This is a genomic window from Litoreibacter arenae DSM 19593, from assembly GCF_000442275.2.
GTDB classification, from domain to species: Bacteria; Pseudomonadota; Alphaproteobacteria; order Rhodobacterales; family Rhodobacteraceae; genus Litoreibacter; species Litoreibacter arenae.
The window spans coordinates 543291-599625 of record NZ_KE557306.1 but is presented as its reverse complement, the minus strand read 5'-3'; the positions used below and the strand labels follow the sequence as shown (position 1 = coordinate 599625).

The following is a 56335-nucleotide window of genomic DNA, read 5'->3' as shown; positions in this document are numbered from 1 at the left end:
GAAACTGTCACTGATGGACAAATACGGCGAGACCATGCGCGAAGATGGCGAAGGCACCTGGTTCTGGGGGGCCCTGCCCCAAGAGGAAGACAGATGGGGCTATTGTGGCGGGCCGTCACTTCTGAGGCGCAAAGACGTGGCTCAGGTGCCTGCCATGGTCACCGAGGACGCAGCTGCCTTCGGCGACCAAAACCCGATATCGGGCAACCACTACTGGGGCGAAATGGGTTGGCCAAGCGCACCACGCGAGCAGCCCGGTTTTGCGCCGCCCGATATCTCGCGCTGCGGGACTGTCGTGGCTGTTCAGGTCTATGAGAATAGCGGCCGGTTGATCACGGTTATCTGGCTCTTCGACCGCAGGGTTTCGCAAAAGCTCGAAGCAGTTCCAAGACCCGCGCCGGAGAAAGCGAAGATCGAGCTGTAAGCGGGATGCGCCCCAGATAAAAGCAAGCAAAACGCAGTGTGGCGGAGGAGGTGGGATTCGAACCCACGGAGGACTTTCACCCTCGTCGGTTTTCAAGACCGGTGCATTCGACCACTCTGCCACTCCTCCGACGGGGATGGCTTAACGGCGCACGCTCGATTCTGGAAGCCCTGACGCACAGCCCCCGATCACGCCGAATTTTGCCGACGTTGCAACGGACCACTTTGCAAAAACAAGTTTATTTAATAGGGTGCGCCCAATGGGGCATCCTCGTTTGGGGTGATCTTCGACAAGGCCGCGAAAAGCGGTGGTATAAGCACCCGTCAGGGTGCAGCGGGCAGAGGGCGAATTTATGGGTCACACACACCTTATGACACGGGCATGGCGGATGGCGGTATTACTCGGGGCGACGGCAGCGCTTGCGGCCTGCGAGGACGGCCAAGGCTTTGACTTCCTGAAGAAAAAAGACACCGCAGAGACAGACACAGCCGAACTTGTAGCCAGCGCTGATGGCGAGACCATCGAACGCGAGGTCGAGGCACCGGAGGTGTTTCAGGCCAACGAGGACGGGCTGTGGGACGGACGCCCCTCGCTTGGCGGCGTCTGGGTGGCCTATCCCGGCGTCAAGGATCCCGAGCGGGTGGTGATCCGCAACCTGACCAACGACAAGACCGTCATCGGGGCTCTGTTCCGGCGCGAACGCGACAACCCCGGCCCGAAATTGCAACTGTCCTCGGATGCGGCGCAGACTTTGGGCCTGGTCGCAGGCCAGCCCACGAAGATGAGTGTCGTCGCCCTGCGCACCGAGCAGGTGCCAGTGGCCCAGCCCGCCGCAGTTTCCGAGCTGGAAGGCACCGAGAGCCTGCCTGCCCCCGACGCCATCGAGGCGCAATCGCTGGACCCGATTGATCAGGCCAGAGCCGCGCTCGACAAGCCCGCGCCCGAAGCCACGCCTGTTGCCAAGCCGACCCCCGTGGCTGCGGCCCCGGTGCGCCAGTCGTCCAGCCTGTCCAAGCCGTATATCCAGATCGGCATATTCTCGGTCAAGGACAACGCCGACAACACGGCGACGTCCCTGCGCGGTATCGGTATCGTCCCCGAGGTCAAGCAAGGCTCCAGCCAGGGCAAGAATTTCTGGCGCGTGGTCGTCGGCCCCTCCGGCTCGTCCTCTGAGCGCGCTACCCTGTTGAAAAAGGTCAAAGGTCTCGGCTTCAACGACGCCTATTTCGTGACCAACTAACACAAGATCAAAAGGACTCCTTCCATGGGCCTCCGCGCTGCCACGCTTATCGCCACGCTAACATCCGCTATCTGCATGAGCTTTGCCGCCTATGCATTTGAAACATCTGCGAAATCGGCAATCGTTCTGGATTTGGGAACCGATCTGACGCTCATGGAAAAGAACGCCGACATGGCGCTTCCACCCGCGTCGATGTCGAAGCTGATGACCCTGAACATGACGTTCGAGGCGCTGGAAGACGGACGCCTGACGCTGGACCAGCGTTTGCCTGTGTCGGAAGCGGCTCAAGCCTATGGCGGCTCCACCATGTTTCTCACCACCCGCGACCGGGTCTCGGTCGAGGATTTGATCCGTGGCGTGATCGTGCTGTCCGGCAATGACGCATCCGCCGTGCTGGCCGAGGCGATCTCCCCCGATGGAACGGAGCGCGGTTTCGCCCAGATGATGACGGAGCGTGCGCAGCAATTGGGCATGACCAATTCCACCTTCGCCAACTCCAACGGCTGGCCCGCCCCTGCGCAACGCATGTCGATGCGCGATCTGGCGATCCTTGCCAAGCGGCTGATTCAGGTGTTTCCCCAGTATTACGGCTACTTTGCGGAAACCGAATTCCTTCATGACAACCGTGCGCCGGACAATCGTTTCAACCGCAACCCGCTGCTGAAACTCAATATCGGCGCGGATGGCCTGAAAACCGGTCATACCGTCGAGGCTGGCTACGGGCTGGTCGGCTCCGCCAAGCAAGGCAACCGGCGGATCGTGTTCGTGATGTCGGGACTGGCAACCGAGCAGGACCGCGCCTCCGAGAGCGAGCGGATCGCCAACTGGGCCTTCCGGCAGTTTGCGGAGCGCCAGCTTGCCGAAGAAGGCGTCATCATAGCCAATGCAGAGGTCTGGATGGGCACCGCCGCGCAAGTGGGGATGGCCTCGACCGAAGATATCAAGGTGTTGGTGCCTGTGCTGAATAAAGACGGCGTGACCGCCAAGATCACCTATCAAGGCCCGCTGGAAGCCCCAATCAAAGCCGGTGACAAGGTGGCCGAGCTGATCGTAAGCGTTCCCGGCATCGGTGATGCGACCCACGATCTGGTCGCCACCGAAACCGTGGATTCCGGCGGCTTCATGGTTCGCGTGCGCACCGCCGCGACGGTGCTGTTCCGCCAGCTGACAGGACAGGCGGCGACCTTCTTTTGAACGGGACGTTTCTGACATTCGAAGGCATTGACGGCTCGGGCAAGTCGACCCAGTCACGTCTGTTGGCAGGCCATCTGGAGGCCGTGGGCTTTGAGGTCGTGCTCACCCGCGAGCCCGGCGGCTCGCCGGGGGCCGAGGACATCCGCCGCCTGCTGGTCGAGGGCGAGCCGGGGCGCTGGTCCGCCGAGACCGAGATCCTGCTGTTCACCGCCGCCCGCCGCGACCATCTGGAGCGCACCATCCTCCCTGCCCTGGAGGCCGGCAAGATCGTCATCTGCGACCGCTTCGCCGACAGCACCCGCGTCTATCAAGGAGCCACCCGTGGCGATCTGCGCGAGACCGTCGATGCGCTGCACACCCGTATGATCGGGCGCGAGCCTGACCTGACGCTGATCATCGACATGGACCCTGACGCAGCCCTTGAACGGGGGCTTGCCCGTGGCTCCGGCGAGGACCGGTTCGAGGAGTTTGGCGCGGAGTTCCAGCACAAGCTGCGCGCGGGGTTCCTTGGCCTTCTCGAAGACTTCCCCGACCGCACCCGCCTGATCGACGGCACCCGTGGCGCGCATGATGTGGGCGCGGACGTGGCCGCGCTGGTCGACACCTACCTGGCCGCACGCGCATGAGTGACGACGCCCTCCCGCAATCGGACCAGATCGACGGTGCGCCCCACCCGCGTGAAACCGCGACACTGGTGGGCCAGCACGTGGCCGAGGAGAACTTCCTTGAGGCCTTCAACGGCGACCGCCTGCACCACGCATGGATGATCACCGGCCCGCGCGGCGTCGGCAAGGCCACGCTGGCGTGGAAGCTGGCGAAGTTCCTGCTGGCAAACCCGCCGGTGGATGCAAACGATATGTTCGGCGCCCCACCCGCGCCTGCAACGCTGGACATTGACCCAAGCCACCCCGTTATCGCCCGTATGAACGCAGGCAGCGAAGCCGGCTTGTTCGTGCTCAAGCGTCCCTATGACGAGGACAAAAAGAAGTTCAAACAGCAGATCACCGTCGACGAGGTGCGCAAGCTGAAAGGGTTTTTCTCCCTCTCCGCCACAGAGGGCGGGCGCCGCATCGTCATCGTGGATGCGGCTGACGATATGAACGTCTCTGCCGCGAACGCCTTGCTGAAGGTGCTGGAGGAGCCCCCCGCCGACGCGCTGCTGTTCCTGATCAGCCACCAGCCATCGCGGCTGTTGCCCACCATCCGGTCGCGCTGCCGCGAGTTGCGTTGCGTGACGCTCGACGCCGACCATATGTCTGCCGCCCTGACCGCCACGGGGGCGGATATCGGCAAGCATAGTTCGGCGCTGGCCGAACTATCCGGTGGCTCCGTGGGTGAAGCGCTGCGGATGTTGAACCTTGGCGGGATGGAGGTTTATGCCGACCTCGTGGCGCTCGCCGCCACCTTCCCCAAGCTCGACCGCACGCAGATGATCGCCCTTGGCGAGAAGGCCGCCGCCCGCGGTCAGGAAGCCCGCTACGAGTTGATGCTGCGCCTTGCCGACGTGCTGCTTGCCCGCCTTGCGCGCGCGGGTCTGGGCCAGCCCCAGACCGAGGCTGCGCGCGGTGAGTTGGAGATGCTCGCCCGCCTGTCGCCCGATGCGAATGCTGCGCGCGCATGGGCCTCCGTGTCGGCCGATATCTCCGCCCGCGCGCAACACGGGCGTGCGGTGAACCTTGACCCTTCCGCGCTGGTCATTGATATGGTTCTGGCAATGAACGAAGTGGCCGCGAAAACTGCGGCCTGACGAGGCCGAGAATGAGCACCCCCCAGATCACCGACAGCCACTGCCATCTCGACTTCCCCGATTTCGAGGGCGAGTTGCCCGACATCATCACCCGCGCCCATGACGCGGGCGTGACGCGCATGGTGACGATCTGCACCAAACTGCGGTTGGAGCCGCAAGTCCGCGCCATCGCGGAAGCGCACCCGTCCGTCTACTACGCCGCCGGTACCCATCCGATGAGCGCCGCCGACGAGCCGCTGGTCACGGTGGGCGCGTTGGTGAAGCTGGCCGAGCATCCCAAATTCGTCGGCATCGGCGAGACCGGGCTGGACTACCACTACACGTCCGAGAGCAAGGACATTCAGCAGCAAAGCCTGCGGGTCCACATCGAGGCCGCGCGGCAGACCAAGCTGCCGCTCATCATCCACGCCCGCGCGGCAGATGACGACATGGCCCGCATCCTGACGGAGGAACACAAAAAGGGCGCGTATAGCTGCGTCATGCACTGCTTTTCGTCCACGAAAGAACTGGCGCAGGCAGCACTTGATCTGGGGTTCTACCTGTCCATGTCCGGCATCGCTGCTTTCCCCAAGAGCCAAGAGCTGCGCGACATCTTCGCCGCCGCTCCGCTTGACCGCATCCTTGTCGAGACCGACGCCCCCTACCTCGCCCCGCCCCCCTATCGTGGCAAGCGCAACGAGCCGGGCTATACCGCTCACACGGCCAAGGTGGGTGCGGAGATCTTCGACCTCGACTATCCCGACTTCGCCGCGCAAACGCAGGCCAATTTCGAACGCTTGTTCTGGAAAGCCAAATGAAGCGCCGGTTCACCATATTGGGCTGCGGCTCGTCTGGCGGGGTGCCGCGCCTTGGCGGGCATTGGGGCGATTGCGACCCCAACAACCCCCGGAATGTGCGCCGCCGCTGCTCCCTCCTGATCGAGCAGATCGGACCCAATGGCACCACCTCCGTGCTGATCGACACCTCGCCGGACCTGCGCTCGCAGCTTCTGGACGCGGGCGTCGGGCGCTTGGACGGGGTGGTCTATACCCACTCCCACGCGGATCACATGCACGGCATCGACGATCTGCGGATGATCGTGTTCAACATGAAGGAACGCCTGAAGGTCTGGGCTGATGGCGACACCACCGACAACCTGATCTCGCGCTTCGGTTATGCGTTCGTGCAGCCCGAAGGCTCCCCCTACCCGCCGATCCTGACGCTGCGGTCCATCAAGGGGCTGATCGAGATCAAGGGGCCCGGCGGGACGATCCCGCTGGCCCCGTTCCGCGCCAATCACGGCACCATCGACGCGCTTGGCTTCCGTGTTGGTGGCTTGGCCTACTTACCCGATGTGGCGAAGTTCTACGACGAGACATGGGCGGCACTTCAGGGGCTGGACTGCTTCATCATCGACGCGCTGCGCCGCTCGCCGCATCCCAGCCATTCGCATCTGGAAAATACACTGAAGTGGATCGAGAAGCTGGCCCCCAAGCAGGCTGTCATCACCAACATGCATATTGATCTGGACTACGCCACGGTGGAGGCCGAGACGCCGGACAACGTCACCCCCGCCTATGACGGCATGATTATCGAATACGACCTGTAAGATGGGCGCACTGATCGAGGTGATCCTGCCGGTGTTTCTGGTCATCGGGGCGGGCTTCATCGCGGTCAAACGTGGCCTGTTCTCAGATGACGGCGCAGATGCGCTGATGAAGTTCACCCAGACCTTCGCCATCCCCTGCCTGCTGTTTCGCGGCATCGCGGAGCTGGAGCTGGACGTCTATTTCGAGCCGCGTCTGCTGGTGTCCTACTACCTGTCCGCACTGACGGGCTTCACCCTTGGCACGTTCGGTGCGCGCCTGATTTTCGGGCGCCCTTGGGAGGACAGCATCGCCATCGGCTTTTGCTGCCTGTTCTCCAACGCCGTGCTGCTCGGCCTGCCGATCACAGAACGCGCCTATGGCGAGGATGCGCTGTCGCCCAACTACGCCATAATCGCGATCAACGCGCCGTTTTGCTACTGCGTCGGCATCACCGTGATGGAGGTTGTTCGCAATCGTGGCAGCGGACTATGGCGCACGTCCCGCGCCGTGTGGCGCGAGATCACTCATAACGCGTTGATCATCGGCATCGGGCTGGGCTTTGTGGTCAACCTGACCTCCCTGCCCCTGCCCGGCGTGCTGACCGACGCGCTGGACCTGATGATCCGCGCCGCCCTGCCTGCGGCGATCTTCGGGCTGGGCGGTGTGCTGGCCCGCTACAAGCTGGAGGGCGACACCGGCCCCGTCATCATGGTCTGCGCCTTGATGCTGGTGGTGCAGCCAAGCCTGACATGGCTGGTCGCGGGGGCTTCGGGCATTGGCATCGACGCGTTTCGTTCCGCCGTGCTGACATCGGCAATGGCACCGGGCGTGAACGCCTATGTGTTCGCCAACATGTACGGGGTCGCCAAACGGGTCGCCGCCTCGGCGGTGCTGATCTCAACCGCCCTGTCGATCTTGACGTTGTGGGTGTGGCTGGCGCTGCTTCCTTAACCAAAGAACGCCCCCGATACGCGGTTTTTTGCCAAAGGCTCGAATGCTTCGCTAGTTTACGCAGGGTAAGTGCGGTAAGGTTCGACATTGCTGTAACCAAGGTTCTTTCCATGACACTCGTATCGCTGCTCAGAACAATCGCATTTTCCACCCTCGCCATGCTGGCCCTTGCCCAGCTGGCCAGCGCACAGACGCGGCCCAACGAGCCGGAAGGGGAGCTGAATGCCGGTATCGGCTCGATCACAGGGAATAACCTAGCCAGCTACCGCGACGCTATCTCCAGTTTCCGCAACGCCATAGCACAGCGGCGCAGCTCGACGACGCGGCTGTCTTTTGTCGCGCAGGACGACACAACGTTGAGCGGCGGCACTGCGCCTGTATGGGGTGGCCTGTCCTCGATATGGGGATCGCTGGACACCAAGCGAATGAACGGCACGTATTCGGGCACCTCCGGCAACCTGATTTTCGGGGTAGACGCCTTGGTCGGCAGCAGTACGATTGTGGGTCTGCTCGCGGGATACAACCGCTCCAATGTTGACCTTCCCAGCGGGCAGCGCGTCAAGGCGAAAGGCGTTGCGGTGGGTCCATACTTCTCGACGCAGTTGTCCGACCGCCTCAGCCTTGACGGCTTCATCGGGTTTGCAAGGCCGGATTACACGGTCGATGGCGGGCAGTTCGAGGGCGACAAGACCTTCGGCAACCTGACCCTGACCGGCAGCGTCCCGTTGCGGAGCGCAGAGTTGTCCCCCTTCATCAGCATCGCCTCCTCCCGCGAGGATCTGCCTGCCTTCACCAGCGTGGCTCCCGTCGTGGCCTATGCCCCGACCGAGATCAAAAGCTTCGTCGCCACCATCGGCACGGGTATCAACTACAACCCGATCGACCGTGGCAACCTGACCTATCTGCCGACAGCAGGCTTCGAGATCGACTATGTGCGCAACGATGACGGCTTCGGCAATATCGACAGCTTCACCACCCCGCGCATCAGCGGTGGCGTGACCATCCTGAGCGACGTCGGCGCACTGAACCTTGGCGCAAACGTCTCGCGCACATCCGAAGGCACGACGACCGTGGGGGCAAGTGCCGCGTATTTCTGGCAGTTCTGACGAAAACTCCGTTATGGGCGAAGCTTACGGGCTTCGCCCATACCTGAGACTTGGTTCCGATCAAGCCGGCTCCCAAAGTTCAATCGGGTTGCCCTCTGGATCGTGAATGCGTGTGAATCTCCCGACCCCGTCCATGCTCTCGATATCGCCGCAATCGACACCTGCGGCGGTAAGCTCGGCAATCGCGGCATCAAGGTTGTCGACGCGAAAATTCAGCATGAACGCTTGGTTTTCGGGAAAGTAATCAGTGTCTTGGGCAAACGGAGCAAAGACAGTGACGCCTCCCTGCGTGGTCCACGGCGTCATTGTCGCGGAGGTTGGTGCAGGATCAATCCCGAGGTGGGCTTGATACCATTCAGCTAGGGCGCTCGGGTTTTCCGACCTGAAGAAAACCCCGCCGATTCCCAGAACATTGACCATATTGGGTCTCTACTTCCTGCTAATCTATCTGGATGTTTCCAGTTGAGCAGAGAATTGAGCCTACGGCAAATCACGAGGATCACTTCGGCGTCCCCCGCGCGTGCAACGGCGACGCCTGCCTCAACGCCCCATTCAAAGTCCGTCATTGGGAGCCAAGGTCCATTTTCATTGGCAGGCGTCAACGATACTCGCTAGATCACCAGAGTTATCCAAACCCCAAGTACTACAGCGCAGCTCAAAACAGTTGTAGAGGACAGCATGTTAGTCTCCTTCTTGGCCTTGGTTTTATTTCACTCACGCGTTGATTGGCAGATCGTCGCTAGAGAGGCTCAGTTACAATGAGTTCATCTTCAGCTGGATCATCTCCTGCCGAGCCATCACTTTCTTCGGCCAGCTCTTCTTCAGCCTCAGCCTTTTCAACGGCTACGTTGATAAAGCCTACTGTGTCACCGATACCAAGCTTGTCCGATACAAAATCCACGACCTCGTCTGAAAGGTCATCGCCAGCAACCGTACCGTTGCCAGTTGAATTCATAGAGGCCGCAATCGCATCGCGCAGTGCGTTTTCGGACACATCATCCTCGGCCTCTTCCAGAGCTTCCTCGGCAGAAGCAACCGCTTCGCTGGCTGCATCTACTTCAGCCACGGCATCAAGCCCGCTTTCCACCGTAGCAAGTTCCGCTTCCCAATCTGAGCGCGCCGGGTCATCAAGTTCTGGCTCATCGGCCAACAGGACCTCTTGCAGGCTCTCCAATTCAGAACGTTGTTCTGTCAGATCGTCAGAGGACAGTTCCAATTCGGCAACCACGTCATCAAGCACGGCTTGGCTGTCGGCCAAGTCCGATTGCGCCAAGGACACAACGCTTTCCAATCCTGCAAATGCAGCGCTGGAGGCAACATATGCGCGCAGGGTCTCTAGTTTCGGGTCATTGCCGTTAAAGAACCCGTTGGCATTCCGATTGAGCGAGTTCAGCCCCTTGAGCTGGGCATGAAGATTCTTCTCGCGTGGCGCGGCAACCGGCCTTGCAACTTGAGGTGCACGGGCCTTCTGCACTTGGCGCGTTGGCTTTACCGTCTTCTTAGGAGCCGTGCGCACGCCGCTTGAAACGCGGGTCTTCTTTTTCTTCAGACCCAGCTTTGTCAGCGCGTTATTGAACTTCGTTTTTAGCTGTCCGCCGCCGCGCGCAGCGGACTTTCGGGTGCCACCACGTGACACGGCCTTACTTTGTCGGCCAGCCGCGCGAGCTGACGCTTTGTCAGCTTTACCATCGCTCTTGCTTGCTTTGCCGCCGCCGTTGCCGCCACCGCCATTGCCGCCGCCGCCTTTGCCATTGCCGCCCCCGTTACCGCCACCATTGCCGTTTCCCTTACCCGCATGGGCCACACCGTATTCGTCAAGCGCGGGAATTCCAGAGCCGTCTACCAACGCCGGTGCGCCAAGTGCAACAGCCGCTGCGGTTACTACATGGAGAAGTTTCATGGCAATCTCACCTTCTGAATTGATTTAACAATTGAATGACATCCCTTAACCGGCTTGGATACTTAACAAATGTTCAGATTGGCCCAGATGAACTTTAGTAAACGCCGCGTGCAACTTTAGTTCATACGCCCGACAGCTAGCAGGAATTCGGCTTGAAGCTGACCCTCGCGCAGTCCCGATACCTGAGGCACGGATGGCTGGCTGATTGCACAGCAATCAAGGTAAACCGGATTTATCCAAGCATCGGCAGGTAAACGGAAAGATGCCAACAGAAACAGACCTGAAATCAATCTGATCTCACTGGCGTTTTGTCGCGAGCTCTTGGAGCCACGCCGCCATCCATCAAATCCTCGATAAAGATGCTTTGCAGTTGGCCCCGCCCGGTCACATTTGCCTTGCGGTAGAGCGCATTTGAATGGGATTTCACGGTCCCTTCTGAACTCTCGCGGATAGCGGCGATCTCTCGGATCGACAGCCCCTTCAGCATCAACATCGCGATATCACGCTCGGAAACCGACAAGCCCCAATTCTCAAAGTTCTCTTCCATCATTTCGTGGAATGCACCGGAAGCCACCCTGATGCCAGCCTCGGCTTTGTTGGATGCAGCCAGTACGTAACGTACCGCCACCGCACCAAGAGCCGAGCCAATGAGAAGCCCGATAGCGGCCGAAATTTCCAACAGTTCTTTGACCCGCCAGTCGATGGGATTGGCCCTTAGATCAAATATTGAAATCAAACTATCTGCGAGGAAAAAGACTGCGGAAATAACTTGTACAGCAAGTGCAACGATCAGAATCTTTCCGGTCATGAGCGAAAACGAGTAATTGCCTGCGTGTCACTAATTCTTGCCGTTACCGCCGCCGTTACCACCGCCATTGCCGCCGCCGTTACCACCGCCATTGCCGTCGCGGTTACCACCTGCGTTGCCACCGCCATTGCCATTCCCTTTGTTCTTGGCCTTGCCCGCTTGGCCAGTCTTCGTCTTCCCATTAGAAACTGCTTTCGTATAATCGCGCAAGATTATACCTGATCGCGTCTGCATAATGATTTCACGTGTTCTCCCTTTTCGGGTCGCGACGATACGTGTTTTGCCCAGAAGAGTGCGGGACGTTTCGATGCGCACATATCCTTGCTTTTGAAGCGCCAGAACCGCGTCGTCCGTCGGGTTTGCAAAAGCCGGCCCAGCCGAAAGGCTCGACACTACGCCCAAGGCCATCAGTGCTCGTTGAATCATTGTTAGTTCCTCAGTTATGACGCGCGGCCTTTTGGGTCACCAGATGATGTGACAGATCTCTAAACGCCAGTAATGCAGTTTCAGCAATCTGTCTCATTGAATGACAGCCCAAGCGGGTTAATGATACCCGACAAAGGTTCAGTTTGGCCTAGATGAACTTTTGTTCATGTAGAATGGGACAATAAGTCCGCCCACCTGAGATTGGGAGTGTCGTTTCTTAAACTTTGAAAACCGGTCTTCGAAAAAGCAGGTGTACTCTTGGTGTTCCGGTATTTTTCCGAGGGAAGCGCCAGATGCCTGTGATACTTGAAGACCAGGTCTGCAAGGGACCCATATTGGTGCGGTCGGAGGGACTCGAACCCTCACTCTTGTTACAGAACAGCGACCTCAACGCTGCGCGTCTACCAATTCCGCCACGACCGCAAAATCATAGGGATGTGGGCGGCGTTCTAGCCTGCCCCCCCGCCCTTGTGAAGCGGAAAAACGCATCCACGAAAAAAGGCCGGAGATGCGATGCACCCCCGGCCTTGATTTAACTTATGCCAGCCTGTTTACGGCTGACCTTGAAGATCGGCAGGGCCGATGCGGGCTGCACCTGCGGCAGCGCCTGCGCGGAGCTGTTGCCACCCAGAGTGACGGACGCCTTGCGCAGCAGCGCGTTGCGTTCCGGCTGGCCGGGCGCGAAGACCGGCGTGGCGCCGTTCTCGATTGCGGTCAGGCCCATATCATACCATGCCAGCGACAGGTCAGCGCGTTTGGACACGCCGAAGCCTTGCGCCAAATGGTGGCCCATCAACTCGCCATAGGCTTGCTCGCCCAGCACCGACAGCAGCAACGCAGAGCCGAGCGCCACGTCCATGTTATCCGTGCGATAGCCGACCGACAGGCAGATCTTGGCGGTGCCCGCCAGCTGCACCGGCGACATGCCCGAATTCAGCACAAAGCCCGACACGTCCTGCATCACCGCGCTATGCGGCTTGAGCGACATTGCGGCGACATGCTCTTTCAGCGCGGGGCCGAAGCCTTCGCATTGCTGTTCGATCTGTGCGGTCGAGAAGCCTTGGATTTTGGACGCCAGCTTCTCGCCCTCGGCGATCGCATAGGTCCGCGCGAGGCAGAACTGCTCGTTCAGGGCCAGATTGGCGTCAACCATCGTATCCGCAGTCAGGAACCCGCCATTGGTCGAGGTCAGCAGCGACACCTGATTGCAGTGCGACGCCAACGACACGGCCGTGGTCTGCCCCATGAAGCTGGGCAAGGCGCTGCCCGACGAGGTGTCCGCACCAGCATCAGCCGCACCTGCGACCGCCGTCACCGTGGTGGTCGTGGTCGTCGTGCCACCCAAAACTTGGGGTTGCACCATCTGCGGTTGCGGGGCGACGACGACTGTCGTTGCCGGTGCCACAGCAGTCACTCCGGCGCTGGTGATACCCGCCGCCTCATTGCGGTACTGGGTCAACAGACCACGCGGTCCCGCCGGATTGCCGGCAATCTGCTGCGACGTCAGAATGCCGCCCGCCATGGCGCGGCTGTAGCTTTGCAGCAGGAAGTTCTTTTCGTAGTCGGTCAGCTGTCCGGTCGCGGGATAGCCCATATGTGCCTGATAGCTGGAAATCGCGGCACGGGACTTGCGGCCCAACACCCCGTCGGCGGTCCCTGCCGGGAAGCCGAAATAGTTCAGCGAGGTCTGGATATCGCGGCGTTCCTGACGCACATAGGACGGCACGGCAGGCGCCGCCTTACGGTAGGTTTTCTGGCGCACGACGCGCTTTTGTTTGTTCGCATTGCGCACGATTGCGGAGCCGACAACCCCCGCCACGATGCCTGCGGCGAAATCACGCCCGTCTGCGGCCACGCGAGTCGCCGGAACGGTCATCAACGCCGCCGCGGCACAAGCCATTGTAATATTTTTGAAAAACATGCATTTCCTCCTAGTACACAACTTTACCACCTGACCCAGCGTAACATGCACATTAAAGTTGGGCCTAGGAAAAAGGCGTGAAAACGGGCATTCGCGCCTTGAAAAGGGTATGACGCATGGTGGAATGGATCACGACGGTCGGTTTGACCGACTACGCCGAAGCGGTGGCGTTCATGGAAAGTCGCGCCGACGCCATCCAGCGCGGTGAGGCGTCCGAATGCATCTGGCTGGTCGAACACCCCCCGCTCTACACCGCCGGCACCTCTGCCAACCCCGCCGATCTGGTCGCACCGGACCGCTTTCCCGTCTATCCGTCGCGGCGGGGGGGGCAATACACCTATCACGGCCCGGGCCAGCGCGTGGCCTATGCCATGCTGGATCTGAACCAGCGCGGGCGCGACATTCGCCAATATGTGCAGCAGCTGGAGCGTTGGGTTATCGCCACCCTCGCCCAGTTCAACGTGACCGGCCATATCCGCGAGGGCCGCGTGGGTGTCTGGGTGGAGCGGCCCGAGAAGCCGTTGCAGCCAAACGGAGCCCCGGCGGAGGACAAGATCGCGGCAATCGGGGTGCGTGTGCGTAAATGGGTGACCTTTCACGGCCTGTCGATCAACGTGGAGCCCGATCTGGAGCATTTCAGCGGCATCGTGCCCTGCGGCATCACCGAACACGGCGTCACCTCGCTGGTCGATCTGGGCTTGCCGGTGACGATGGACGATCTGGATCTGGCGTTGCGGCAGGAATTCGACACCGCTTTCGGCAGCTAGTCCCCGCGCGCATCAATGCAGGCGCTTGCGGCCCAACTCACGGGAAAACAGGCTCTCCACTTCGTCGCGCGTAACCATCGGGCGTGCAGATGTCGGTATCGGATCGACCTGCGGGGCGGACAAAAAGTTAACCATCTGTTCTATGAGCTTGATCATGTTCAGACTCCGTTTTGCGTTTCAGCCCCGGAGTGAACCCACGATGTGATGTTCGACAGAGTTTCACGAAACGGTAATTTTTGGGAAGATGCCTAATAACCCTATGATTACGCTTAACCAAAATCTCCATCTGATAAACCTTGCGCCGCCGGCCCAAAGAATGCCGTGACTATTGACCCCGGCCATTTAGGTCGTGTCATACTGAACGCCGATAACCCCGCCCCCGTCCTTGGATGGCGCCCTCACAACGGAACCCCTTGAAATGACAACAACTTCCGACATTGAACACATGATTTCCAGGGTCGCTTTGGGGGACCGGACGGCGTTCTCGAACCTGTATGATGCCACCAGCGCGAAACTTTTGGGTGTGGCGCTGCGTGTGTTGAACAACAGGGCCAGCGCCGAGGACGTCTTGCAAGAGACATTCATGAAGGTCTGGCGATACGCAGACAGATATTCAAGGAACGGGATGAGCCCAATGACCTGGCTAATCACCATCGCCCGCAACACGGCCATCGACCGGCTGAGGGCCACAAAGGACGAAAGTGACGTCGCGGACGTAATGGACACGATGCCGTCCTCCGGCCCGACGCCGGAGCAGTCTGCCATCGCCTCAAGCGAGGCGGGCCGGATCATGGGGTGCATGGAGCAACTGGACGACGACAAGCGTGACGCCGTGCGCGGGGCCTATCTGGACGGGCTCAGCTATGCCGACCTCGCCGCCCGCTTTGACGTGCCGCTGAACACGATGCGCACATGGCTGCGCCGCAGCCTGATCAGCTTGCGGGAGTGTATGAGCCAATGAGCACTCAACCCGAGATACCCGAAGAAGATCACCTGCTGGCCACTGAATATGCCTTGCGTCTGCTAACGAAGGACGAGGAAGCCGCCTTCGAGGCGCGGATGCTGGACGATCGCGATCTCGAAGCGCTGGTAGCCGAGGCCGTGAACCAGTTCGCGCCGCTCTCGGACGAGATTGCCGAGGAAAGGCCTTCTCCCGCCGTGAAGACCGCATTGCTGGCCGACCTGTTCGGGGAGGCCGACACCCCGACATCCATCTGGGACCGCATCGGGTTGTGGCGTGCTACAAGCTTTGCCGCGACCGCAGCGGCGGTGGTCATGGCGGTAATGCTGGTCACGCAACAAGCGCCTGCCCCGTTGCCCCCCGCGTCCGAGCGCGGGGCGCTCTTCGTCTCGGAAATCGCGGCGGAAGACAACAGCCTGCGGGTGCTGGCAGTCTACGACGCCGCTACGGGCGGTTTGCAGATCAACCGGACCGCAGGTGCGCCCGCACCGGACCGCGCGCTGGAGTTGTGGGCCATCGCGGGTGACAACGCGCCTGTGTCGCTGGGGCTGCTTCCTGCTGACGCCAAGGGCCAGCTTTCCCTGCCTGAAGCCCTGCGCGCCGATGTGGGCGGGCTTGTGCTGGCCATCTCCGACGAGCCAACCGGCGGCTCGCCCACCGGCGCGCCCACTGGCGCGGTGCTGGCTGTGGGTCAAGTGACCGACATCTAAAACACGGGAAGACCGGACATTGCGTCCGGTCTTTTTGCCAAAAATGCGACATTTTGCGCGGGATTCAGGTGGTTGAAACATTGCCCCTCCCGCCTATCATCTCTAAAACGGGAAAATAAACATAAGGGGCGAGTCTGCCCCGATCTTCTTGCGGGGACCAACAGCCCTGCACAAACGAGTGGAAACGGGAGAATCGCATGGCCGACGCCGCCATCCAGGGACATGACCACGACGAGCGGGGGTTCTTCACCCGCTGGTTCATGTCCACGAACCACAAAGATATCGGGATCTTGTATCTCTTCACCGCCGGCCTGATGGGTTTGGTGTCCGTGATCTTCACCGTCTACATGCGGTTGGAGCTTATGGAGCCCGGCGTTCAATATATGTGCCTCGAAGGTGCCCGTCTGACCGCCGCGGCTGTCGCTGACTGTACCCCCAACGGCCACCTCTGGAACGTGCTGATCACCGGCCACGGCATCCTGATGATGTTCTTCGTGGTCATTCCGGCGCTGTTCGGCGGCTTCGGTAACTACTTCATGCCGCTGCAAATTGGCGCGCCTGACATGGCGTTCCCGCGCATGAACAACCTGTCCTACTGGATGTATGTGGCTGGCTGTTCGCTGGCCGTGGCCTCCCTGCTGACCCCCGGCGGAAACGACCAGCTTGGCTCCGGCGTGGGCTGGGTGCTTTATGCGCCGCTGTCGACCTCCGAGGCGGGTATGTCCATGGACTTCGCCATCTTCGCGGTTCACATGTCCGGTGCCTCGTCCATTCTGGGCGCGATCAACATGATCACCACCTTCCTGAACATGCGCACCCCCGGCATGACGCTGCACAAGGTTCCGCTGTTTTCGTGGTCGATCTTCGTGACCGCGTGGCTGATCCTGCTGTCCCTGCCCGTTCTGGCAGGCGCCATCACCATGCTGCTGACCGACCGGAACTTCGGCACCACCTTCTTCCAGCCTGAAGGCGGCGGCGACCCGATCCTGTATCAGCACCTGCTTTGGTTCTTCGGCCACCCCGAGGTGTATATCATCATCGTTCCGGGCTTTGGTATCATCAGCCACGTCATCGCGACCTTCGCCAAGAAGCCGATCTTCGGCTATCTGCCGATGGTCTACGCGATGGTTGCAATCGGCGCGCTGGGCTTCGTCGTGTGGGCGCACCACATGTACACCGTCGGGATGAGCCTGTCGCAGCAGTCCTACTTCATGATGGCCACCATGGTGATCGCGGTGCCGACCGGCATCAAGATCTTCTCGTGGATCGCCACCATGTGGGGCGGCTCGATCGAGATGAAAACGCCAATGCTGTGGGCCTTCGGCTTCCTGTTCCTGTTCACCGTGGGCGGGGTTACCGGCATCGTGCTGTCGCAGGCTGGCATCGACCGCGCCTATCACGACACCTACTATGTCGTGGCGCACTTCCACTACGTGATGAGCCTTGGCGCCGTGTTCTGCATCTTTGCGGGCATCTACTTCTACCTGCCCAAGATGTCAGGCCGCATGTATCCTGAATGGGCCGGCAAGCTGCACTTCTGGACCATGTTCATCGGGGCCAACCTGACGTTCTTCCCGCAGCACTTCCTGGGCCGCCAGGGCATGCCACGTCGCTATATCGACTACCCGGAGGCTTTCGCCTATTGGAACTATGTGTCGAGCTGGGGCGCGTTCCTGTCCTTCGCGTCGTTCATCTTCTTCATCGGTGTTCTGTTCTACACGCTGACCAAAGGTCGCCGCGTGACGGAGCCGAACCCGTGGAACGAATACGCGGACACGCTGGAATGGACCCTCCCTTCCCCGCCGCCTGAGCATACTTTCGAGATCTTGCCCAAGCAGTCGGACTGGGACAAAGGCCATAGCCACTAGGCGGCCATGCCCATCCAGCACATAAACCTATCGAAAGGGGCCTCGGATTATCCCGAGGCCCTTTCTACTTACGACGGCACCGCGCCGCTTTACCGCGTGGTGCTGTGGCCGCACCGCTCCCTGCCGAGACGCGGTTTCGTGATCTTCATCGGGCTGACCTGCTTCATGTTCTCGATCCCGCTGCTGCCCCTGATCGGCTCCGGTGCCGTCTGGGTGCTGCTGCCGTTTCTGGTGCTGACGGTCACGCTGCTCTGGGTGTTCATCATGCGCAGCTACCGCTCCGGCCAGTTGGTGGAGGAACTCAGCCTCTGGCCCGACCACATCACCCTTGTGCGCCGCGAGCCCGATGGCACGCAGCAGGAATGGGCGACCAACCCCTATTGGGTGGAAGTCGTATCCCATGACAAACCGGTGGAGACCTACCTAACCCTGCGCGGCGGCCCGCGAGAGGTGGAACTGGGCGCGTTCCTGTCACCCGAAGAACGGGGGGCGCTGAAGGACGAGCTGGAGGAAAAGCTGCGCTTTCTGGCGGTCGAGCCGCGCTAGGATATGGCCCCCCGCGCGGCCCATGCGCGCGAGGGCCGGGGTCTTGCGTCAGGCCAGTATGAACTCGTCTGCGAACATGATGTCATCGAAGTCATGCACGCCGACCAGATCAATCACATCGCGCCCGCCTTCGAGTTTGATCGTCACCGAGAAGAAGCGCTCCTGAACACTGGCGATCACGGCACCACCCAGATCAATCACATCTTCGGAGGTGTCGAAGTCGAAGATCACCGTCTTGTCGCGGCTGCGGTCCTCCGCGAAGTCCGAGGAGAACACGAACCTGTCCGCCCCCTCGCCGCCGAAAATCACGTCATGGCGACCATTGCCCGCATGGATGATGTCATCCCCGGCCCCGCCGAAGACCACGTCATTGCCGGCACCTGCGTCAATCTCGTCATTGCCGTTATCGCCGAAGATCGTGTCCCGGCCACGGCCACCCGAGATCAGGTCGTCGCCTTCGCCAGCAAAGACGAAGTCATTGCCGCGCATGGCGTCGATCTGGTCTCGGCCTTCGGTGCCGAACAGGAAGTCACGGCGGTTGGTGCCCGCGATCAGGTTGAACACCGGCTGGAAGTCGAAGCTGACAATTACCGGATCGTGGTCCGAGTTACGCGCAGCGGTGTCGCCGTTGAACAACGCGGGGTCACGCCCGAAATCGAGGTTGTAGTCCAGCGCATCCGCCTCGTCGGAGTTGATATGCCATTCCGTCACCCCGACCACACTTTCGGCCAAGGCGTCATTCGCCAGCACATAGTCCAGCGTGCCGATTTGTCCGTCAAAGACATAGGAATAGGCGTCGTCGCCAAGCTCCGCGGCCGCCAGATCGGTGAAGCCTGCACCCGCCAGCGTAGTCAGCGGGTCTTCTTGCGCGTAGGAGTTCAGGTCACCAAGGATCAGCGTATTGGCGGAGCCTTGGCCCGTGGGGTCGCTGTTCAGCCACGCGGCCAGAATGTCCGCCGCCTCGGTGCGGGTGGCGTTGTTGTTGCCCTGCCCGTCACCCTGCGCCTCGTCCGCGTCCAGCCCCGACAGGGAGCCCTTGGACTTGAGGTGATTGACCGACACAGTCAGCGTCTGGCCCGTGTCCAGATCCTCGAAGGTCTGCGCGATGGCCGGGCGGTTCAGCCCGCGACCTGCCCCAAGCGGGTCGATGAAGTCGCGGCCCTCGAAGCTTTCCAGAATGGCCATGTCACCGTTCAGCCCGACCTCCTGCACCTTGTAGATCAACCCGTTGGAGATCGCGTCGCCACCAACGAATTCCTGACCGGGATCGACGAAGGCATAGACCTCGGAGCCGAGCGCCGCGTTGACGCGGTCCACGATGTCTTTGATGGCGAAGTTGTCTCCGGCAAAGTCGTTCTCCAGCTCCACCAGCCCCAGCACATCGGCGTCGATGGCCACGATGGCGTTCACCAGCTTCTCGGCCTGCCGCTCGAACTCCTCCATGCTGTCGGCCCCGCGCGGGTCATTGCCGTTATCGGTGGTCACGCCGTCCAGATCAATTGTGGTGAAGTAGTTGAGCACATTGAGGCTGGCGACCTTGAAGTTGCCGCCGATGTCCTCGGGTGTCTCGGGGCGGGGGTTGGCCTGCTCGTAGATGCCATCCGCCGCATTGATGCGGAATTCCCCGAAGGAGTAGCCGACCACACCTTCGATGGCGGAAATCGTATCGCCCATGCGGAAACTGTCCTCGGCGGTCAGGATGCCGTCATTGCCGTCAATGATGCGCAGTTCGTCAGGGTTCTGAACCGTCAGCCCGTCATCCAGCACCAACGTGCGCGCAGCGACGTCCTGCCGGTGCTGCTCGAACCCCGCCACGTCGGGGGCGTTGTCCTGCGTAAATTGAACCGGCCGACCGTCTGCGGAGACATTGTATTGACCGAAGCGGTCCAGATTGAACAACTCGGACACCGTCATGTCCTGCGCGATATTGACCCGCATCCCCTCGTAGGCTTCCAGATTGGCAACATAATTCCCGCTGCCGTCATCCATGACACTGGCGGTCGGGAAGGTCACGTCGACCGCGCTTGGCAGCATCTGGTCGGTCTCCAGCACCGCCACGGCGGTGGCGGAGATTTGGGTCTGGCCGAAGTTTTCGCCCACGGTGCCGGTGATCTCCACCAGATCGCCGATCTGCACGTCCACCAGCGGCGCGGTGCCGTCAAAGATAAAGATGCCCTCGGAGGACAGGTCGTTGAAGTCGTAATCGACCTCTTCCTCCTGAATATAAAAGCCGTTCAGGTCACCCTGACTGCCGAATAGCCCGTCCTGAAAATCAGCGGTGACGATGGCGCGGACGGTGACGATCTGCCCGTCCAGCGCGCTGCGGTCGTCAACGCCAATCTCGGCCAGATTGCCGGTGCCACCGCTGCCCTGAATTTCGCTGATCAGCGTAATCTCGGTCGGGGGCGCTATGAAGTTGCTCTCGCCCGGCGTGGGGGCCTGCGCGGTGAAATCGCCGGTCCCGTCAGGCTGGCGCGCCAGCGCATCACCGGTGGAGTTGCCATTGGCGCTTTCATTGGCCTGCACGGTCTGCCCCAATGCTGCCAGCAGTTCCGCATCGTCGGCGTCATTGGTGCCGTAAACGATTGCATCCAGCAGGTTGTCGGTTGTGGCGGACGCGGGTGCAGGGCCATCATAGAGCGCCACGGCATCCGCGCCGTTTTGCAGCCCGTTGGTGGTGAACTCCACCAGATCGACATTCGGCACATTGGCGGAGCCTATGACAAAATACCCGTCCGCATTGGTACTGTAGCCGTCGAGCGAAATGCTGTCGTAGGCCGCGTCACCATTGCCATTATAAAGAACCACCGTAAGCCCGTCCAAGGAGGCATTGCCAATGCCGCCATCGTATATCTCGATGAACTCCGCGCTGTCAGTGCTGTCCTGATCCGCGTCGATCTCGTTGATGACGAAGGTCGGCTCCGGCGGAGTGGCGTCATAGGAGCCGGTCGGAAACGGGGTCGCGGCGGTGGCGTTGGTGGCCTGCCCGTCAAAGGCGTTCGGGCCGGAAAAGGTCCATTGCGTCGCGTCGAACACCGGGCTTGCCGTCGCACCGGGATTGCGGGCCGCCCAGCCGTCGAGATACTCCCAAGGCTGGCCCGTGCCGTCGGCGTTGATGTCGCCAAACAGGTCGATCACGGCACCGTTCTCGAACAGCTCGATCGCGTCGTCACCGTTCACCGACAGGGCGCTGTCCGTGTAGTCGGGGGCAAAGCCCATGAATTCGGTAAACCCCGGCTCCTCGCTGGAGATGTAGATGTAGCTGCCAGCCGTGGCCGAGACCGCCGGAAAGGTGAACTCCTCCCCGTCCGAGCCGCCGCCATTATTGGCGGACCCCAACCCGTAGATCGACAGATCGGCAATATCCGCCGTCACGAACAATTCGACCGCTTTGGGAAGCCCCCCGCTCAGCGGACCATCCAACACACCTGTAATTACCAGTGACATATCATTCTCCCTAATGCTGGTGGCCGCGCTTTGGCAGCTATCCGATGCGGCCTTCAGGCCTGTTTATGTGTGGAGCGTAACAAACAGATGTCGTCAAAACGGGTTAGACGGAAACCCTTACAGATGCCCCCACGGCGACAGTCGCTCATCGCGCAAGTCAATTGACCGGCAGCGGCACATCGCGCTGTCTAACAGACAACCCCAGGTTGAAAGAAAAGGCAACGAATTCCGTGTGCGCCGTTGCCTGCGCTGGTGGCGGGCGGCCTAAGCCAGCCGCTCCTTGACCATCGGGCCCACTGAACCGAAATCTATCTGGCCGGTATATTTGCTTTTCAGCTCGCCCATGACGCGGCCCATGTCGCGGATGCTATCGGCACCGACGTTCTTGATTGCAGCGTCTACCGCCGCCTCGGTCTCGGCCTCGGACAGTTGCGCGGGCAGGAAGTCCTCGATCACCTTGACCTCGCTCAGCTCCCGCTCCGCCAGTTCAAGCCGCCCGCCCTCCTCATAGGCGCGCGCGCTTTCCTGACGCTGCTTCACCATCTTGCCGAGAATCGCCAGAATCTCCGGGTCACCGACGCTTTTGCCGTCGACCCGATGGGCGATGTCCTGATCCTTGATCGCCGCATTGATCAGCCGAAGCGTGCCAAGACGGGCAGTGTCCTTGGCCTTCATCGCTTCTTTCAGCTCGTCCGTGATGCGTGTGCGCAAATCGCGTGTCATAAGGTGCCTTCCCTGAAACCTTTTGAAGCGGGTCTTTTACCCAAAACCCCGCCGCTCCACAACCGCCCGCTTGCGCGTTGCAAATAAAGGCGTCTACGGCGGTTGACGACCGACAGTGTCGCCCGTAGATATCGCCAAGTTTTGCACCAGCTTTGTGGGAGAAGCCGCCATGACCGCCAAACCGACAGCCTGTCTTGTTCTGGCCGATGGCACCGTGTTCTACGGCCACGGCTTCGGGGCCACGGGCCAGACCACCGCAGAGCTATGCTTCAACACCGCCATGACCGGCTATCAGGAAATCATGACCGACCCGTCCTATGCGGGCCAGATCGTGACCTTCACCTTCCCCCATATCGGTAATACCGGCGTCACCGACGAGGATGACGAAACCGCCGATCCCTTTGCCGCCGGCATGGTGGTCAAATGGGACCCGACCCAGCCGTCCAACTGGCGCGCCACCGGCGAGCTGACCGAGTGGCTGGCCAAGCGCGGCCGCATCGGCCTTGGCGGCGTCGACACCCGCCGCCTGACCCGCGCCATCCGCGCCCAAGGCGCGCCGCATGTGGCAATGGCGCATGACCCAGACGGCAATTTCGACCTCGAAGCGCTGGTCGCCGCCGCCCGTGGTTTCGCGGGGCTGGAAGGTCTGGACCTCGCCAAGGACGTCACCTGCGCCCAGTCCTACACATGGGACGAGCAACGCTGGGCATGGCCTGACGGTTATACCAAGCGGACCGGGCCGGGCCACAAGGTCGTGGCGATTGACTATGGCGCGAAACGCAACATCCTGCGCTGCCTTGCCTCGGCTGGCTGCGAAGTCACCGTCCTGCCCGCCTCCGCCACCGCGGAAGAGGTGCTGGCCCACAATCCCGACGGCGTGTTCCTGTCCAACGGACCGGGCGATCCGGCGGCGACGGGCAAATATGCGGTGCCGACGATCAAGGGCGTGCTGGAGGCGGATATTCCGGTGTTCGGCATCTGCCTTGGCCACCAGATTCTGGCTTTGGCCCTTGGTGCCAAGACCGTCAAGATGAACCACGGTCACCACGGGGCAAACCACCCGGTCAAGGACATGGAGACCGGCAAGGTCGAGATCACCTCCATGAACCACGGCTTCACCGTGGACAGCCAGACCCTGCCCGAAGGTGTGCTGGAGACGCATATCTCGCTGTTCGACGGCTCCAACTGCGGCATCCGCATGGCCGACCGTCCGGTGTTCTCGGTGCAATACCACCCCGAGGCCTCCCCCGGGCCGCAAGACAGCTACTACCTGTTCAAGCGCTTCGCGGCAGCGATGGCCGACAATGCAACTGCCGACGCTTAACCGGCCCTTAACCTGCATCCTCCACAGTCCGACGCAGAGCCTGCGCCGGAGACCGAGAGATGAATGCGCCTTTGAAATTGCTGCCGGATTCGGGCGAGCATCCTCAGGCCGGTGAATCCTACCGCGCAAGACCTGTCAGCAACCGCAGCCTGTTGGGGGAGCAGTTGGTGGATCAAGGGCTGCTAACCCCCGACCAGCTTCTTGTCGCAATAGCGCTTCAGGCGCGCCAGAACGTGCCGCTGGGTGAAATTCTGGTCTGTCAGGGCTTCGTCGCGGAGGAGGACGTGCTGCGCTGCCTCGCCAAGCAATACGACACCTATCTGGTGAATTTCGGCGCGTCGCCGCCCGATCCGCGCCTCTTTTCCCAACTCGCCCCTGCTGACTGTCTGAAACTGGGCTTCATCCCGTGGCGGATGCAGGGGGAGCGGGTCGTCATCGCCACTGCACATCCCGAACGTATCCCCAACATCCGCCTGAAGCTGCCTCCCGCCTTGGCGGATGCGCTGTTCGTGTTAGCCCCGCACAGCGATGTGCAGGACGCGATTCACGCCCAATATGATGATGTCCTGGCCGCGCAGGCGGAAAAGCGCACCGCGCCTGAAGACAGCTGCCGCAACTGGTCGACCCGCGCGATGCAGCTGATCCTGGCCGCGCTTGTGGTGGGCTCCGTGGGTGGTGCTGTCTATGCGCCACTGTGGCTGCTTTGGGCGGTGTTCGGCACCGCGACGCTGGCGCTGGCGCTCAACACTGCCCTCAAAGCCGCCTGCGCGGTGATTGCTTTGCGCAAGACCTCCCCGAAGCCGCCAGATGAGGGCCCCAAACCCATCTTGCGCCTGCCGAAAATCTCGATCCTCGTCCCCCTGTTCCGCGAGCGAGATATCGCGGGGGCTTTGGTCAAGCGCCTCGCGCGCCTGTCCTATCCGCGCGAATTGCTGGAAATCTGTCTGGTCGTCGAGGCCAGCGACAGCGTCACTGAAAAGGCCCTGACCAAAGGCGGACTGCCCCGCTGGATGCGTGTCGTGCGTGTGCCCGAAGGCGGGGTGCAGACCAAGCCGCGGGCGCTGAACTACGCGCTGGACTTCACCTCCGGCTCCCTCATCGGGGTCTATGACGCCGAAGACGCGCCCGATCCGGGGCAGTTGCACAGCGTGGCAAAGGCATTTGCGCAAGGCGGGGCCGATCTGGCCTGCGTGCAGGGCATCCTGAGCTTCTACAACGCCAGGACCAACTGGCTGTCGCGCTGCTTCTTCTTCGAATACGCAGGCTGGTTCCGCGTCATGCTGCCCGGCCTGCAAAAGCTGGGTCTCGCAATCCCGCTGGGCGGCACCACGCTGTTTTTCCGCCGCGACATACTGGTCAAAATCGGCGCATGGGATGCGCATAACGTGACCGAGGACGCCGATCTGGGCATGCGCCTCGCGCGGCGCGGGTATCGCTGTGAAATGATCGAGACCGTCACGCAGGAAGAGGCCAACAGCCATGTCTGGCCATGGGTCAAGCAACGCTCCCGCTGGCTGAAAGGCTATGCCGTGACGTGGTGCGTCCACATGCGCCGCCCGCTGCTTTTGTGGCGCGAGCTGGGCGCGTGGAAATTCGCGGGCTTCCAGATCCTGTTTCTCAGCACCCTGATGTCGTTCTTCCTTGCCCCCGTGCTGTGGTGGAGCCTGCTCACCTTCCTGTTCAACTGGCCCAATCCCGTGTTTGACCCCATGCCGCCTGCTATCGTCGCATCTGCAACGGTGTTCTTTCTGGCCGCCGAAATCATAACGCTTGCGATTTTCGCCGTCGCGGCGGCGAAAGTGGACAAGCGCCCGCATTCAGCATGGATACTGACCTTGCCCGCCTATTTCATCTTCGGCACGCTTGCCGCCTATAAGGGCTTGGGGGAGTTGCTGTTCAACCCGTTTTACTGGGACAAGACCGAACACGGCATGTTCGGCGGTGCAGCGGCGGATGGCTCAATCAGCGGGGATGGCGCCCGCGTCGATGCGCAGGCGGGTCTGGAAGGCGATGGACAGATGGTCCCGCAACGCCTGTGACGCCGCTGCACCGTCGCGCGCCTCGATGGCTTTGACGATGGCCAGATGCTCGGCCAACGCCACTTCGCCGCGTCCCTCGGCCGCCAGCGAGGTCGTCGCCAGCAGAGCCATGGAGCGGTAGACGAGGTCCAGCTGCTGCACCAGAAACTGGTTGTGCGAGGCCAGATGGATTTGCCGGTGAAACCGCCGGTTGGCTTGCGACAGCTTTGACGGGTCCGACAGAAAGGCGTGGTCCTCCTCGACCATGGCATAGAGCACCTTGATCTCCTCGACCGCCGCGTGCTGCGCCGCCAGCTCCGCCGCCAGACCCTCCAGCGCGGTGCGCACGATATAAAGCTCCGCCATCTGGTTGTGATCCAGCGACGCCACGATCAGCGACCGCCCGTCACGGGTCAGCATCGACTGCGTCTCCAGCCGCTGCAATGCCTCGCGGATGGGCGTGCGCGACACGCCGAACCGGTCCGCCAGCTCGCTTTCCACCAGACGGCTGCCGGGCTTGTAGACGCCTGTGTCAATCGCATGCAGGATCAGCCCGTAAGCATCGTTGGCGGCTGGCATTTCAATCGACATCGTTCACCACTTTCAAACTCGTTGCGGCAAGCTAGCCGCCCCCCTGCCATGGCGCAACCTTTCAAGGTTGCGCAAACCCGCATCTGCGCTAGGTTCTCCGACATGGCAAAACAACATTTCACACATGTCCAAACATGGGTCTTCGACCTCGACCACACGCTCTACCCGCCTGAAATGCGGCTTTTCGACCAGATCGAGCGCCGCATGATCGACTGGGTGATGAAAGAGCTGGGCGTCGACCGCGACGAGGCCAACCGCCTGCGCGCCAAATACTGGCGCGAACACGGGACGACCTTGGCAGGGCTGATGCGCCTGCACAATGTCGCTCCCGAGGGGTATCTGATCGACGTGCACGACATAGACTTCACCGTGCTGTCACCTGACCCGGACCTGCGCACCGCGATCACCGCGCTGCCGGGCCGCAAGATCATCTACACCAACGGCACCGCCCCTTATGCGGAAAATGTCATACAAGCCAGAGGCTTGTCGGGCATATTTGATGCGATATACGGTGTGGAGCACGCGGGCTTCCACCCCAAACCCGACCGCGCCGCGTTCGAGCAGGTCTTTACCGCCGACGGGCTGGAGCCGCGCGAAGCGGCGATGTTCGAGGACGATCCGCGCAACCTTGCCATCCCCCACGCGATGGGGATGCGCACGGTCCATGTGGCCCCCGACCCGTCCGAGCATGACCACATCCACCATCACACCGACGACCTGCGCGGCTTTCTGACCCAGCTTGCGCCTTAGCCTTGGCGGGCGGGTGGACGCGGCCTAGATTGAACCTCATGAGCACCGATATTTTCATCTCCGGCGGCGGCGTCGCCGGCCTGACCGCTGCCTGCCTGTTTGGCAGTCAGGGTTTCAGCGTCACTTGCGTTGACCCCGCCCCGCCCATTACCGAGCGCGATGTGGACGGCGCCGACCTGCGCTCCACCGCGTTCCTGCAACCCGCCATTGCAGTTCTGGAAATGGCGGGGGTCTGGCACAAACTCAGCTCCCACGCGATGGGGCTGGAGACCATGCGCATCGTCGATGCCGGTGGGACCTCCGGCGAGGTTCGGGCGACGCGGGACTTCAACGCCTCCGACATCTCGGACCTGCCCTTCGGGTGGAACCTGCCCAACTGGCTGATCCGGCGCGAGCTTGTCGCGCGGCTGGCGGAATTGTCGAATGTGGAGTTCCTGCCCGGCACCGCCTGTACCAAAATCTTCACCCGCTCCGCCTCTGCCAAACTCTGGCTCAGCGACGGGACCACGCGCGAGGCGCAACTGGTGATCGCTGCGGACGGGCGCAACTCGCTGATCCGCGACTCCATGGGAATTGGCGTAAAAACAACGCGCTACGGGCAGAAGGCACTGGCGTTCGCCGTGACGCACCCGATCCCGCACGACCATGTCTCGACCGAAATCCACCGGACCGGCGGCCCGTTTACACTGGTGCCGCTTCCCGACTACGACGGCAAGCCAAGCTCTGCGGTGGTGTGGATGGAAAAAGGCCCCGAGGCCGTGCGCCTCCACGACCTGCCCGAGGACGCGTTCAACCAGGAGATGTCGGAGCGGTCCTGCCACCTGTTCGGCCCGCTCAAACTGGCGTCACAACGCACCATCTGGCCGATCATCAGCCAGCTTGCCGACCGTTTCAGCGCGGAGCGCGTGGCCCTGATCGCGGAGGCCGCCCATGTCGCCCCGCCCATCGGGGCGCAGGGTCTGAACATGTCGCTGACCGACCTCAGCGAGCTGCTGGACCTTGCCCGCCTGCACCCGCTTGGCAGCAAGGATATGCTCGACGCCTATGACCGCAAACGGCGGTTGGCGGTGAAGGCGCGGGTGGCGGGGATCGACCTGCTGAACCGCACCTCCATGTCGCGGGCGACGTGGATCAGGGATCTGCGCTCTGCGGGCATCGGGGCGATCCATGACGCCGCCCCGATACGCAAATCGCTTATGAAACTCGGGCTTGGCTCGCGTTAAAGCACCGTGTCCATGATCTCCTGCAACGCTTTCAGCGTGCCATCGACGTCATAGAGTTTGTCGAGACCGAACAGCCCGATGCGGAAGGTGCGGAAGTCGTCCGGCTCGTCACATTGCAAAGGCACACCGGCGGCAATTTGCACGCCAATCGCCAGAAACTTGGAGCCGTTCTGGATATCGGGATCGTCCGTGTAGCTGACCACAACCCCCGGCGCGCCAAAACCGTCAGCGGCAACCGAAGTGATGCCCTTGGCCTTCAGCATATCACGCACGCCGTTGCCCAGCTTCCACTGCGCCTCGCGCAGCTCCTCAAAGCCGTAGTCGCGGGTCTCCAGCATGGTGTCGCGGAACGCCCGCAACCCGTCAGTGGGCATGGTTGCATGGTAGGCGTGGCCGCCGCCCTCATAGGTTTCCATGATCGTCAGCCACTTTTTCAGGTCGATGGAGAAGCTGTCCGACGTGGTCTCGTCGATCTTCTCGCGCGCCCGCTCCGACATGCACACGATCCCGGCGCAAGGCGTTGACGACCAGCCCTTCTGCGGGGCGGAGATCAGCACGTCCACGCCGGTGGCCTTCATATCCACCCAAACGCAGCCCGACGCGATGCAGTCCAGCACCATCAACGCGCCGACCTCATGGGCGGCGTCGGCCATAGCCTTGATGTAGTCATCGGGCAGGATCACCCCAGCGGAGGTTTCCACATGCGGCGCAAACACCACGGCAGGTTTTTCCTCAAGGATGCGCGCCACCACTTCATCAATCGGGCACGGCGCGAATGGTGCTCGGGTGTCGTTGCCGGTCTGGCGGGCCTTCATCACGGTCGCCTCGGACGGCAGGCCGCCCGCTTCCATGATCTGGCTCCAGCGGTAGGAGAACCAGCCGTTGCGGACCACCAACGCGCGCTGGTCGCGGGCAAACTGGCGGGCCACGGCCTCCATCCCGTAGGTGCCGCCACCGGGGACAAGAGCCACGCTATGGGCGTTGTAGACGTCTTTCAGCATCTCCGAGATATCGGTCATCACCTTCTGGAAGTTCTCGGACATGGAGTTGAGCGAGCGGTCGGTGAACACCACCGAGAATTCGCGCAGACCTTCGGGATCGACGTTTTCGAGCAATGCGGACATGGGTAAACCTCCTGAGTTTCAGAAGGAAATTAGGGGGGATTGCAGGGGGATGCACGGGCTATTTTTCAGATGCGACGACTGGTCTTACTCGCCCGCCGGAGCCGAAAACCGCGCCGGCCAGACTTTCATCGAAAGTCTGCACACAAATCCTCGAACAGGATTTGCCGCCTTAGAGCGGCCCCGCCAACCGCTCCTCGCTCAGCAGTCGTCTTGCTATTTCCAATCAACCCTAACTTTGAGATACTCTTGCTGCTCTAGCGCTTCCTCCTCCGAGTAAAACTGGTTAGGAACAGGGCCTAGATCGTAGTCCCCATATTCGTGAAAATCATAGTTTTTCTGACCTGATTCCAAATATGAACTCGCGGAAAAGGTTGAGAGAAGTACAGAATTGGGATTTGTGTTTTTTCGTAAACGGTCAGCTTGTTCACTAATCATACTACATTCAAAAGAGCCTTCTTCCTTGCACTCCCAAATCTCAAAAAGAAGTTCTGCCACATCAGACTCCACCGCAATTCTCTTTCTAGTACTTTCGTAACGCTAATGATGAACGTAGATCGTTTCAAGTTCACAACGGCCCCGCCAACCGTTCCTCGCTCAGCAGCACATTGGCCTCCACATCCCCGACCCCCGGCAAGGTCATAATGCGGCGGCGCAACACGCGCTCGAAGTCGGACAGGTCGCGGGCGACGACGCGCAGGCGGTAGTCGTAGAGACCCAGCACATGCTGCACGGTTTGCACCTCGGGGATCGCCGTCACCGCCCGCTCGAAATCTTCCAGACTGACGCGCCCCTTGGTGGCGAGCTTCACGCCGAGGAAGACCGTGACCCCGAACCCCAAGGCCTCCGCATCCAGATCGACGCGGCGGCCTGCCAGCACGCCTTCATCCTGCAACCGCTTGATGCGTCGCCATGTGGCGGGCTGGCTGAGGCCCAGATCGCGCCCCAACGCCCCCGCGCTGAGCGTGGCATCCGCCCCAAGCGCCCGCAGGATCGCAAAATCCGTCGCATCCCAGCTCATATCGGCAAGGTCTCGGTGGTTTTGATGGTGGCCACATGCATCAAGGGCTCCAGTTCCGCGATATGCGGCAGGGTCAGGATCTGGTTGCGGTAGAGGCTTTGGTAATGCGTCATATCGCGGGCGATCACCGACAGGCGCAGGTCGACGCGGCCCAGAAAGGTCTGGATGGCGATCACTTCGGGAATTTTCCGCGCAGCGTCCTGGAACTCGTCAAACGCCCGCGGGGCGGTCTTGTCCAAGGTGAAGCGCAACGAGACTTCCACCGCGAAGCCCAGCTTCGTCCAGTCGATCACCGCATGTTGCCCCTTGAGTATCCCCTTGGCGCTGAGCTTTTCCAACCGCCGCGCGGCGGTGGCGGGTTGCATCGCGCAGCGCTCCGCCAGTTCCGACACGGGGGCGGTCGGATCGGATTGCAAATAGCGCAACAGGCGGCGGTCAGCGTCATCAAGCATGAATTTTTACTAAATCAATATCTTGACGAATACCAGCCAACATATTCCCGCAAAATACCGTCACTTCAACTCTGGCTCCTGCCCGCCAGACCGGTATGTTGGCGGCAATCGAAACCAAAACATAAGGACGCCCGATATGCGCGTTTACTACGATCGCGATTGCGATGTGAACCTGATCAAAGACAAAAAAGTCGCCATCCTCGGCTATGGCTCCCAAGGCCACGCCCACGCGCTGAACCTGCGCGATAGCGGTGCGAAGAACCTTGTGGTGGCGCTGCGCGACGGCTCCGCCTCCAAGGCCAAAGCCGAAGGCGAAGGCCTGAAAGTCATGGGCATCGCCGAAGCCGCTGCTTGGGCCGACGTGATCATGTTCACCATGCCCGACGAATTGCAGGCCGAGACCTACAAGAAATACGTCCATGACAATATCCGTGAAGGTGCGGCTATCGCATTCGCCCACGGGTTGAACGTGCATTTCGGCCTGATCGAGCCGAAAGAAGGCGTCGACGTCATCATGATGGCCCCCAAAGGCCCCGGCCACACCGTGCGCGGCGAATTTACCAAAGGCGGCGGCGTGCCTTGCCTTGTGGCGGTGCACAACGACGCCTCCGGCAAGGCGCTGGAAATCGGCCTGTCCTATTGCTCCGCCATTGGCGGCGGCCGCTCCGGCATCATCGAGACCAACTTCCGCGAAGAATGCGAAACCGACCTGTTCGGCGAGCAAGCAGTTCTGTGTGGCGGCTTGGTCGAGCTGATCCGCATGGGCTTCGAGACGCTGGTAGAAGCCGGCTACGCGCCCGAGATGGCCTATTTCGAGTGCCTGCACGAAGTGAAGCTGATCGTGGACCTGATCTACGAAGGCGGCATCGCCAACATGAACTACTCGATCTCCAACACGGCGGAATACGGCGAATACGTCTCCGGCCCGCGCATCCTGCCTTACGACGAGACCAAGGCCCGCATGAAAGCCGTGCTGACCGACATTCAAACCGGCAAGTTCGTGCGCGACTTCATGGCGGAAAATCAGGTTGGCCAACCGTTCTTCAAGGGCACCCGTCGCATCAATGACGAGCACCAGATCGAAGAGACCGGCGAGAAGCTGCGCGGCATGATGCCGTGGATCTCCGCAGGCAAAATGGTCGACAAAGCAAAGAACTAAGCGCCGCATAGTTCGGTGAAGGCCGAACTATGGACTGCAAATGACGAAGGCGTCTCGCAAGGGACGCCTTTTTCATTTACCGCTGGGGCCATGAGCACCCGTCCCCGAAAATCCCGGTCTTTTAAACTGGCTTTTCATCGCCGGTTTGGGCGTCGCATGGGGGTGAAGTTCATGGCGGAAACCCTTCCGTCACAACTGTTTTTCGCGTTGGCGCTGCTCAGGCGGTCGCCGTCTGCACTGCGGATACGACGCTGCCGACCACTTGCGCCAGCTTCGCCTCGTCCTCGCATTCGGCCATGACGCGGATCAGCGGCTCGGTACCGGATTTGCGGATCAGCAACCGCCCGCTGCCTTGCAGCGCGGCCTCCGCGTCTGCAATGGCGGCCTTCACGGCGGCATCGTCCAGCGGGCTCTGCCCCGCCTCAAAGCGCACGTTTTCAAGCAGCTGCGGACAGCGCTCGAATTGCTCGACCAAGGCGCTGGCGGGCTTGTCCAACTGCTTCATCGCGGCGAGGAATTGCAGCCCTGCGACCAGCCCGTCGCCGGTGGTGGCGTAGTCGGTCATCACGATATGGCCCGACTGCTCGCCGCCCAGATTGTAGCCCCCTTCGCGCATACGCTCGACCACGTAGCGGTCGCCGACATTGGTGCGCTCCAAGCGGATGCCGTGGCTGTCCAGATGCCGCTCCAGCCCCAGATTGCTCATAACGGTGGCGACCAGCGCACCGCCTTTCAGGCGGCCTTCCTCGGCCCATCGGGTCGCCAGTAGCGCCATCAACTGGTCACCGTCAGCCACAGCGCCGGTTTCGTCCAGCACCATCACGCGGTCGGCGTCGCCGTCCAGACAGATCCCCACATCAGCCCCATGCGCCACGACCGCCTCGGCTGCGGTGCGCACATCGGTGGAGCCGCAGCCTTCGTTGATATTGAACCCGTTGGGGGAGACGCCCACGGGGATCACCTCCGCCCCAAGCTCCCACAGAACTTCCGGCGCTGTGGCATAGGCGGCGCCATTGGCGCAGTCGATCACGACTTTCAGGCCCTGTAGCGTCATGCCGTTGGGCAGCGTCGATTTGACCCGCTCGTTATAGCGGAACTTTCCGTCATAGATGTGCTTGGCGCGGCCGATATTTTGCGCTTGGGCCGGCTGAATCTCTTCCTCCAACAAGGCCTCGATCGCCGCTTCGTCCTCGTCCGATAGCTTGTATCCGTCGGGGCCGAAGAACTTGATGCCGTTGTCGTAATGCGGGTTGTGCGAGGCGGAGATCATCACGCCCACATCGGCCCGCATCGACGTCGTCAGCATCCCCACAGCAGGCGTGGGCACCGGCGACAGCAGCAGCACGTCCATACCGGTGGAGGTAAATCCCGCCGTCAGCGCGTTCTCGAACATATAGCCCGACAGGCGGGTGTCCTTGCCGATCACGACGCGGTGGCGCGCCTGATCCTTGCGAAAATAACGACCGGCAGCGGCCCCCAGTTTCAACGCCATCTCGGCGGTCATGGGATAGGTGTTCGCGCGGCCGCGCACTCCGTCGGTGCCGAAGAATTTCCGTGCCATATGCGGCGTTCCTGTCTTGCTGACCGCGAGTGCTGCGCGGATATGGTTGTTAGGTCTTAATGGCCCGCCACAGGGTAAAGGCTTGCCGGTGCGCCTCTATATCATGGGCACGGATGATCTGAACACCCTGCCTGACCCCTTCAATTGCGGCCGCGACCGAGCCCAATGCGCGGTCTTCCGCCCGCTCCACCCCGCAAATGTTACCGATGAAACGTTTTCGTGAGACCCCGAGCAGGATCGGGCAGCCAAGCATGTGAAACAGGCTCAAGCCCCGGATCAGCGCCAGGTTGTGCGCCTGCGTCTTGCCGAAGCCGATGCCGGGGTCGACGATGACGTGTGTCTTGTTGATGCCCGCCGCTTCCGCCGCCGCGATCCGTTCGGCCAGATGCTCGTAGACGTCGAGCAGCACATCGTCGTAGTGCGGGTCCTGCTGCATGGTCGCCGGATCGCCCTGCGCGTGCATCAGGCAAATCGGCGCGCCGGAGCGTTCCGCCACCCCCGCCATCGCCTCGTCGAAGGTCATGGCGGACACATCGTTGAGCATAGTCGCGCCCGCCGACAGCGCCGCCTCTGCCACCACCGCCTTGCGCGTGTCGATGGAGATCGGCACCTCGATGCCTGCAGCCCTGATCGCGGTGATGACGGGGGCCGTGCGAGCGACCTCCTCTACCTCTGATACCAGCGCCGCACCGGGCCGCGTGCTTTCGCCGCCGATGTCGAGAATGTCCGCCCCTGCCTCCACCATCGCCTTGGCATGGGCCACCGCGGCGTCCGCGTCGTGGAACTTGCCACCGTCCGAGAAGCTATCCGGCGTGACGTTCAGCACGCCCATGAGGGCGCATCGGTCTTTGGGCAGGTTCGGCAATACGCGTGGATGGGTCAGGCTGTCCAATAGCGCTGGCGGCAGGTCGCGCACCGGCATCAGCGCGTGACTTGCACCGCGCTCAAGCGGCTCGACATGGTCGAACCACAAGGGGCCGCCGAGAAGCGGCACCGCACCGGCGGGAATTTTCAGGTCGGATTGGATGATCGGGCGAAAATATACTGACATGGGCCGGTGTCTAACGCAGCTTCAACCCGTTGGCCAACAACTCGTCCACCGCCACGATGTCGCCCGCGCCGTGGACCATATCCCCGACCGACACCACGCGCAGCGCGTCGAACTCGCGCCCCAGCCATTGCGCCAGCACCACCGCGTCGCTCGTGTCCGCGTCCGGCCCGTCCGTCGCATCAAGCACCAGCTTGGAGGGCGCCCAGACGCTCATCTGGTCATGCTTGATCGCCCAGTCCAGCTCTGTCCGGCTGGAGACCACGACGCAGCGGCGGTCGCGGGCGGCCAGCACCCAGGCGTTCTGTTCCAGCGCCAGCAGGTCGATGCGCCGTTGCGCGGCGGGGTGGTCGGCACGCGGGGCGGCAACCTGCCCCATCGGCACACACAGGATAACGGGCACGCCCTGACCCTGAAGCGCGTCGAGCACCTTTGGCAGCCTGTCGGAGCCGATCACATCATTGCCCAGATAGGCCACCAGCGGCGCGACGTCCGTGCCTGTTTCGGTCGCGCGGGCGATCATGTCGCGGTCGCGAACGATCTCGACGCCAAGCGCGCCCGGTCCGCGGTCCAGCTTTTCAATGCGCACGAACACCCGCGCGGCGCGGGGGTCGGCCAGTATATCCTCGGCCACCTTGGCGGCCAGCGTTTCAAGCAGGTTCAGCCGCTCCGCCTGCAATTCACGGTCGATGGCCTCGGTGATGGTGTCATAGGACAGGATCTTGTCGACATCGTCATCCACGCCGCCCGCACCGGTCAACTCCGGCAGTTTCACCTCGACCACCACGTTGAAGCAGATGCGTTGCAGACTGCCGCGTTCCTGCTGGAACGCGCCGATCTCGACTTCGCGGATGTGGTCCCGCAGGGAAATGCGGTCGCGCAACTCGGTGCCGGATGTGGCAGCGGCCCGCTCGGACGGGTGCGCAAAGGCCAGTCGGATATCGGAACTCATGGGCGCGGGCCTTCCGGTCGCAATCGGGGTTGCGCGGTGTCTAGCAGGCAAGCCCGCACACGCAACAGCCCATTTGCGACCAATTTAGCGCCGTCTACGGGGTGCTACGACCGCGCGTAGAACAGATGCACGCCATGACGCGCGGTGCGGCGGAACTTGCGCGCCCAACGCGGATTGACGGCGGTGGTGTGGTAGAACGTTGCCCCACCGGACAGATTGCGCGGTGCGCCGTTCAGCATCATGCGGGCGATTTTGCCCACGCGGTCGAACGCGGCAGGCTCGGAAATCCGCTCCGGATGGCCGTCGCAGGTATAGGTGAACTGGCAGGCGTATTTGCGCCCCGTGCCTTGCTTGATGACGCCGCAGACGGTGTCAGGAAAGCGCGAAGAGGACACGCGGTTCAGGATCACTTCGGCCACGGCGATCTGGCCCTTGACTGTCTCGCCGCGCGCTTCGAAATACAGCGCCTCGGCAAGGCAGCGCCATTGCTGACCACCGGTTGCCGCAGGCAACGCCCGCAATGTGGCCGCGTCGGTGATGAGTTTGCCCGCGCCGACGCCCTTGCGGCCGACAGGGGTGGAAATCTTGATCAGCCGTTCCGGCTGGAGGGAGGCCAGGCCTTCCCGGTTCATACGCTCTGCCTGAAGCAGTGCCGAATTGAATGCGAGGGATGTCCCCGACGAAGTGGACGCCACGCCATCCGCCACTGCGGAATTGACGGACATCGCGACGCAAAGCGCGCCGACAGCCCTTAGAGCTGTACGATAAATACACATTACTCTCTGCCTTGGGGCCAGACCCCGCTACAACAGCCCCCAGATGGCCGTCAGCCGCGTCACTTAATGGCAGAGCTTTGCAAATGCCACCCAGAGGGCCCAAACCGCGTCAATTCGACTTAAATCCGCCGAAACTGCTCAAGATGTAGTGTCGTGTCCCTACAACGGGACAAATCCGTCATCCTCGGGAAATTCGTAATCGCCGCCGTCATCCAACGGTTTGCGAATCGCCAGCTGCGCTGCTGCAAGCCGCGCGACGGGCACGCGATACGGCGAACAGGACACGTAGTCCATCCCCAAAGAGCGGCAAAACGCGATGCTTTCGGGATCGCCGCCATGCTCCCCGCAGACCGACAGGGTCAGCTTGGAGCGCACATGCCGCCCCCGTTCGGAGGCCAGCGCCAAAAGCTCCCCCACACCGTCCTGATCAAGCGCCAGAAACGGGTCTTCCGCGAACACGCCTTGCTTGACGTAGTCCGACATGAACCGCCCGGCGTCGTCGCGCGACAACCCGTATGTCATCTGGGTCATGTCGTTCGTGCCGAAGCTGAGGAAGCTGGCATGGGTGGCGATATCCCCTGCCCGTAATGCGGCGCGGGGGGTCTCCACCATCACACCTAGGCGGTATTCCAGCTTCTTGCCGGTCTCGCTCATCACATCCGCCGCGACGGCGTCGATGCGCGATTTGACGATCTCGACCTCGCGCTTGGCCGAGACCAGCGGGATCATGATCTCGGGTACCATCGCGGCCCCCTCGGCTGAGGCCTCTATCGCGGCCTCGAAGATCGCGCGGGCCTGCATCTCGTAGATCTCCGGCACGGTGATCCCCAGCCGCACACCGCGCATGCCCAGCATCGGGTTGACCTCGGACAGATCATCCACACGGGCCTGCACCTCCCGCGCACTCATGTCCAGCGCGTCGGCCAACTCCACGATGCCCGCACGGGTGGATGGCAGGAATTCGTGCAAGGGCGGGTCGAAAAGGCGCAAGCAGACGGGGCGCGGTGCCATGATGCGGAACATCTCGGCGAAGTCCGCGCGTTGCATCGGCAAGAGCCGCGACAGGGCCGCCGCGCGGTCCTCGGCCTCTTCGGCAAAGATCGCCTCGCGCAGGACGGTCAGGCGGTCCTCGTCGAAAAACATATGCTCCGTCCGGCACAGCCCGATGCCTTCGGCGTTGAACAGGCTGGCAAGTTCGGCGTCCTCCGGCGTGTCGGCATTGGCCCGGACACCGATGTCGCGCATCTCGTCGGCCCAGCTCAGCAACTCGCGGAACGCGCCGTCAATCGCGGCACCGATCATTGGCATGGCCCCCACCAGCACCTGCCCCTTGGTGCCGTCCAGCGTCACCACGTCGCCCTCGCCGAACACGCGGCCATCCGCGCCGGTGACGGTGCGGGCCTTGGTGTTCACGTCGATCCCGGTGGCACCGGCGACGCAAGGCAGGCCCAGCCCGCGCGCAATCACGGCGGCGTGGCCGTTGGCCCCGCCCCGTTCGGTCAGGATGCCTTTGGCCGCGTGCATGCCGCGCACGTCCTCGGGGCTGGTCTCCCGACGCACCAGAATACACGCCTCGCCCTGCGCGGCGGCGGTCTGGGCGGCGAAGCTGTCGAAGACCAGCTTGCCGGTCGCAGCGCCGGGGCTGGCGGCGATGCCACGGGCGAACACGTCGCGTTTCGCTTTAGGCGCAACCTGTTGGTGCAGCAACTCGGACAACGCGCGCGGCTCGATCCGCAGCACGGCATCCTCGCGCGAGATGATTTCGTCATTGGCCAGCTTGGTCGCCACCGCCACTTCCGCACGGGCCGAGCGGGGGGTGTTGATCGCGTCGAGGATGAACAGTTTGCCGCCCTCCACGGTGAATTCGATCTGCATCTCTTCGCGCAGGCCGGTGCGGCCGATATCGCCCAGACGGCACAGCTCCGCGTAGACATCCGGCTGCGACTCCTCCAGCGAGGGGCCGCGTTCGTCGCGGGTCAGATACATCGTGTCGTCATGCGGCCCGCTCAGCGCATCGCGGCCCTGGCTCTGGCGCTTGTAGCGGCCAACCTCCTGCGCCTCACCGCTGTCGGAATTGATGAACTGGATCACGCCGGAGCCGCTTTCGCCCTTGCCCATGCCGAACGCCATGCGCTGCACGACCAGCCCCAGCCCCGCCTCTTCCGGCGCGCCCTTGGACATGCGCAACAGCCGGGCCGAGGTGCCTTCCCACGCGCGGGCCATGGACTTCAGCACGTTGGCAAGCTGCGTTTCGATGTCTTGCGGGAATGCCTCGTCGGTTTCGTCCTCATAGGCGCTCAGGGCCTTGTCGACGGTCAAATCAGGAATGTCGAACATCTCGTCATCCAGCCGCGCCACGTCGACCGCGTAGGAGCGAATGAACGTCAGGTGCAGCGCCGCAGCGGCTCTGGAGCCCAGCTTCGACGCAAAGAACGCCTCGTTCGTGCGATTCATGCCGATGTTGAGGATCGTCCCCGGCCCACCCCAATCCGGCATCACCGGAGAGGAGCGCACGGACAGCACCGGCCAACTGCCGAAATGCCCCAGAAGCGTCGTCATGTCGGGCTGTTGCCCGCCCGCAATCGCCCGCACCAGCGGGATCGACAGGGCGACCGTGTCTGGCACCGGCATGTCCAGCCGGATCAGCCGTTGCAGGCATTTCGCCCGCGCACCATGCAGCTTGCGCTGGATCGCGGCGGTGGGCGTTATCAGCTCGAAGTTCAGACGGTCTAGCATACTGCGGCGCAGCATAGGGCAGTCGCGCCACCGCGCAAGCGTGACGCAGTGGCGGGGCGCAGAATTTTGGCGGGTGTTACCCTTCGATCTTGGTCAGATCGGCCACTCCGCCGCAAATGGTGCGGATGCGGTGCAGCAGGCACAACCGGTTGCGGCGCACGATCTGGTTGTCCGAGTTCACCTGTGTGGCCTCGAAAAACGCATCAATCGGGCCGCGCAGCTTGGCCATGGCGGCCATGGCGGTGGTGAAGTCTTCCTGCTCCATCGCGGGCTTGATTGTGGCCTCGGCTTGGTCGAGAGCAGCAAACAGCGCCTTTTCCTCGTCGTTTTCGGCGAATTTCGGGTCTGGGTCCAACTCGTAGGACACGCCGTCTTTCTCCTCCTCCGCCGAGAGGATGTTGTTCGCCCGCTTGAACCCCTGGATCAGGTTTTCGCCGTCGTCGGTTTTGAGCGTTTCCGAGAGCGCCTCTGCCCGCTTCACCAACAGGGTCAGGTCGTCATTGTTTGGCATGGCGATACAGGCGTCGATGATGTCGTGGCGGATGCCCTTGTCTTTGAGGAAGACTTTGAGGCGGTCGTGGAAGAAGGAGAGGAGGTCCGGCCCGCGCCTGATTGATTTTACGAATGGCATTTCGTCTAAATTCATCCCAAGCAAAGCCCGTGCGCCTGCTCCCATTCTGAAGTACCGAAACATACTTCCGATACTATCGTCGAACTGCTTGGCATCCTCTTTTGCTTTTGAATGAGCCGCACGCAAATCTTCAACAGGAATGTCCAAATCTTGACTAGCCTGTTTCAAGTAATCTTCTAACTTTGAATCCTCAAACCGTCTAATTGCTGTGCTAATTACGCCATTTGCAAATGAAAGTAACTTTAGCAATTCAAGCTTCGTCTGGTTTTCAGTGACCAACCGAATAACACCCAACGCCGCCCTCCGCAGCGCAAACGGGTCTTTCGAGCCTGTTGGCTTCTCGTCAATCGCCCAGAACCCCGTCAGCAGGTCGATCTTGTCGGCCAAAGCGACCGCCACAGATACAGGTGCAGTCGGCACGTCATCCGACGGCCCCAGCGGCGAGTAGTGCTCCTCACAGGCCGCGCCCACTTCGGGTGGCAAACCTGCGGCGTCACTGTAGTAACGCCCCATAAGCCCTTGAAGTTCAGGGAATTCATAAACCATTTCAGACGACAGATCGGCCTTGGCCACCCGCGCCGCCTGCTCTGCCAGATCGGGATCAGCCCCGACCGCAGGGGCAATCTCACGCGCCAGAGCGGCGATGCGGTCGATACGTTCTTTCTGCGACCCCAGCTTGTTGTGGAACGTCACACTCGAAAGCGCATCAATCCACGGCTGCATCCCCGCTTTGGCAATACGCAAATCGTTCTCCCAGAAGAACTTCGCGTCGGCCAGACGTGCCGACAGCACCCGCCCGTTGCCCGCCAGAATGGTCGCGCCCTGATCGGCGGTCTCGATATTGGCGACGGTCACATATTGCTCGATCCGGCCCGTCTTGGGGTTCTTGACCGAAAAGAACTTCTGGTGCTCTTTCATCGAGGTTTTCAGCACCTCCGGCGGCAGGTCCAAGAATTGCTCCTCGATCTTGCCCAGCAGCACCACAGGCCATTCGACCAGCCCTGCGACCTCGGTCAGAAGCCCGCGATCCTCGACCACTTCCATACCCTGCGCGAACGCCTGATTGGTGGCCTCTGCCCAGATGTGATCGGCCCGCTCGGAAGCATCCAGAACCACCTTGGCACGCTTCAACTTCGCCGCGTAATCATCGAAAGACGTTACGGAAAAGGCGTCCGTCGCCATGAAGCGGTGGCCGTGCGTGGTGTCGCCAGCCTTGATGCCGTCAATGTCCAGCGGGACCACCTCTGCCCCTGCCTCATCGGACAGGATGCACAGGATCGAATGCAACGGACGCACCCACCGCAAAGTACCGTCACCCCATCGCATCGACTTCGGCCAAGGGAAGGTGCGCACGGTCTGCTCCAGCACATCCGCCACGATCTCCGCCGCCGGACGGCCCGGCTTGTCGATCACGGCGAACCAGACCTGACCTTTCTTGTCGTCGCGGGCCTCCAGCTGGTCTTGCGTCAATCCGGTCGAGCGCAGGAAGCCCGCCAAAGCCTGCTCCGGCGCGCCTACTTTCGGGCCTTTGCGTTCTTCCTTCACGGCGGGCGATGCGGCCAGCAGCCCCTCCACCGACAGCGCCAAGCGGCGCGGCGTCGAGAACGCACCGGCGGAGGCATAGGTCAGCCCCGCTTCGACCAAGCCATCGGTGACCAGCTTTTTCAGATCAGCCGCGGCCTTGCCCTGCATCCGCGCAGGAATTTCCTCGGAGAAGAGTTCGATCAGAAGATCAGGCATATCAGTTGCTTTCTGTCGGTCGTGCCGGGCATTCGGGGCCGACGGCGGTGCCGTCATAGGCCTTTTGCCCGCAATCATTGAGCTGCTGCCACACATAGCCGCGCCCGTCCTCGAAGATGACCACGATGCGGTCCACCCCGTATTCGATGTTTTCGCGGCCCAAGAAGGCCAGCGCGGTGCCGTCTTCCAGCGCCGCGCCAATCTCCGTGGCGTCGAAGCAGTCGAACCAGTCCGGCGCAGTGAGGGGGATCGCCCCGTCTGCCAGTTGGTAGGTTTCCGTCAGCATGGAATGGGACATGGGCGTGGTGAAACACGCGCGGTAGCGGATGGGCGACGAGGTGGCGTCGATCGCGGTAATGTCGTCGGCGATGATCTCCTCCGGCTCGCCGGTAGCGACGGAGACCAGTTGCACCGCGTCCGGAGCCTCTACCGGCTCGTAGAAATGGTAGACTTGCAGGTAGTAGAGGCTTGCGCCCGCAATCAATGCGATGACCATCAGCCCGATCCCGATATACTTGCCATTCATGCCGCGTTTTCCGGCGTGTAGCCGCCCGCTTTCGTCTGCACGAAGGCATCCGCACAGGCGACCGCCAACGTGCGCACCCGCCCGATATAGGCCTGACGCTCGGTGACCGAGATCACGCCCCGCGCGTCCAGCAGGTTGAACAGGTGCGACGCCTTGATGGCCTGATCATAGGCAGGCTGCGCCATGACGATGCGACGGCCGGTTTTGGGGTCTTCCGCGGGCTGCGCGAGGATGCGGGCGCATTCGGCCTCCGCGTCCTTGAAGTGTTGCAGCAGCGTGTCGGTGTCGGCCACGTCGAAGTTCCAGCGGGCGTATTGCGCCTCCGCCTCGCGGAACACGTCGCCATAGGTCAGCGGGATCGGTGCGTCGGGGTCGTTGAACGGCATCTCGTTGCCGTCGTCGAAGCCCAGCACATACATGGCGAGGCGCTCCAACCCGTAGGTCAGCTCGCCTGACACCGGCTTGCAGTCGTGGCCGCCCACCTGCTGGAAATAGGTGAACTGCGACACTTCCATGCCGTCGCACCAGACCTCCCAGCCCAGCCCCCATGCGCCCAGCGTCGGGCTTTCCCAGTCATCTTCGACGAAGCGGATGTCGTGCATCTTCATGTCGATGCCGATGGCCTCTAGAGAGCCGAGGTAGAGCGCCTGCAAATCGGGCGGCGAAGGTTTGATGATCACCTGATACTGGTAGTAATGCTGCCACCGGTTCGGGCTGTCGCCATAGCGCCCGTCGGTGGGGCGGCGGGACGGTTGCACATAGGCAGCCGACCACGGCGTGGAGCCCAGTGCGCGCAGCGTTGTCGCAGGGTGGAACGTCCCTGCCCCCACTTCCATGTCATAGGGCTGCAACACCGCGCAGCCCTGCGCTGCCCAATAGCTTTGCAGACGCATGATGATCTCCTGAAAGGAGCGCGGTTTTTGCAGCTTTTCGGCCATGATGCTCGCCCTGAAGTTCATTTGGCCTCTCAATAGGCAACCCGTGTGGGGGGGTCAATCAACAGAGCCCTTAACCGCTCACGTCCTTTTCAGATGCACCTGCCGCCCCAAGTGATAACTTGCGCCAACAGATTCGGGGCGGCTCGCAGATCGCCTGATTTATGAATGGGGATTTGAGTATGTCGCGCAGTGTATTTGCAGCTTTGTTATTGACCGCATCCAGCGTGGCGTTTCCCGCGTTCTCCCAGTCGTGGGTTCAGGTCGAGGCCCTGCCCGATTTGCGCACCGCGCAGGAACGCGCCCGCGCCTACGGGGCCGAGTTGAAGGACGTAAACGGCTTCCGCCTGCGGTCCGGCTGGTATGCGCTGGCCCTTGGCCCCTACAGCGAGACCGAGGCCGAAGCCAAGCTGCGCCAGTTGCGTGGGGCGGGCATCATCCCGCGTGACAGCTACGTGTCCGACAACGGACCCTACACACAGCAATTCTGGCCCATCGGCGGCAGCGTCACGCAGCCCCCTGCGCCCGAAGCCGTCGCGCCGCAAGCCTTGCCTGCGCCCGTCGAGTTGGACGAAACCCCGCGCGAGGCCCGCGCCAATGAGGCCCTGCTTAGCCGCGACCAGAAGAAAGAGCTTCAGGTCGCCCTGCAATGGTTCGGCCACTACAACGCGGCCATCGACGGCTCTTTTGGGCGCGGCACCCGCAATTCCATGGGCGAGTGGCAAAGCAGGAACGGCTATGACGTCACCGGTATCCTGACCACCAGGCAGCGCAAGGTGCTGATGGACAATTACACCGGCGCGCTGGCCGCTCTGGGGTTGGGTCAGGTCAAGGAGTCGAAAGCCGGGCTGGAAATCACCATGCCCATCGGCCTCGTGGAGTTCGACAAATACGAATACCCCTTCGTGCAATATGCCGAGAAAGACGGCTCCGGCGTGCAGGTGCTGCTCATCTCGCAGGCGGGCGATAACGACACGCTCTACGGTCTCTACGAGATCATGCAGACGCTGGAGATCGTGCCGGTGGAGGGCGAGCGGTCCAGAAACCGCAATTCCTTCACGCTGACGGGGCAGAACGACGAAATCCATTCGTACTCCTACGCCCGCGCCGAGGGCGGGTATGTCAAGGGGTTTACGCTAGTCTACCCCCCTGCCAAGGCCACAGACATGGCCCGGGTGATCGAGATCATGCAGGACAGCTTGGTCGTGACCGAAGGTGCCCTGTCCCCCGACCTGTCAGATGCTTCGGCGCAAAGCATCGACCTGCTGTCTGGTCTGGACGTGCGCCAGCCCAAGCTGTCGCGGTCCGGCTTCTATGTCGACGGGCGCGGCCATGTGCTGACCACCGCGCAAGCCGTGGCGGCCTGCGGGCGCATCACGCTGGACGGAACCTATGAGGCCAATGTGACGGCCACGGGCAACGGACTGGCCCTGCTGGAACCGACGACCAGCCTCGTCCCGATCAACTACGCGCGGCTTGCCACAACCATCGGCCGTTTGCGTGCGCCGGTTGCCGTCGCAGGTTATTCCTACGAGGGCGCGCTGGACGCGCCGACGATGACCTATGGCACGCTGGAAGACCTGAAAGGTCTTGGCGGCGAGGCGGAGTTGAAGCGGCTCGATCTGGAAGCCCTGCTCGGCGACGTAGGCGGCCCTGTCATGGACATGACCGGCGCGGTCACCGGCATGCTGGTCGACCATTACGTGACCGGCAAGGCCCTGCCCGCCTCCGTGCGCTTCGCTTTGAAATCCAGCGAACTGGCGACATTCCTGAGCGAAAACGGCATGGTCGCGGCAGCCTCCGACAGCACCACCCAACTCGACCCCGAGGATCTGGCGGTTCTGGGCAGCGATATGACGGTGCTGGTGGGGTGCTGGGAGTAATGCTTTTAGACTTGGAGCAGAGCCCCTAATCAATCGTCGAGACATCATTGTCGTTGTTCGGGCGATCATCGGTTGACCGCCGACCGTCACTACCGTCACTTTTTTCCCAAACCAGACTATGGAAATCGAACCCCCCTTCCAAACTTGGTTTTACAACCTGCATGTACGGTGACAGATCGAAATCACGCGGGGCAAACAGAGAATAGTCGCGGATATGAAAAATCTCACGACGGGCCTCTGTCGTCGCGGCATCAGATGATGAAACGTTCGGAAGAATGGGGTAATTGATCGACTGGAACGCCTGCGCGATTAACGTAGAACAGATCGCCCGTGTAGGATCACCAGACCCGAGGGCCAGCATCCTGCGCCGCCATCGGATTGGGATCGGCGGTGTTGGGAGAAAGTAGCGCAGCAAGTCGAAGATGTTGCGCAGATCATAGCTCACGCCAAGTTTGCCAATCATAAATGTGATCAACGCATCGCGCTCCGAGTCGCTCAAAGCACTTGCCCTACAAATTCTCAGGTTGAAGCCATTATACTTCCCCAGAGGCGATGCAACGCAACCTTCATGCAAGTTGACTTCAATGAGACGGGGACGTTCCGATCCGTCGCTTGTGTCAGGAAGCGCATCGCCAACAAACAAGGCGGCATGTGACCAGGTAGACTGGGTTAGATACTTTATCGCGCTTGAAATTCTCTCGTTCCCCTCGACCAAAACGATATCACCGGGTTGAAGAGTTTGGCAAAGCTGGTCGAAATCAATATGAGCGAGCGGTTTATACTTGGCGTGCTGCGAGTGAAGCTTTCCCGCTAAGTGATGACCGAGCCTACTTAGTAGCTTGTCGCCGAATGTCTGCACTTTCTCAAACACGTTACTGTTCCTCTACCAACGGATATAAGAGGAATATGGCCGTAGAACCAATGTACAAAAAGTTTCGTGCAAGAATGGATCGTCACAATGCCGTGTTAAAATGAAGTAAATTCCGGTCCGTCGTCGTCTGAATACTTAACCCCCAGCCGTCTCCGGCGTCACATGGATCAGCGTGGGCCCATCTGCGGCCAGCGCGTCCGTGACCGCTTGTTTGAACGCCTCCAGTGAACGCGGGGCAACCGCGCGGGCGCCATAGGCTTCCGCCAGCTTGCAGAAATCAGGGTTGCGGGCGACCACCGCATTGGGCGCGATCTGGGCGTTGATCATGCTGTCCTCGATCTCTTTCAGCTTGCCGTTGTCCCAGACGATAATGGGCAGGGTCAGGCCCAGTTCCACCGCTGTTGCCAGTTCCTGAATGTTGTACTGGAAGCCGCTGTCGCCGTTGATCGAGATCACCGGTTTGTCCCCCGCCCCCACCTTGCCGCCGATGGCGGCAGGCAAGGAATAGCCAAGCGTGCCGAAGCCGGAGGGATGGTGCCAGTGGCCGGGGCGCTCCATCGGGAAGGTCTCGTTGGCGACATAGGCGAACTGCGTCATGTCGGAGAAGATCATCGCCTCGGGCGGCAGCACCGACCGCAATGCGTCGACCAGCGGCACGATGCCCGGACGGTCGGCGTCGGTCTCGGCCCGCCATTGCGCCCGCGTCGCGGTAATGGTGGCGGCGTCCCAGTCGCTGTCTGTGGGCTCCATCGCCGCCAAAAGCGCCTCGCAGAAGACCGTGCAGTCGGCCAGCACCGGATCGGTGACATTGTGGCGGTCGGCCAGCACCTCCGGGTCCAGATCGACGCGGATCAGCGGGCAGTCATGGCCCAGCGGGCCGCGCCACAGGTCGCATTCGGACAGCTCGCTGCCCAAGACCAGAACCAGATCGGCCTGCGCGAAGATATCCAGACTGCCGGCGCGGCCAAGGCACGCCCCGAAGCTGCGTGGCCCGTCGTCGGGATACAGCCCCCGCCCCGCATTGGTCATAAACACGGCGGCCCCCGATTTGGTGGCCACCTGCTCTGCAAGGTCACCTGTCCTGCGCGCGCCGCCGCCGAGGATCACCACCGGACGTTTGGCGTCCTTAAGCATCCCCGCGATGCGGTAAATTTGACCGGAGTTCGGAGCATCGAACGCAACCTGCACCGAACGGTCCCCTGCGGGCGCTGCGTCCGCTTCCAGAACCGCGATCGGCACGTTCATCAGCTTGGGTCGCGCGCGCGAGGTCTGGAACTCCAGCAGCGCACGGTCGATCAGGTGGTAGGCGGCATCCGCCGTGCGCGCGGTCTCGGACCAGTCGGCAACGGTCGCACCTGCGCCCTCTTGGTCCAGCATCTGGTGCAACTGACCACGGGTGGCCACGGTTTCGTCAAGACAGGATGCAATCACCAGCAGCGGCACGCTATCCGAATAAGCCTGCCCCACGGGGTTCATAATGTTGCACAATCCCGGCCCTGTAATCACATAGGCCACGCCGGGCTTGCCGGTCGCCCGCGCGTAGCCGTCCGCCATGAAGCCCGCGCCCTGCTCGTTGCGGGCCAGCACATGGGTGATCCCCGCCTCCTCGATCCCGCGATACATCTCCTGATTATGGACACCGGGGATGCCGAAGATCACCCCCACGCCACGGGTCTTCAACATATGTGACAGCTGTGCGCCTAGGGGTTTGGTGGACATGTCAGGCTCTCCAGAAACGAATGGTGAAAAGGGCATAGACGGCCAGAAGCTCCAGCCGCCCGATGAGCATACCAGCGGCCAGCAGCCACTTGGCGGTGTCGTTCAGCCCGCCGAAATTGCCCGACGGGCCGATCTGGCTGCCAAGGCCGGGGCCGATATTGGCAATCGCCGAGGCGGCACCGGACACCGATGTGATGAAATCGAGACCCGTCAGGCCCAGCAATACCGACAGCATCCCCAGCGAGACCACGAAGAGCACGAAGAACGACATGACCGAGGACAGCACGTCGTCGCTGACCGGCTTGCCGTCATAGCGCGGCTGGAAGATGCCGTGTGGCGTGTGGATGCGGCGGATCTGCGCCTTGATCGAGGCGAAAAGCAACTGGTAGCGGAAAATCTTGACCGAGCACGCGGTCGAGCCGGCGCAGCCGCCGATCAGGCCAAGGAAGAAGAAGCTCGCCACGGCAAAGCTGCCCCACAACTGGTAGTCCACACTGGCATAGCCCGTGCCGGAGATGATGGAGACCACGTTGAATATCCCCTCGCGGAAACCCTCTTCGGGGTGATCGCCGAAGACAAACAGACGGAACACGGTGAACACGATGGTGAAGCCGAAAATCGTCGCCAGATAGGCGCGTAACTGGCTGTCCTTCAACAGCGGCTTGGCAGAGCCCGACAGCAGCTGCACATAGCGCACGAAGGGCAGCGACGCGAGGATCATGAACAGCGCCGCCACATATTCCGGCGCGCCCTGATAGACCCCGAAAGACGCATCGGAGGTCGAGAACCCGCCCGTGGACATCGTCGTCAACGAATGATTGATCGCCTCGAAGGGAGGCATCCCCACGATGACATAGGACACGGCGCAGGCAATGGTCAGGCCGACGTAGAAATAGGAAATCTGGGCCGCGATCTGCACGGCGCGCGGCAACACCTTGCCCATGGTGTCAAACGCCTCGGAGCGGAAAATCTGCATACCGCCCACGCGCAATTCCGGCAGGAACACCATGGCGACCACGATGATGCCGATGCCGCCGAACCATTGCAGCATGGAGCGCCACAGCTTCAAACCGTCCGGCAGGTCTTGCAGCCCGGTGAACACGGTCGCGCCGGTGGTGGTCAGGCCAGACATGGACTCGAAGAACGCGTCGACATACCGCGCCTCGGTCGCGCCCAGATACATCGGCAACGCCCCGAATACCGGCAGCGCAAACCAGACGCCGGTGGTCAGCAGGAAGGTTTGCTGAAGGGTCAGTCGGTCCCCCGCCCCGTTTGCGGTCGCCACCGCCATCAGAAAGCCTGTCCCGCCTGTGATGATCGCGCTTTCGGCGAATGCGGCCCAATGCCCGTTGCCCACCCACAGGTCCAGCGCCATCGGCACAAGCATCGAAGCCCCGAGGCTGGCGGTAAGCAGGCCGATCACATAGGCCACTGGGCGGACGTCAAACATAGCGCCAAGGCTTGGAGCGGAGCTGGCAAACTGTCAAGCGGTGCCGTAATTTAAGGCGTGTTCCGATGCTTTGTTGAATTGGCACCCAAGGCTGACTTTCGGTACTGCCTGGCGACCCCGATAAGGCTTCACGCTTTGGCGATTTGCGCCATAGCCTGCCATGCCGGACAAAGCAGTCGGCAATGCTGAAGCCACGAATGCCCACTTCTCTCAACTGACGGCAATCTCTCTGTGATGCAGGATGCGCCCTATGGTGTTCATCAGTACCTGTGCTGCGAGCGTCGATGTGCACCCTGTAGGGTCGTAATCAGGCGCCACTTCGACCAGATCGACGCCCACAATGCTGCCACGCCTGGCAAGCCCGTCAATCAGTTCCAACACCTCGTAATAGATAAACCCGCCGTGGCTGGGCGTTCCGGTTCCGGGTGCAATTGACGGATCAAAGGCGTCGATATCGATCGTCAGGTAGTACCGGGCAGCCTCTGGAATACGATCCAACATACCCTCGACACCCAATTTTCGAAACTGGCGCACAGATTGAATGTCCGATCCCATTTGGCGGGCATCCACATAGCCTTCGCGCGCGGTCGAGGAGACGTTGCGAATGCCGATTTGGCTCAGCCCCGTCACATAGGGCTTTTCAGCGGCGCGACGCATCGGGTTTCCATGACCAAATCTTACGCCGTGACGTTCATCGACAAAATCGAGATGCGCGTCGATCTGCACGACATGTATCGGTCCTTGATCGTCAAAGGCATTGATACAAGGGATGTTGACCGAATGATCGCCTCCCATGACGACGGGAATAGCGCCTGCGGCAAGAATTTTGCGAACACCATATTCGATGTTCGCGTGGCTTTTCATCGTATCGGTATGAATAATGTCCGCATCACCGATATCGACGATCTTGACCTTTGATGGCTCCAGATAAGTTATGTCATCTTCGTGATCGTATGCGCCGGCATGACCGAAGGAAAAGAGAGTGGAGGCTTCGCGAATGGCGCGCGGGCCCATGCGGGCACCTGACCGCCATTGGCACCCGAAATCATAAGGCGCACCCAGAACGGCCACATCCGCGTCTATTGCGTTCCAGTCTTCGACGTATGGATATTTGCCAAAGGTACAGATTCCGACAAACGGTAGGTTAAGGCGCCCGTCCTCATATCCATGCTCCGACATTTTTGAATCCTTTTCTCATTTCCTGGAATAGCCCAGCGACCGGTTATCCTCAGAAAAACTGGGATTGCTTTCGTCACGGTTCTGTTCACGACATGTATGAAGCCGACTTTAGCCGCACCGTAGAAGATCTGCAAAGTGGGTTCCAAGCAGACCTCACCCCCTGTGAACCCCACAGCCTTGACCTCGCCAGCCCAGCGGCGTATTTCCTCTCCCGTGGCGATTTGTTACCGGATTGCGGGCCACGTTAAATATGCTGCTAAAGAGGATGGATTGCTATGAGCCTCCCCCTTTTCCCGGTGGAGGCTTTTTTATTCGGGCAAGTGCCCGCACGAGGATGACATGACACAAGACTGGTCCCCCCGCACGAAATCCGTCCACAGCGGCACGCGCCGTTCCCAATATGGCGAAATGTCCGAAGCGATCTTCCTGACCCAAGGCTTCGTCTATGACAGCCCCGAGCAGGCCGAGGCCCGCTTCATCGAGAGCGGCCCCGACGAGTTCATCTACGCCCGCTATGGCAACCCCACCGTGCGCATGTTCGAGGACCGCATTGCCGCGCTGGAAGGCACCGAGGACGCATTTGCCACCGCGTCGGGTATGGCTGCCGTCAGTGGGGCGCTGACCTCCATGCTGAAGGCGGGCGACCATGTGGTGTCCGCCAAGGCGCTGTTCGGATCGTGTCTGTATATCCTTGAGGACGTGCTGACCCGCTTCGGGGTCGAGGTCACCTTTGTCGACGGCACCGACCTTGCGGCATGGAAAGCCGCCGTGCGCGACGACACCAAGGCCGTGTTTCTGGAATCCGTCTCCAATCCGACGCTGGAAGTCATCGACGTCAAAGGCGTGGCCGAAATTGCCCATGCCAAGGGCGCGCTGGTGATTGTCGACAACGTCTTCGCCACGCCTGCGTTTTCCAAGGCGGCGGAGCTTGGCGCCGACGTCATCGTCTATTCCGCCACCAAGCATATCGACGGTCAGGGCCGCTGCCTTGGCGGCGTGATCTGCGGCACCCGCGAGTTCATCCGCAAAACGGCGGAACCTTATATCAAGCACACCGGCGGCGCGTTATCGCCGTTCAACGCGTGGGTGATGCTGAAAGGTCTGGAAACCCTGCACCTGCGCTGCAACGCGCAGGCCGAGAGCGCGTTGCATATCGCGCAGGCGCTGGAGGGTCACAACAAGCTGGAGCGCACGCTATATCCGTACTTGAACTCTCACCCGCAACAGTCTGTTGCAAAAGAACAAATGGGCGCAGGTGGCACAGTCATATCGCTGGACATCAAGGGCGGAAAAGAGGGCGCGTTCCGGTTTCTCAATGCGCTGGACATCATCCTGATCTCCAACAATCTGGGCGACAGCAAAAGCATCGTGACCCATCCGGCGACCACCACGCATCAACGCCTGAGCGACGAGAAACGCGCCGAGCTGGGTATCACCGACGGGCTGGTGCGCGTCTCTATCGGGCTGGAGGACAAGGACGATCTGCTGACCGATATCCGCACCGCGCTGGACGCGGTCTAGGCGGAAAAAGTCGGTTTTCCTTTGTCACGTCCGCGTGCCGCCCCATATAAAGGCGCACGCTGCCGCATCCCAAGGAGGGAAGCCATGAACGTCCACACCCCAGAGCCGACCCGTGAGGAGGCCGAGGCCGCCCTTGCCCTGCTGCGCCAATGGGCGGGCAAGGTCTCTGCCGTCGAGGTGGCCGATCTGGACCCGCTGGTGTCGCGCCTGATCCCCGGTCAGGAAGTGGCGAACTACCCCGCGCTGGCCCGCGCCTATCCCGAAGAATTCGCCGTGGACGAAGCTTACAGAGCCTCGATGCCCGACCTGCAAAACGGGCCGTCCTCGCTGATCCGCGGGGCCAAGCAGCATATCCAGCACGTGGGCATCTCCAACTTCCGCCTGCCCATACGCGTCCATACCCGTGACGGTGGTGATCTGACGCTGGAGACCTCCGTCACCGGCACCGTGTCGCTGGAGGCCGAGAAGAAGGGCATCAACATGTCCCGCATCATGCGCAGCTTCTACGCGCAGGCCGAACAGACCTTCAGCTTCGACGTGATCGAGGCCACGCTGGACGCTTACAAAACCGATCTGGAGAGTTTCGACGCCCGCATCCAGATGCGCTTTTCCTTCCCGATGAAGATGCAATCCCTGCGGTCTGGTCTTGAAGGCTACCAGTATTACGACATCGCATTGGAGGTCGTGGACACCCAAGGCACCCGCAAGAAGATCATGCATCTGGACTACGTTTATTCCTCCACCTGCCCCTGCTCGCTGGAGTTATCGGAACACGCCCGTCAGTTCCGCGGCCAACTTGCTACGCCGCATTCGCAGCGCTCCGTCGCGCGGGTGTCGGTGGAGGTGGATTGCGAGCGCAACTGCCTATGGTTCGAAGACCTGATCGAGCTCTGCCGCGCCGCCGTGCCGACCGAGACGCAAGTGATGGTCAAGCGCGAGGACGAGCAGGCCTTTGCAGAGTTGAACGCCGCCAACCCCATCTTCGTCGAGGACGCCGCGCGGTCCTTCTGCGAGCAGTTGCAGGCCGACCCGCGCATCAAGGATTTCCGCGTGATCGCGTCGCATCAGGAAAGCCTGCACAGCCACGACGCGGTGTCGGTGATGACCGAAGGCCCTACATTTGCGGCAGACAGTCTGGACCCTAAACTGTTCAACACGCTGTTTCATGTCGGCTGACGGGTATTAAGCCGGACTGACCGCCATGCGGACCTAGTCACCCTCGACCTGCCGCGCGAGATACCACTGGGTTCCATCCGGCGCGCGCACACCGCCGCGCCGGTCCCCGTCCCCCTTCTCCATCATGGGCTGGATCACCTCGGCACCGTTCGCCACGGCGCGGTCGAACGCGGCATCGGGGTCGTCAAGATAGAGGTGGAGCATAGCGGCAGGGCCATCCGCCTCGCCCATCATCACCACGCTGTCACCGATCCGGCATTCGGCGTGCATTATGCCTCCGTCATCAGTCGGAATGACCCGAAGACGGGTCGCGCCGAAGACCGTTTCGCAGAATGCCAGCACCGCTTCCGCATCCTTGACCAGCAGGTACGGAGAAAGATCGCTATATCCATCGGGCTCCCATGACATGACCTCATCCTAGCGTGATGACCATATGGTGCAATCCCCGGGTGCTTGACCCGTTGTCATTATATCGGTAGTTCCCGATATATGGATAAGAATCACGCCCTCGACGCGTTTTCTGCCCTCAGCCAAGCGACGCGCCTTGATGTATTCCGCCTGCTCGTCAAAGCCGGCGAGGCCGGAATGCCCGCCGGTGACATTGGCGACGCGCTGGATGTGCGGCAGAACACCATGTCCACGCACCTGTCGGTCCTGACGCGCTCAGGCCTGATCCGGAACACGCGCGACGGGCGCTCCATCCGTTATTTCGTCGACATGGACGGTATGCGCGGTCTGCTCGCCTTCCTGATGGAAGACTGCTGCGGCGGTCGTCCCGATCTGTGCCAGCCCGTCATCGACGAAATCGCCTGCGCCTGCTGACGCCCATTCCCTAAACTCCGGAAGGTTCAACATGACCGACACTTCACTCCCTGCGGCCGCCGGTCTCGGCACCTTCGAGCGCTGGCTGTCCGTCTGGGTGGCCCTCGCAATCGGCGCGGGGCTGCTGCTTGGTAACCTCGTCCCGGGCGTCTTCTCTGCCCTCGCCGCGCTGGAGGTGGCCTCCGTCAACCTGCCTGTGGCCGTGCTGATCTGGGCAATGGTCTACCCGATGATGGTCGGCGTCGATTTCGGCGCGCTGCGACAGGTCGGTGACAAGCCCAAGGGGCTGGTCGTCACGCTGGTGGTAAACTGGCTGATCAAACCCTTCACCATGGCGGCCCTTGGCGTGCTGTTCTTCAACTACGTCTTCGCGGGCCTGATCCCGCCCGACGACGCGCAGGCCTATCTGGCGGGCGTGATCCTGCTGGGGGCTGCCCCCTGCACCGCCATGGTGTTCGTGTGGTCCAACCTCACACGCGGCGACGCGACTTACACGCTGGTGCAGGTTAGCGTGAACGACGTCATCATGGTTTTTGCCTTCGCGCCCATCGTGGCGTTCCTGCTGGGCGTTACGGATATCGTCGTGCCATGGGACACGCTGCTGCTGTCGGTCGGTCTTTACGTTATGCTGCCGCTGCTGGCGGGCTATGTGACCCGCCAGAACCTTGTGCGCATAGGTGGCGAGGCGGCGGTCGATGCGTTCAAGGCGCGGGTGCAACCGTTCTCCATCCTCGGGTTGCTGATCACCGTGGTGCTGTTGTTCGGCTTTCAGGGCGAGGTCATTCTTGAACAACCCCTCGTTATCGTCCTGATTGCTATCCCCTTGTTGATCCAGTCTTATGGCATCTTCTTCGTGGCCTACGGCGCGGCGCGGGCCTGGCGCATCCCCTTCAACGTCGCCGCCCCCTGCGCCCTGATCGGCACCTCCAACTTCTTCGAGCTGGCCGTTGCCGTGGCAATCAGCCTGTTCGGGCTTGGCTCCGGCGCCGCACTGGCCACCGTCGTAGGCGTGTTGGTCGAGGTGCCGGTGATGCTGTCGCTGGTGGCCTTCGCCAACCGCACGCAACATTGGTTTCCGCAGGAGAAAGGCACATCATGAGCATCGTCATCCACCACAACCCCGACTGCGGCACCTCGCGCAATGTGCTGGCGATCATCGAAGCGTCCGGAGAAACGCCAACGGTTATCGAGTATCTCGAAACCGGCTGGACACGCCCGCAGCTGCTGGGGCTGTTTGCAGCCGCCGACCTGACACCGCGCACCGTATTGCGGACGTCAAGATCACCGGCGGAGGAATTGGGGCTGCTGGACCCGTCCGTCAGCGACGAGGCGCTGCTGTCGGCAATGCTGGAACATCCCGTACTGGTAAACCGCCCGATCGTCTGCTCGCCCAAGGGTGTCCGGCTTTGCCGCCCCAGCGAGCTTGTTCTGGACCTTCTCGACCGTCTGCCTCCCGGCCCGATGACGAAAGAGGACGGCTCGCCGCTGATCGACGCCCAAGGCAACCGCGTCAGTTGATCCGCCGCGACCGCCCACAACGCCGCAACCGGAAAGCCCTGCCCCTATGACCGACACCCCTCAACTTGATGATACCCACTTCCGCACGCCTGAACGGCTTGAGGTCGGGAAGGCCAGCACCCACAAGCCACGCATCGCCATGCTCTATGGCTCGCTGCGTCAGGGCAGCTTTTCACGGTCCATGACCGAGGAAGCCGCCCGCGTGCTGACCCGCATGGGGGCCGAGGTGCGCATCTTCAATCCGACCGGCCTGCCCCTGCCCGATAGCGAGGACGCGGATCACCCCAAGGTGGCCGAATTGCGGGAGTTGGTGACGTGGTCCGAGGGCATGGTGTGGTGCTCGCCAGAGCGTCACGGGGCAATGACCGGCATCATGAAAACCCAGATCGACTGGATACCGCTCAGCATGGGCGGCGTGCGCCCGACGCAAGGCAAAACGCTGGCCGTGATGCAGGTCAACGCGGGGTCGCAGTCGTTCAACACCGTCAACCAACTACGCATTCTGGGCCGTTGGATGCGGCTGTTGACCATTCCCAACCAGTCCTCGGTGCCCAAGGTGTTTCTGGAGTTCGATGGCCGCTACCGCATGAAGCCCTCGCCGTTTTACGACCGCATGGTCGACGTGATGGAGGAGCTGATGCGTTTCACCCTGCTGACCCGCGACATCAAGGATGAACTGGTCGACCGCTATTCAGAGCGCAAGGAAAGCCATGCGGAACTGTCGAAGCGGGTGAACCAAAAAAGCTAGGCCGCGTCTTCCGGCTCGTCGGAATAGCGTTGCAGCATCCCCGCCTGCGACATGAAAAACACGAACAGCGCTATGGGGAAGCCGAAGGTTTCGATCTTCACCCACGCGTCGGTGGACATGAAGCGCCAGACCAGTTCGTTGGCGATGGCAAGGGCTGCGAACATGGCCGTCAGGCGCTTGGTCAGCAGCATCCAGCCCTCGGGTTTCAGCGGCAGGAAATCGTCCATGACGTATTCCAGCCAGGACCGTTTCAGCAGCAGGCCGATTCCCAGTACCGTGGCGAAGAAGCCGTAGACGATGGTGGTCTTGATCTTGAAGAACTTCTCGTCGTTGAAATAGACCGTCAGCCCGCCGAAGAAGATCACCATGACCGCCGTCAGCACCTGCATCCGGCTGAGCTTGCCGGTCAGCTTCCACAGGATCGCCATGGAGGCCAGCAGCAGCGGCACAAACAGCGCCGTGACGACGATGAAGCCGGAATACTCAACGCCGTCAATAGTGTAGGTGCTCTCCTTCATCTTGAGATAGGCCACGAAGAACAGCAGCACCGGCCCCAGTTCCAGTGCCGATTTCAGCC

General features: G+C 61.7%; 53 protein-coding genes, 2 tRNA genes and 1 riboswitch (2 of these 56 only partly in view). Of the genes, 26 read left to right on the top strand and 29 right to left on the bottom strand.

Annotated features, from left to right (window positions below):
• On the top strand, positions 1-424 hold the end of the coding sequence (locus THALAR_RS03085) for a lysozyme inhibitor LprI family protein (RefSeq protein ID WP_021100017.1). It extends 4505 nt beyond the left edge of the window; only the last 424 of its 4929 coding nucleotides appear in the window; its start codon lies beyond the left edge, outside the window; it ends in the stop codon at positions 422-424.
• A 39-nt stretch (positions 425-463) separates the two neighbouring features.
• On the opposite strand, the gene THALAR_RS03080 is transcribed toward THALAR_RS03085, so the two are convergent.
• Positions 464-553: transfer RNA gene (locus THALAR_RS03080), tRNA-Ser, on the bottom strand.
• A gap of 259 nt (positions 554-812) precedes the next feature.
• Between THALAR_RS03080 and THALAR_RS03075 the strand changes: the two genes are divergently transcribed.
• The 8 genes from THALAR_RS03075 (at position 813) to THALAR_RS03040 (ending at position 8230) form a co-directional block, all read left to right on the top strand.
• Entirely contained in the window at positions 813-1664 is an 852-nt protein-coding gene (locus THALAR_RS03075; RefSeq protein WP_245622332.1) for an SPOR domain-containing protein, read from the top strand.
• Positions 1665-1688: 24 nt separating this feature from the next.
• Positions 1689-2858 (top strand): D-alanyl-D-alanine carboxypeptidase family protein, encoded by a 1170-nt coding sequence (locus tag THALAR_RS03070; RefSeq protein WP_021100015.1) that lies wholly within the window; start codon positions 1689-1691, stop codon positions 2856-2858.
• Positions 2855-3484 (top strand): dTMP kinase, encoded by a 630-nt coding sequence (gene tmk / locus THALAR_RS03065; protein ID WP_021100014.1) that lies wholly within the window; start codon positions 2855-2857, stop codon positions 3482-3484. The genes THALAR_RS03070 and tmk overlap by 4 nt, the downstream gene beginning before the upstream one ends.
• Positions 3481-4605, top strand: a complete 1125-nt coding sequence (locus THALAR_RS03060) for a DNA polymerase III subunit delta' (protein ID WP_021100013.1) — start codon at positions 3481-3483, stop codon at positions 4603-4605. The genes tmk and THALAR_RS03060 overlap by 4 nt, the downstream gene beginning before the upstream one ends.
• Before the next feature lie 11 nt (positions 4606-4616).
• Positions 4617-5402, top strand: coding sequence for a TatD family hydrolase (locus THALAR_RS03055; RefSeq protein WP_021100012.1), 786 nt, complete (start codon positions 4617-4619; stop codon positions 5400-5402).
• Entirely contained in the window at positions 5399-6193 is a 795-nt protein-coding gene (locus THALAR_RS03050; protein ID WP_021100011.1) for an MBL fold metallo-hydrolase, read from the top strand. The genes THALAR_RS03055 and THALAR_RS03050 overlap by 4 nt, the downstream gene beginning before the upstream one ends.
• Before the next feature lies 1 nt (position 6194).
• Positions 6195-7124: an AEC family transporter gene (locus tag THALAR_RS03045; protein ID WP_021100010.1), complete on the top strand. Its 930-nt coding sequence runs from the start codon at positions 6195-6197 to the stop codon at positions 7122-7124.
• 110 nt (positions 7125-7234) lie between these two features.
• On the top strand, positions 7235-8230 hold the full coding sequence (locus tag THALAR_RS03040) for an autotransporter outer membrane beta-barrel domain-containing protein (RefSeq protein ID WP_021100009.1): 996 nt from the start codon (positions 7235-7237) through the stop codon (positions 8228-8230).
• Between the two features lie 60 nt (positions 8231-8290).
• Here THALAR_RS03040 and THALAR_RS03035 read toward each other — a convergent pair whose 3' ends face one another.
• The 6 genes from THALAR_RS03035 to THALAR_RS03010 form a co-directional block, all read right to left on the bottom strand.
• The gene (locus THALAR_RS03035) at positions 8291-8650 is read right to left on the bottom strand and encodes a VOC family protein (RefSeq protein ID WP_021100008.1); all 360 of its coding nucleotides are present in this window, start codon (positions 8648-8650) and stop codon (positions 8291-8293) included.
• Positions 8651-8969: 319 nt separating this feature from the next.
• A complete protein-coding gene (locus THALAR_RS03030) occupies positions 8970-10130 on the bottom strand; it encodes a hypothetical protein (protein WP_021100007.1) in 1161 nt (386 codons plus the stop codon).
• A 286-nt stretch (positions 10131-10416) separates the two neighbouring features.
• A complete protein-coding gene (locus THALAR_RS03025) occupies positions 10417-10938 on the bottom strand; it encodes a helix-turn-helix transcriptional regulator (protein ID WP_021100006.1) in 522 nt (173 codons plus the stop codon).
• A 30-nt stretch (positions 10939-10968) separates the two neighbouring features.
• Positions 10969-11364, bottom strand: coding sequence for a hypothetical protein (locus THALAR_RS03020; RefSeq protein WP_021100005.1), 396 nt, complete (start codon positions 11362-11364; stop codon positions 10969-10971).
• A gap of 336 nt (positions 11365-11700) precedes the next feature.
• Positions 11701-11787: transfer RNA gene (locus tag THALAR_RS03015), tRNA-Leu, on the bottom strand.
• Positions 11788-11896: 109 nt separating this feature from the next.
• Positions 11897-13285, bottom strand: a complete 1389-nt coding sequence (locus THALAR_RS03010) for a peptidoglycan-binding domain-containing protein (RefSeq protein WP_021100004.1) — start codon at positions 13283-13285, stop codon at positions 11897-11899.
• 116 nt (positions 13286-13401) lie between these two features.
• Between THALAR_RS03010 and lipB the strand changes: the two genes are divergently transcribed.
• A complete protein-coding gene (gene lipB, locus THALAR_RS03005) occupies positions 13402-14052 on the top strand; it encodes a lipoyl(octanoyl) transferase LipB (protein WP_021100003.1) in 651 nt (216 codons plus the stop codon).
• 12 nt (positions 14053-14064) lie between these two features.
• On the opposite strand, the gene THALAR_RS18310 is transcribed toward lipB, so the two are convergent.
• Positions 14065-14208: a hypothetical protein gene (locus tag THALAR_RS18310; protein WP_021100002.1), complete on the bottom strand. Its 144-nt coding sequence runs from the start codon at positions 14206-14208 to the stop codon at positions 14065-14067.
• Between the two features lie 262 nt (positions 14209-14470).
• Between THALAR_RS18310 and THALAR_RS03000 the strand changes: the two genes are divergently transcribed.
• The 4 genes from THALAR_RS03000 to THALAR_RS02985 all read left to right on the top strand — a co-directional run bounded on the left by THALAR_RS03000 (position 14471) and on the right by THALAR_RS02985 (position 18137).
• The gene (locus THALAR_RS03000) at positions 14471-15013 is read left to right on the top strand and encodes a sigma-70 family RNA polymerase sigma factor (RefSeq protein WP_040817104.1); all 543 of its coding nucleotides are present in this window, start codon (positions 14471-14473) and stop codon (positions 15011-15013) included.
• Positions 15010-15723, top strand: a complete 714-nt coding sequence (locus THALAR_RS02995) for an anti-sigma factor (protein ID WP_021099999.1) — start codon at positions 15010-15012, stop codon at positions 15721-15723. The genes THALAR_RS03000 and THALAR_RS02995 overlap by 4 nt, the downstream gene beginning before the upstream one ends.
• A 197-nt stretch (positions 15724-15920) precedes the next feature.
• On the top strand, positions 15921-17591 hold the full coding sequence (gene ctaD / locus THALAR_RS02990) for a cytochrome c oxidase subunit I (RefSeq protein WP_021099997.1): 1671 nt from the start codon (positions 15921-15923) through the stop codon (positions 17589-17591).
• Between the two features lie 6 nt (positions 17592-17597).
• A complete protein-coding gene (locus THALAR_RS02985; protein WP_021099996.1) occupies positions 17598-18137 on the top strand; it encodes a DUF2244 domain-containing protein in 540 nt (179 codons plus the stop codon).
• Between the two features lie 48 nt (positions 18138-18185).
• Here the strand turns inward: THALAR_RS02985 and THALAR_RS02980 are convergent, their stop codons facing one another.
• Complete coding sequence (locus tag THALAR_RS02980) at positions 18186-21584, bottom strand: ExeM/NucH family extracellular endonuclease (RefSeq protein WP_021099995.1); 3399 nt, start codon at positions 21582-21584, stop codon at positions 18186-18188.
• Between the two features lie 264 nt (positions 21585-21848).
• Positions 21849-22307, bottom strand: coding sequence for a GatB/YqeY domain-containing protein (locus tag THALAR_RS02975; RefSeq protein ID WP_021099994.1), 459 nt, complete (start codon positions 22305-22307; stop codon positions 21849-21851).
• Between the two features lie 169 nt (positions 22308-22476).
• Between THALAR_RS02975 and carA the strand changes: the two genes are divergently transcribed.
• Together carA and THALAR_RS02965 are read left to right on the top strand one after the other, a co-directional pair.
• Entirely contained in the window at positions 22477-23631 is a 1155-nt protein-coding gene (gene carA, locus THALAR_RS02970) for a glutamine-hydrolyzing carbamoyl-phosphate synthase small subunit (RefSeq protein ID WP_040817592.1), read from the top strand.
• A gap of 59 nt (positions 23632-23690) precedes the next feature.
• On the top strand, positions 23691-25670 hold the full coding sequence (locus THALAR_RS02965; protein WP_021099992.1) for a glycosyltransferase family 2 protein: 1980 nt from the start codon (positions 23691-23693) through the stop codon (positions 25668-25670).
• Here the strand turns inward: THALAR_RS02965 and THALAR_RS02960 are convergent.
• Positions 25590-26240 carry a GntR family transcriptional regulator gene (locus tag THALAR_RS02960; RefSeq protein WP_040817102.1) on the bottom strand — a complete coding sequence of 217 codons (651 nt, stop codon included), beginning with the start codon at positions 26238-26240 and terminating at the stop codon, positions 25590-25592. The two genes, THALAR_RS02965 and THALAR_RS02960, sit on opposite strands and share 81 nt — an antisense overlap.
• Positions 26241-26342: 102 nt before the next feature.
• On the opposite strand from THALAR_RS02960, the gene THALAR_RS02955 reads away from it, so the two are divergent.
• Together THALAR_RS02955 and THALAR_RS02950 are read left to right on the top strand one after the other, a co-directional pair.
• The gene (locus tag THALAR_RS02955; RefSeq protein ID WP_040817589.1) at positions 26343-26990 is read left to right on the top strand and encodes a pyrimidine 5'-nucleotidase; all 648 of its coding nucleotides are present in this window, start codon (positions 26343-26345) and stop codon (positions 26988-26990) included.
• 38 nt (positions 26991-27028) lie between these two features.
• Entirely contained in the window at positions 27029-28213 is a 1185-nt protein-coding gene (locus THALAR_RS02950; RefSeq protein WP_040817100.1) for a UbiH/UbiF family hydroxylase, read from the top strand.
• Here the strand turns inward: THALAR_RS02950 and THALAR_RS02945 are convergent.
• The 4 genes from THALAR_RS02945 to THALAR_RS02930 form a co-directional block, all read right to left on the bottom strand.
• Complete coding sequence (locus THALAR_RS02945) at positions 28210-29337, bottom strand: aminotransferase class V-fold PLP-dependent enzyme (RefSeq protein ID WP_021099989.1); 1128 nt, start codon at positions 29335-29337, stop codon at positions 28210-28212. The genes THALAR_RS02950 and THALAR_RS02945 overlap by 4 nt on opposite strands.
• Before the next feature lie 213 nt (positions 29338-29550).
• On the bottom strand, positions 29551-29832 hold the full coding sequence (locus THALAR_RS02940; RefSeq protein WP_154666736.1) for a hypothetical protein: 282 nt from the start codon (positions 29830-29832) through the stop codon (positions 29551-29553).
• Between the two features lie 70 nt (positions 29833-29902).
• The gene (locus THALAR_RS02935) at positions 29903-30355 is read right to left on the bottom strand and encodes an Lrp/AsnC family transcriptional regulator (protein WP_021099988.1); all 453 of its coding nucleotides are present in this window, start codon (positions 30353-30355) and stop codon (positions 29903-29905) included.
• Entirely contained in the window at positions 30352-30807 is a 456-nt protein-coding gene (locus THALAR_RS02930) for an Lrp/AsnC family transcriptional regulator (protein WP_021099987.1), read from the bottom strand. The genes THALAR_RS02935 and THALAR_RS02930 overlap by 4 nt, the downstream gene beginning before the upstream one ends.
• Before the next feature lie 136 nt (positions 30808-30943).
• On the opposite strand from THALAR_RS02930, the gene ilvC reads away from it, so the two are divergent.
• A complete protein-coding gene (gene ilvC / locus THALAR_RS02925; RefSeq protein ID WP_021099985.1) occupies positions 30944-31966 on the top strand; it encodes a ketol-acid reductoisomerase in 1023 nt (340 codons plus the stop codon).
• A gap of 217 nt (positions 31967-32183) precedes the next feature.
• Here the strand turns inward: ilvC and glmM are convergent, their stop codons facing one another.
• The 8 genes from glmM to THALAR_RS02885 all read right to left on the bottom strand — a co-directional run bounded on the left by glmM (position 32184) and on the right by THALAR_RS02885 (position 42895).
• Positions 32184-33527, bottom strand: coding sequence for a phosphoglucosamine mutase (gene glmM, locus THALAR_RS02920; RefSeq protein ID WP_021099984.1), 1344 nt, complete (start codon positions 33525-33527; stop codon positions 32184-32186).
• 49 nt (positions 33528-33576) lie between these two features.
• Positions 33577-34578: a dihydropteroate synthase gene (gene folP, locus THALAR_RS02915; protein ID WP_021099983.1), complete on the bottom strand. Its 1002-nt coding sequence runs from the start codon at positions 34576-34578 to the stop codon at positions 33577-33579.
• A gap of 10 nt (positions 34579-34588) precedes the next feature.
• On the bottom strand, positions 34589-35527 hold the full coding sequence (locus THALAR_RS02910) for a dihydroneopterin aldolase (RefSeq protein WP_021099982.1): 939 nt from the start codon (positions 35525-35527) through the stop codon (positions 34589-34591).
• A gap of 104 nt (positions 35528-35631) precedes the next feature.
• Complete coding sequence (locus THALAR_RS02905; protein ID WP_040817094.1) at positions 35632-36303, bottom strand: cell wall hydrolase; 672 nt, start codon at positions 36301-36303, stop codon at positions 35632-35634.
• A gap of 159 nt (positions 36304-36462) precedes the next feature.
• Complete coding sequence (locus tag THALAR_RS02900; protein ID WP_051153641.1) at positions 36463-39039, bottom strand: putative PEP-binding protein; 2577 nt, start codon at positions 39037-39039, stop codon at positions 36463-36465.
• Positions 39040-39115: 76 nt separating this feature from the next.
• Entirely contained in the window at positions 39116-41410 is a 2295-nt protein-coding gene (glyS, locus tag THALAR_RS02895; protein ID WP_021099979.1) for a glycine--tRNA ligase subunit beta, read from the bottom strand.
• 1 nt (position 41411) lies between these two features.
• Positions 41412-41936: a DUF6446 family protein gene (locus tag THALAR_RS02890; RefSeq protein WP_021099978.1), complete on the bottom strand. Its 525-nt coding sequence runs from the start codon at positions 41934-41936 to the stop codon at positions 41412-41414.
• Positions 41933-42895 carry a glycine--tRNA ligase subunit alpha gene (locus tag THALAR_RS02885; protein WP_021099977.1) on the bottom strand — a complete coding sequence of 321 codons (963 nt, stop codon included), beginning with the start codon at positions 42893-42895 and terminating at the stop codon, positions 41933-41935. Before THALAR_RS02885 ends, THALAR_RS02890 begins: the two co-directional genes overlap by 4 nt.
• Before the next feature lie 158 nt (positions 42896-43053).
• Between THALAR_RS02885 and THALAR_RS02880 the strand changes: the two genes are divergently transcribed.
• Positions 43054-44754 (top strand): serine protease, encoded by a 1701-nt coding sequence (locus THALAR_RS02880; RefSeq protein WP_021099976.1) that lies wholly within the window; start codon positions 43054-43056, stop codon positions 44752-44754.
• Between the two features lie 25 nt (positions 44755-44779).
• Here THALAR_RS02880 and THALAR_RS02875 read toward each other — a convergent pair whose 3' ends face one another.
• From THALAR_RS02875 to speB, 4 genes are all read right to left on the bottom strand, one after another.
• The gene (locus THALAR_RS02875; RefSeq protein ID WP_021099975.1) at positions 44780-45625 is read right to left on the bottom strand and encodes a C40 family peptidase; all 846 of its coding nucleotides are present in this window, start codon (positions 45623-45625) and stop codon (positions 44780-44782) included.
• A 135-nt stretch (positions 45626-45760) separates the two neighbouring features.
• Positions 45761-47344, bottom strand: coding sequence for a thiamine pyrophosphate-binding protein (locus THALAR_RS02870; RefSeq protein ID WP_021099974.1), 1584 nt, complete (start codon positions 47342-47344; stop codon positions 45761-45763).
• Between the two features lies 1 nt (position 47345).
• Positions 47346-48794 (bottom strand): TrkH family potassium uptake protein, encoded by a 1449-nt coding sequence (locus THALAR_RS02865; RefSeq protein WP_021099973.1) that lies wholly within the window; start codon positions 48792-48794, stop codon positions 47346-47348.
• 210 nt (positions 48795-49004) lie between these two features.
• Positions 49005-49973 (bottom strand): agmatinase, encoded by a 969-nt coding sequence (gene speB / locus THALAR_RS02860; RefSeq protein WP_021099972.1) that lies wholly within the window; start codon positions 49971-49973, stop codon positions 49005-49007.
• Between the two features lie 203 nt (positions 49974-50176).
• Positions 50177-50254: riboswitch (SAM riboswitch) on the top strand.
• 58 nt (positions 50255-50312) lie between these two features.
• Here speB and metZ point away from each other — a divergent pair.
• A complete protein-coding gene (gene metZ, locus THALAR_RS02855; protein ID WP_021099971.1) occupies positions 50313-51494 on the top strand; it encodes an O-succinylhomoserine sulfhydrylase in 1182 nt (393 codons plus the stop codon).
• Between the two features lie 84 nt (positions 51495-51578).
• On the top strand, positions 51579-52670 hold the full coding sequence (gene folE2 / locus THALAR_RS02850) for a GTP cyclohydrolase FolE2 (protein WP_021099970.1): 1092 nt from the start codon (positions 51579-51581) through the stop codon (positions 52668-52670).
• 33 nt (positions 52671-52703) lie between these two features.
• On the opposite strand, the gene THALAR_RS02845 is transcribed toward folE2, so the two are convergent.
• Positions 52704-53078 carry a VOC family protein gene (locus THALAR_RS02845; RefSeq protein WP_021099969.1) on the bottom strand — a complete coding sequence of 125 codons (375 nt, stop codon included), beginning with the start codon at positions 53076-53078 and terminating at the stop codon, positions 52704-52706.
• An 81-nt stretch (positions 53079-53159) separates the two neighbouring features.
• Here THALAR_RS02845 and THALAR_RS02840 point away from each other — a divergent pair, with 81 nt between their 5' ends.
• The 4 genes from THALAR_RS02840 to arsH are packed head-to-tail and all read left to right on the top strand — an operon-like array spanning position 53160 to position 55758.
• Positions 53160-53492, top strand: a complete 333-nt coding sequence (locus THALAR_RS02840; RefSeq protein ID WP_021099968.1) for an ArsR/SmtB family transcription factor — start codon at positions 53160-53162, stop codon at positions 53490-53492.
• Between the two features lie 31 nt (positions 53493-53523).
• On the top strand, positions 53524-54591 hold the full coding sequence (arsB, locus tag THALAR_RS02835; protein ID WP_021099967.1) for an ACR3 family arsenite efflux transporter: 1068 nt from the start codon (positions 53524-53526) through the stop codon (positions 54589-54591).
• Complete coding sequence (gene arsC, locus THALAR_RS02830) at positions 54588-55010, top strand: arsenate reductase (glutaredoxin) (protein ID WP_021099966.1); 423 nt, start codon at positions 54588-54590, stop codon at positions 55008-55010. The genes arsB and arsC overlap by 4 nt, the downstream gene beginning before the upstream one ends.
• 46 nt (positions 55011-55056) lie before the next feature.
• Positions 55057-55758: an arsenical resistance protein ArsH gene (arsH, locus tag THALAR_RS02825; RefSeq protein ID WP_021099965.1), complete on the top strand. Its 702-nt coding sequence runs from the start codon at positions 55057-55059 to the stop codon at positions 55756-55758.
• On the opposite strand, the gene THALAR_RS02820 is transcribed toward arsH, so the two are convergent.
• Positions 55755-56335, bottom strand: partial view of an inner membrane-spanning protein YciB gene (locus THALAR_RS02820; protein ID WP_021099964.1) — the 3' portion only. It continues 25 nt past the right edge of the window; the window shows 581 of its 606 coding nt (coding positions 26-606); the start codon falls outside the window, past its right edge; it ends in the stop codon at positions 55755-55757. The genes arsH and THALAR_RS02820 overlap by 4 nt on opposite strands.

What these genes read in the sequence shown, in the direction of transcription:
- THALAR_RS03035 (WP_021100008.1), bottom strand. Translation starts at nt 8,650, where the DNA reads ATGGTCAATGTTCTGGGAATCGGCGGGGTTTTCTTCAGGTCGGAAAAC.
- THALAR_RS02890 (WP_021099978.1), bottom strand. Translation starts at nt 41,936, where the DNA reads ATGAATGGCAAGTATATCGGGATCGGGCTGATGGTCATCGCATTGATT.
- THALAR_RS03055 (WP_021100012.1), top strand. Translation starts at nt 4,617, where the DNA reads ATGAGCACCCCCCAGATCACCGACAGCCACTGCCATCTCGACTTCCCC.
- THALAR_RS03040 (WP_021100009.1), top strand. Translation starts at nt 7,235, where the DNA reads ATGACACTCGTATCGCTGCTCAGAACAATCGCATTTTCCACCCTCGCC.
- THALAR_RS02995 (WP_021099999.1), top strand. Translation starts at nt 15,010, where the DNA reads ATGAGCACTCAACCCGAGATACCCGAAGAAGATCACCTGCTGGCCACT.
- THALAR_RS02965 (WP_021099992.1), top strand. Translation starts at nt 23,691, where the DNA reads ATGAATGCGCCTTTGAAATTGCTGCCGGATTCGGGCGAGCATCCTCAG.
- THALAR_RS02905 (WP_040817094.1), bottom strand. Translation starts at nt 36,303, where the DNA reads ATGTGTATTTATCGTACAGCTCTAAGGGCTGTCGGCGCGCTTTGCGTC.
- THALAR_RS03060 (WP_021100013.1), top strand. Translation starts at nt 3,481, where the DNA reads ATGAGTGACGACGCCCTCCCGCAATCGGACCAGATCGACGGTGCGCCC.
- THALAR_RS02900 (WP_051153641.1), bottom strand. Translation starts at nt 39,039, where the DNA reads ATGCTAGACCGTCTGAACTTCGAGCTGATAACGCCCACCGCCGCGATC.
- ctaD (WP_021099997.1), top strand. Translation starts at nt 15,921, where the DNA reads ATGGCCGACGCCGCCATCCAGGGACATGACCACGACGAGCGGGGGTTC.
- THALAR_RS03000 (WP_040817104.1), top strand. Translation starts at nt 14,471, where the DNA reads ATGACAACAACTTCCGACATTGAACACATGATTTCCAGGGTCGCTTTG.
- glyS (WP_021099979.1), bottom strand. Translation starts at nt 41,410, where the DNA reads ATGCCTGATCTTCTGATCGAACTCTTCTCCGAGGAAATTCCTGCGCGG.
- THALAR_RS03025 (WP_021100006.1), bottom strand. Translation starts at nt 10,938, where the DNA reads ATGACCGGAAAGATTCTGATCGTTGCACTTGCTGTACAAGTTATTTCC.
- folE2 (WP_021099970.1), top strand. Translation starts at nt 51,579, where the DNA reads ATGAACGTCCACACCCCAGAGCCGACCCGTGAGGAGGCCGAGGCCGCC.
- ilvC (WP_021099985.1), top strand. Translation starts at nt 30,944, where the DNA reads ATGCGCGTTTACTACGATCGCGATTGCGATGTGAACCTGATCAAAGAC.
- THALAR_RS02975 (WP_021099994.1), bottom strand. Translation starts at nt 22,307, where the DNA reads ATGACACGCGATTTGCGCACACGCATCACGGACGAGCTGAAAGAAGCG.
- THALAR_RS02880 (WP_021099976.1), top strand. Translation starts at nt 43,054, where the DNA reads ATGTCGCGCAGTGTATTTGCAGCTTTGTTATTGACCGCATCCAGCGTG.
- THALAR_RS02865 (WP_021099973.1), bottom strand. Translation starts at nt 48,794, where the DNA reads ATGTTTGACGTCCGCCCAGTGGCCTATGTGATCGGCCTGCTTACCGCC.
- THALAR_RS02950 (WP_040817100.1), top strand. Translation starts at nt 27,029, where the DNA reads ATGAGCACCGATATTTTCATCTCCGGCGGCGGCGTCGCCGGCCTGACC.
- THALAR_RS03030 (WP_021100007.1), bottom strand. Translation starts at nt 10,130, where the DNA reads ATGAAACTTCTCCATGTAGTAACCGCAGCGGCTGTTGCACTTGGCGCA.
- arsC (WP_021099966.1), top strand. Translation starts at nt 54,588, where the DNA reads ATGAGCATCGTCATCCACCACAACCCCGACTGCGGCACCTCGCGCAAT.
- THALAR_RS02910 (WP_021099982.1), bottom strand. Translation starts at nt 35,527, where the DNA reads ATGAGTTCCGATATCCGACTGGCCTTTGCGCACCCGTCCGAGCGGGCC.
- THALAR_RS03050 (WP_021100011.1), top strand. Translation starts at nt 5,399, where the DNA reads ATGAAGCGCCGGTTCACCATATTGGGCTGCGGCTCGTCTGGCGGGGTG.
- THALAR_RS03020 (WP_021100005.1), bottom strand. Translation starts at nt 11,364, where the DNA reads ATGATTCAACGAGCACTGATGGCCTTGGGCGTAGTGTCGAGCCTTTCG.
- THALAR_RS02955 (WP_040817589.1), top strand. Translation starts at nt 26,343, where the DNA reads ATGGCAAAACAACATTTCACACATGTCCAAACATGGGTCTTCGACCTC.
- THALAR_RS18310 (WP_021100002.1), bottom strand. Translation starts at nt 14,208, where the DNA reads ATGATCAAGCTCATAGAACAGATGGTTAACTTTTTGTCCGCCCCGCAG.
- speB (WP_021099972.1), bottom strand. Translation starts at nt 49,973, where the DNA reads ATGTCGGAGCATGGATATGAGGACGGGCGCCTTAACCTACCGTTTGTC.
- THALAR_RS02960 (WP_040817102.1), bottom strand. Translation starts at nt 26,240, where the DNA reads ATGTCGATTGAAATGCCAGCCGCCAACGATGCTTACGGGCTGATCCTG.
- THALAR_RS02930 (WP_021099987.1), bottom strand. Translation starts at nt 30,807, where the DNA reads ATGCTTGATGACGCTGACCGCCGCCTGTTGCGCTATTTGCAATCCGAT.
- THALAR_RS02945 (WP_021099989.1), bottom strand. Translation starts at nt 29,337, where the DNA reads ATGTCCGCATTGCTCGAAAACGTCGATCCCGAAGGTCTGCGCGAATTC.
- THALAR_RS03070 (WP_021100015.1), top strand. Translation starts at nt 1,689, where the DNA reads ATGGGCCTCCGCGCTGCCACGCTTATCGCCACGCTAACATCCGCTATC.
- THALAR_RS02845 (WP_021099969.1), bottom strand. Translation starts at nt 53,078, where the DNA reads ATGTCATGGGAGCCCGATGGATATAGCGATCTTTCTCCGTACCTGCTG.
- THALAR_RS03045 (WP_021100010.1), top strand. Translation starts at nt 6,195, where the DNA reads ATGGGCGCACTGATCGAGGTGATCCTGCCGGTGTTTCTGGTCATCGGG.
- arsH (WP_021099965.1), top strand. Translation starts at nt 55,057, where the DNA reads ATGACCGACACCCCTCAACTTGATGATACCCACTTCCGCACGCCTGAA.
- THALAR_RS02885 (WP_021099977.1), bottom strand. Translation starts at nt 42,895, where the DNA reads ATGAACTTCAGGGCGAGCATCATGGCCGAAAAGCTGCAAAAACCGCGC.
- lipB (WP_021100003.1), top strand. Translation starts at nt 13,402, where the DNA reads ATGGTGGAATGGATCACGACGGTCGGTTTGACCGACTACGCCGAAGCG.
- glmM (WP_021099984.1), bottom strand. Translation starts at nt 33,527, where the DNA reads ATGGCACGGAAATTCTTCGGCACCGACGGAGTGCGCGGCCGCGCGAAC.
- THALAR_RS02870 (WP_021099974.1), bottom strand. Translation starts at nt 47,344, where the DNA reads ATGTCCACCAAACCCCTAGGCGCACAGCTGTCACATATGTTGAAGACC.
- THALAR_RS02935 (WP_021099988.1), bottom strand. Translation starts at nt 30,355, where the DNA reads ATGAGCTGGGATGCGACGGATTTTGCGATCCTGCGGGCGCTTGGGGCG.
- THALAR_RS02985 (WP_021099996.1), top strand. Translation starts at nt 17,598, where the DNA reads ATGCCCATCCAGCACATAAACCTATCGAAAGGGGCCTCGGATTATCCC.
- arsB (WP_021099967.1), top strand. Translation starts at nt 53,524, where the DNA reads ATGACCGACACTTCACTCCCTGCGGCCGCCGGTCTCGGCACCTTCGAG.
- THALAR_RS02980 (WP_021099995.1), bottom strand. Translation starts at nt 21,584, where the DNA reads ATGTCACTGGTAATTACAGGTGTGTTGGATGGTCCGCTGAGCGGGGGG.
- THALAR_RS02840 (WP_021099968.1), top strand. Translation starts at nt 53,160, where the DNA reads ATGGATAAGAATCACGCCCTCGACGCGTTTTCTGCCCTCAGCCAAGCG.
- THALAR_RS03010 (WP_021100004.1), bottom strand. Translation starts at nt 13,285, where the DNA reads ATGTTTTTCAAAAATATTACAATGGCTTGTGCCGCGGCGGCGTTGATG.
- folP (WP_021099983.1), bottom strand. Translation starts at nt 34,578, where the DNA reads ATGTCAGTATATTTTCGCCCGATCATCCAATCCGACCTGAAAATTCCC.
- THALAR_RS03075 (WP_245622332.1), top strand. Translation starts at nt 813, where the DNA reads ATGGCGGTATTACTCGGGGCGACGGCAGCGCTTGCGGCCTGCGAGGAC.
- carA (WP_040817592.1), top strand. Translation starts at nt 22,477, where the DNA reads ATGACCGCCAAACCGACAGCCTGTCTTGTTCTGGCCGATGGCACCGTG.
- metZ (WP_021099971.1), top strand. Translation starts at nt 50,313, where the DNA reads ATGACACAAGACTGGTCCCCCCGCACGAAATCCGTCCACAGCGGCACG.